General features: G+C 54.4%; 39 protein-coding genes (1 of these 39 cut by a window edge). 11 read left to right on the top strand and 28 right to left on the bottom strand.

Annotated elements, in window-relative coordinates; all coding sequences use genetic code 11:
- Positions 1 to 737, top strand: partial view of a multicopper oxidase family protein gene (locus DFP98_RS32925; protein ID WP_246016962.1) — the 3' end only. The gene continues 1,327 nt to the left of window position 1, outside the view; 737 of the gene's 2,064 nt are visible here — the last part of the coding sequence; the start codon falls outside the window, past its left edge; its stop codon occupies positions 735 to 737.
- 9 nt (positions 738 to 746) lie between these two features.
- Here DFP98_RS32925 and DFP98_RS32920 read toward each other — a convergent pair whose 3' ends face one another.
- Positions 747 to 1,616: an SDR family oxidoreductase gene (locus tag DFP98_RS32920; protein ID WP_116064873.1), complete on the bottom strand. Its 870-nt coding sequence runs from the start codon at positions 1,614 to 1,616 to the stop codon at positions 747 to 749.
- Positions 1,617 to 1,731: 115 nt separating this feature from the next.
- Between DFP98_RS32920 and DFP98_RS32915 the strand changes: the two genes are divergently transcribed.
- Positions 1,732 to 2,703, top strand: coding sequence for a helix-turn-helix transcriptional regulator (locus DFP98_RS32915; RefSeq protein WP_116064872.1), 972 nt, complete (start codon positions 1,732 to 1,734; stop codon positions 2,701 to 2,703).
- Positions 2,704 to 2,728: 25 nt separating this feature from the next.
- Here DFP98_RS32915 and DFP98_RS32910 read toward each other — a convergent pair whose 3' ends face one another.
- Positions 2,729 to 5,770, bottom strand: coding sequence for an EAL domain-containing protein (locus DFP98_RS32910; RefSeq protein WP_181918092.1), 3,042 nt, complete (start codon positions 5,768 to 5,770; stop codon positions 2,729 to 2,731).
- Between the two features lie 147 nt (positions 5,771 to 5,917).
- Positions 5,918 to 6,508 (bottom strand): AAA family ATPase, encoded by a 591-nt coding sequence (locus tag DFP98_RS32905; protein WP_181918096.1) that lies wholly within the window; start codon positions 6,506 to 6,508, stop codon positions 5,918 to 5,920.
- Positions 6,509 to 6,719: 211 nt separating this feature from the next.
- On the opposite strand from DFP98_RS32905, the gene DFP98_RS32900 reads away from it, so the two are divergent.
- Positions 6,720 to 7,817, top strand: coding sequence for a PRK06851 family protein (locus DFP98_RS32900; protein WP_116064869.1), 1,098 nt, complete (start codon positions 6,720 to 6,722; stop codon positions 7,815 to 7,817).
- Between the two features lie 563 nt (positions 7,818 to 8,380).
- Here the strand turns inward: DFP98_RS32900 and DFP98_RS32895 are convergent.
- The 7 genes from DFP98_RS32895 to DFP98_RS32865 all read right to left on the bottom strand — a co-directional run bounded on the left by DFP98_RS32895 (position 8,381) and on the right by DFP98_RS32865 (position 23,289).
- Positions 8,381 to 10,051: a glycerol-3-phosphate dehydrogenase/oxidase gene (locus tag DFP98_RS32895; protein ID WP_116064868.1), complete on the bottom strand. Its 1,671-nt coding sequence runs from the start codon at positions 10,049 to 10,051 to the stop codon at positions 8,381 to 8,383.
- Between the two features lie 135 nt (positions 10,052 to 10,186).
- Positions 10,187 to 11,677: a glycerol kinase GlpK gene (glpK, locus tag DFP98_RS32890; RefSeq protein ID WP_116064867.1), complete on the bottom strand. Its 1,491-nt coding sequence runs from the start codon at positions 11,675 to 11,677 to the stop codon at positions 10,187 to 10,189.
- 32 nt (positions 11,678 to 11,709) lie between these two features.
- Positions 11,710 to 12,258 (bottom strand): glycerol-3-phosphate responsive antiterminator, encoded by a 549-nt coding sequence (locus DFP98_RS32885; protein WP_246016960.1) that lies wholly within the window; start codon positions 12,256 to 12,258, stop codon positions 11,710 to 11,712.
- A 184-nt stretch (positions 12,259 to 12,442) separates the two neighbouring features.
- Entirely contained in the window at positions 12,443 to 14,206 is a 1,764-nt protein-coding gene (locus DFP98_RS32880; protein WP_116064866.1) for an O-antigen ligase family protein, read from the bottom strand.
- 71 nt (positions 14,207 to 14,277) lie between these two features.
- A complete protein-coding gene (locus DFP98_RS32875) occupies positions 14,278 to 19,407 on the bottom strand; it encodes an S-layer homology domain-containing protein (protein WP_181918091.1) in 5,130 nt (1,709 codons plus the stop codon).
- A gap of 249 nt (positions 19,408 to 19,656) precedes the next feature.
- Positions 19,657 to 21,984, bottom strand: coding sequence for an alpha/beta hydrolase (locus DFP98_RS32870; protein ID WP_116064864.1), 2,328 nt, complete (start codon positions 21,982 to 21,984; stop codon positions 19,657 to 19,659).
- 138 nt (positions 21,985 to 22,122) lie between these two features.
- Positions 22,123 to 23,289: a DUF3900 domain-containing protein gene (locus DFP98_RS32865; RefSeq protein ID WP_116064863.1), complete on the bottom strand. Its 1,167-nt coding sequence runs from the start codon at positions 23,287 to 23,289 to the stop codon at positions 22,123 to 22,125.
- A gap of 153 nt (positions 23,290 to 23,442) precedes the next feature.
- On the opposite strand from DFP98_RS32865, the gene DFP98_RS32860 reads away from it, so the two are divergent.
- From DFP98_RS32860 to DFP98_RS39335, 4 genes are all read left to right on the top strand, one after another.
- A complete protein-coding gene (locus tag DFP98_RS32860) occupies positions 23,443 to 25,413 on the top strand; it encodes a dihydroorotate dehydrogenase (RefSeq protein ID WP_116064862.1) in 1,971 nt (656 codons plus the stop codon).
- 100 nt (positions 25,414 to 25,513) lie between these two features.
- The gene (locus DFP98_RS32855) at positions 25,514 to 26,167 is read left to right on the top strand and encodes a transporter family protein (RefSeq protein WP_116064861.1); all 654 of its coding nucleotides are present in this window, start codon (positions 25,514 to 25,516) and stop codon (positions 26,165 to 26,167) included.
- 201 nt (positions 26,168 to 26,368) lie between these two features.
- Entirely contained in the window at positions 26,369 to 26,533 is a 165-nt protein-coding gene (locus tag DFP98_RS39340; RefSeq protein WP_181918090.1) for a hypothetical protein, read from the top strand.
- A gap of 16 nt (positions 26,534 to 26,549) precedes the next feature.
- Positions 26,550 to 26,705 (top strand): hypothetical protein, encoded by a 156-nt coding sequence (locus DFP98_RS39335; RefSeq protein WP_181918089.1) that lies wholly within the window; start codon positions 26,550 to 26,552, stop codon positions 26,703 to 26,705.
- Positions 26,706 to 26,962: 257 nt separating this feature from the next.
- On the opposite strand, the gene DFP98_RS32850 is transcribed toward DFP98_RS39335, so the two are convergent.
- The 9 genes from DFP98_RS32850 to DFP98_RS32810 form a co-directional block, all read right to left on the bottom strand.
- On the bottom strand, positions 26,963 to 27,808 hold the full coding sequence (locus DFP98_RS32850) for a DUF4362 domain-containing protein (RefSeq protein WP_220377205.1): 846 nt from the start codon (positions 27,806 to 27,808) through the stop codon (positions 26,963 to 26,965).
- 145 nt (positions 27,809 to 27,953) lie between these two features.
- Positions 27,954 to 28,304: a DUF3243 domain-containing protein gene (locus DFP98_RS32845; protein ID WP_116064859.1), complete on the bottom strand. Its 351-nt coding sequence runs from the start codon at positions 28,302 to 28,304 to the stop codon at positions 27,954 to 27,956.
- Positions 28,305 to 28,329: 25 nt separating this feature from the next.
- Positions 28,330 to 29,535, bottom strand: a complete 1,206-nt coding sequence (locus tag DFP98_RS32840) for an MFS transporter (RefSeq protein ID WP_116064858.1) — start codon at positions 29,533 to 29,535, stop codon at positions 28,330 to 28,332.
- Positions 29,536 to 29,566: 31 nt separating this feature from the next.
- Positions 29,567 to 30,694 carry a Gfo/Idh/MocA family protein gene (locus DFP98_RS32835; RefSeq protein WP_116064857.1) on the bottom strand — a complete coding sequence of 376 codons (1,128 nt, stop codon included), beginning with the start codon at positions 30,692 to 30,694 and terminating at the stop codon, positions 29,567 to 29,569.
- A 32-nt stretch (positions 30,695 to 30,726) separates the two neighbouring features.
- Positions 30,727 to 31,527, bottom strand: coding sequence for a sugar phosphate isomerase/epimerase family protein (locus DFP98_RS32830; RefSeq protein ID WP_116064856.1), 801 nt, complete (start codon positions 31,525 to 31,527; stop codon positions 30,727 to 30,729).
- Positions 31,528 to 31,616: 89 nt separating this feature from the next.
- Positions 31,617 to 32,744, bottom strand: coding sequence for an ROK family transcriptional regulator (locus DFP98_RS32825; protein WP_116064855.1), 1,128 nt, complete (start codon positions 32,742 to 32,744; stop codon positions 31,617 to 31,619).
- A gap of 41 nt (positions 32,745 to 32,785) precedes the next feature.
- Complete coding sequence (gene def / locus DFP98_RS32820; protein WP_116064854.1) at positions 32,786 to 33,304, bottom strand: peptide deformylase; 519 nt, start codon at positions 33,302 to 33,304, stop codon at positions 32,786 to 32,788.
- Positions 33,305 to 33,309: 5 nt separating this feature from the next.
- The gene (locus tag DFP98_RS32815) at positions 33,310 to 33,552 is read right to left on the bottom strand and encodes a helix-turn-helix domain-containing protein (protein WP_116064853.1); all 243 of its coding nucleotides are present in this window, start codon (positions 33,550 to 33,552) and stop codon (positions 33,310 to 33,312) included.
- Between the two features lie 115 nt (positions 33,553 to 33,667).
- Positions 33,668 to 35,950: an ATP-dependent DNA helicase gene (locus tag DFP98_RS32810; protein ID WP_116064852.1), complete on the bottom strand. Its 2,283-nt coding sequence runs from the start codon at positions 35,948 to 35,950 to the stop codon at positions 33,668 to 33,670.
- Positions 35,951 to 36,079: 129 nt separating this feature from the next.
- On the opposite strand from DFP98_RS32810, the gene DFP98_RS32805 reads away from it, so the two are divergent.
- Positions 36,080 to 37,180: a hypothetical protein gene (locus DFP98_RS32805; RefSeq protein ID WP_116064851.1), complete on the top strand. Its 1,101-nt coding sequence runs from the start codon at positions 36,080 to 36,082 to the stop codon at positions 37,178 to 37,180.
- Between the two features lie 103 nt (positions 37,181 to 37,283).
- Here DFP98_RS32805 and DFP98_RS32800 read toward each other — a convergent pair whose 3' ends face one another.
- The 7 genes from DFP98_RS32800 to DFP98_RS32755 all read right to left on the bottom strand — a co-directional run bounded on the left by DFP98_RS32800 (position 37,284) and on the right by DFP98_RS32755 (position 50,949).
- Complete coding sequence (locus DFP98_RS32800; protein ID WP_116064850.1) at positions 37,284 to 38,591, bottom strand: 6-phospho-beta-glucosidase; 1,308 nt, start codon at positions 38,589 to 38,591, stop codon at positions 37,284 to 37,286.
- Between the two features lie 38 nt (positions 38,592 to 38,629).
- Entirely contained in the window at positions 38,630 to 39,604 is a 975-nt protein-coding gene (locus tag DFP98_RS32795; RefSeq protein ID WP_116064849.1) for an N-acetylglucosamine kinase, read from the bottom strand.
- 327 nt (positions 39,605 to 39,931) lie between these two features.
- Positions 39,932 to 45,970: a glycosyl hydrolase family 8 gene (locus DFP98_RS39935; protein WP_246016956.1), complete on the bottom strand. Its 6,039-nt coding sequence runs from the start codon at positions 45,968 to 45,970 to the stop codon at positions 39,932 to 39,934.
- Positions 45,971 to 46,016: 46 nt separating this feature from the next.
- Positions 46,017 to 47,678 carry an extracellular solute-binding protein gene (locus DFP98_RS32770; protein ID WP_116064848.1) on the bottom strand — a complete coding sequence of 554 codons (1,662 nt, stop codon included), beginning with the start codon at positions 47,676 to 47,678 and terminating at the stop codon, positions 46,017 to 46,019.
- Positions 47,679 to 47,737: 59 nt separating this feature from the next.
- Positions 47,738 to 48,637, bottom strand: a complete 900-nt coding sequence (locus tag DFP98_RS32765) for a carbohydrate ABC transporter permease (protein WP_116064847.1) — start codon at positions 48,635 to 48,637, stop codon at positions 47,738 to 47,740.
- Positions 48,638 to 48,670: 33 nt separating this feature from the next.
- The gene (locus DFP98_RS32760; RefSeq protein WP_246016964.1) at positions 48,671 to 49,531 is read right to left on the bottom strand and encodes an ABC transporter permease; all 861 of its coding nucleotides are present in this window, start codon (positions 49,529 to 49,531) and stop codon (positions 48,671 to 48,673) included.
- Between the two features lie 419 nt (positions 49,532 to 49,950).
- Positions 49,951 to 50,949 carry a LacI family DNA-binding transcriptional regulator gene (locus tag DFP98_RS32755; protein ID WP_116064845.1) on the bottom strand — a complete coding sequence of 333 codons (999 nt, stop codon included), beginning with the start codon at positions 50,947 to 50,949 and terminating at the stop codon, positions 49,951 to 49,953.
- 145 nt (positions 50,950 to 51,094) lie between these two features.
- Here DFP98_RS32755 and DFP98_RS32750 point away from each other — a divergent pair, with 145 nt between their 5' ends.
- The 3 genes from DFP98_RS32750 (at position 51,095) to DFP98_RS32740 (ending at position 53,892) form a co-directional block, all read left to right on the top strand.
- On the top strand, positions 51,095 to 51,859 hold the full coding sequence (locus DFP98_RS32750) for a DeoR/GlpR family DNA-binding transcription regulator (RefSeq protein WP_116064844.1): 765 nt from the start codon (positions 51,095 to 51,097) through the stop codon (positions 51,857 to 51,859).
- Positions 51,860 to 51,991: 132 nt separating this feature from the next.
- Positions 51,992 to 52,801 (top strand): HAD-IIA family hydrolase, encoded by an 810-nt coding sequence (locus DFP98_RS32745; RefSeq protein WP_116064843.1) that lies wholly within the window; start codon positions 51,992 to 51,994, stop codon positions 52,799 to 52,801.
- Positions 52,798 to 53,892: a sn-glycerol-1-phosphate dehydrogenase gene (locus DFP98_RS32740; RefSeq protein WP_116064842.1), complete on the top strand. Its 1,095-nt coding sequence runs from the start codon at positions 52,798 to 52,800 to the stop codon at positions 53,890 to 53,892. Before DFP98_RS32745 ends, DFP98_RS32740 begins: the two co-directional genes overlap by 4 nt.
- Before the next feature lie 65 nt (positions 53,893 to 53,957).
- On the opposite strand, the gene htpX is transcribed toward DFP98_RS32740, so the two are convergent.
- Together htpX and DFP98_RS32725 are read right to left on the bottom strand one after the other, a co-directional pair.
- Positions 53,958 to 54,857: a protease HtpX gene (gene htpX, locus DFP98_RS32735; protein ID WP_116064841.1), complete on the bottom strand. Its 900-nt coding sequence runs from the start codon at positions 54,855 to 54,857 to the stop codon at positions 53,958 to 53,960.
- Between the two features lie 680 nt (positions 54,858 to 55,537).
- The coding region (locus tag DFP98_RS32725; protein ID WP_147310318.1) for an S-layer homology domain-containing protein at positions 55,538 to 57,671 on the bottom strand (2,134 nt) is incomplete at its 5' end.

The following is a 57,671-nucleotide window of genomic DNA, read 5'->3' as shown; positions in this document are numbered from 1 at the left end:
TGCGGCAGGACTACACGTTGACGGGAACTCCGTTTCGCGTCGCTGCCATAGACGGCACAGATCTGAACGAGCCGCAGGAGCTGGAAAACGTGCGGATAGAGCTGACCACAGGCGGACGCATGGATTTGACGTTCCTGATGCCCGACACCCCCGTCTTCCTTAGCGTCGGCAGCTCCGATAAGCTGGGAATTCTGCTAAGCCGCGACGGAACGGGAGGCATTCCCGACTTGCCGGTCACGACCGCATTTAATCCGATCGATTACGGCAAGCCCGCCGATACCGCCATCACGGCGAGCAGCGACTTCGACCGCGAATTCGAAATGATTCTCGACAACAAGCTGGCCTTCTACAACGGGCAATTCGGTTCCTTATATACGATCAACGGAGAGGTATTTCCGAATACGCCGATGTTTATGGTGCGGGAGGGCGATCTGGTCAAAACGACCATCGTCAACCGGGGCGCCGTCGATCATCCGATGCACCTGCACGGCCACCACATGCTCGTACTCTCCCGCAACGGCGAGCCTTCGACCGGCAGCCCCTGGTATTCCGATACGCTGGACGTCCAGCCCGGCGAAATCTACGAGGTCGGCTTCGTCGCTGATAACCCCGGACTATGGATGGACCATTGCCACAACCTGACGCACGCGGCCGTTGGCATGTCGATGCATCTCATGTACGAAGAGATCACCACCCCGTATAAAATAGGAAATGAAACCGGCAATCATCCCGAGTGACCGTTATCGTCAAAGTCCTTGCTCAGCGGCATAGTTGCCCCAGTGCGGACGCCTTCCGTCGACGTCTACGATTCCATAGTCGTCCGACAGCCCCCAGGAAGTATAAAATTTGCCCGACTTGCTCAGCAGATCCGGTTCGGCAGCTAATGCGGCCAGTCCACGCGCGAGGAAGAACGGCGTCTCCGACTGGAGGAAATGAGGCTCCTTCTCGGCTCCGTCGCGCCAATTCGCTTCAGTGACGCCAAAGTAATCGAGCATCTCTTCAGACCGCAGAAACCCCGGGGTGACGGACAGCGCCGCTACTCCTTTCGGACGCAGCTCCGCCGCCAGCGCCTCCGCCAGATGAATGACCGATACTTTGGCAAGGCTGTATGGCAGATTGCCCCGGTAGCGGTAATCGTATCCGTCCGTCACCTCCACGATCAGCCCTTCGCCTCTCTTGACGAGCAGCGGGGCGGCGTAATAGCTTGTGATCATATGGGAGTGAACGGCTCTTCGCTGCATCAGCAGCGCCTTGTCCAGTGAACCCTCCCAATAAGGAGTCCCCCATTCCGTCAGCTTCTCGCCGCCCCACACGTCGTTGACCACAATATCGAGTCGGCCAGCCTGTTCGTCTCCGATTCGCTCGAACAGCGCCCGCACTTGCTCCGGCTCCGTATGGTCCACGCGCACGGGAATGCCTTGTCCTCCTTGTTCGCTCACAAGCTCGGCGGTCTCCTCGATCGTTTCCGGCCTGGCCAAGTCGGAGGGCGCTCCTCTGACGCTTCTCCCCGTTGCATACACCGTCGCTCCGGCTTGACCAAGCGCGATCGCAATCGCCCTGCCGGCCCCCCGCGTCGCTCCCGCGACAACCGCTACTTTTCCTGTCAATGGTTTCATTCTCTTCTTCCTCCCATCATTCGTCTACGTCTCTAGATTAGCCTTGATATATGACACCTGCTGTCATATAAATCGGATATACTGAGAATAATCGAAGCGAACGGAGGAATAACGAATGAGAGCCGATCGATTGCTGTCCCTGCTTTCTCTTCTGCAAGCCCGCGGGAGAATGACGTCCAAACAGCTTGCGGACGAGCTAGAAATTTCCGAACGGACCGTGCATCGCGATATGGAGGCTTTGGCGGCAGCAGGCATCCCCGTCTATGCGGAGAGAGGAGCTTCGGGCGGCTGGCAGCTGTCCGAAGGCTACCGCAACCGGATTACGGGGATGACGATCGGCGAGATTCGTTCATTGCTGCTGCTCCATTCCTCCAGCGTCGTTGCCGATCTGGGGCTGAACGAGCCGTCGGGCACCGCGCTGCGCAAGCTGCTGTCCGCTCTCCCGGAGCCGGTGCGTCGCGACGCGGAATACGTGAGGGAACGCATCCATATCGACGGGGCAGGCTGGCGCTCGGCCCCTTCTCGCTCCGCGCATCTGCAGACCGTTCAGGAAGCGGTCTGGGAGCAACGCAAGCTTCGCATTTGTTATCGCGGGAGGGAAGCGGACGAGTCAACGGAGCGGACCGTACTGCCGCTGGGCCTGGTCGCCAAGACGAGCGTTTGGTACATGGTCGCGATGGAAGATTCGGCGGAAGAGGACCCCTTTCGCACCTTCCGGCTATCCCGCCTGCATGACGCAGACATGCTGGAAGAGACCTTCGTCCGACCGGAGGACTTCGATTTGGCAACGCATTGGGAACGATCAATGGAAAGGTTCAAATCCAATCTGCCCCGCTATCCCGCGAAGGTTCGCGTCGCTTTGGCAAGATGGGAGGCCTTCGCGGGGGAAAGGTACGTAAAGACGGTCTCTTGCGAGGAAGTTCAAGAGAGCGAGGCAATAGAAGCGGTCGTTGAGTTCAACACGCTGGAATCGGCGCGGGACATCGTGATGAAATACGGCCGGGACGCGGAGGCGCTGGCTCCCGAGGAGCTTCGCGCAGCCGTGCGCGCGGAATGCGCGGCTGCAGCCGCGCTCTACGCAGAGTAGAAGGCGCTGCAGCCGTTCCGGCACTTTACCCGTTGGCAATTTCGAGGAAGTACGCAATAAACTGGTCGGACGTCATCGGGCGTCCCGTGAAGAAGCCTTGAATACGGTCGCATTGAAGCTGCTGAAGGCGCTGCAGCTGCCCCTCCGTCTCGACGCCCTCCGCCGTGACGGACAGACCGAGGCTGTGCGACATGTCGATGACCGCTTTCGCAATCGCTGCGTCGTCCGTACTCTCTGTCAGATTACGGATAAACGACGGATCTATTTTGACGATATGTACGGGAAGCTTCTTGAGCCAGTAGAGGGACGACTGACCAATGCCGAAATCGTCGATCGCGATTTTGACGCCGATCTCCACCAACTGGCTGAGCATTCGAATGCTGTGCTCCATATTCTGAACGGCCGTATGCTCTGTAATCTCCAGACATAGATTGTGCGGGCCGATCCCCGTATCCTTCAGCACCTTGCTAACGATATCCGGAAAGTCCTCCATTTGGAACTGGAGAGCCGAGATGTTAACGGATATGACGAGTGAAGGCAGTCCCTCTCGTATCCACTCTCGACAGGCGCGGCACGCTTGCTCAAGTACCCATTGGCCGATCGGAATGATTAGCCCGGTCTCCTCCGCCAGAGGGATGAATTCGCCGGGTTGTATCGTTTTTCCGTCGGAAGAGCTCCAACGAATCAACGTCTCCGCACCGTATACCTTGCCCGTAGTAAGAGAAACCTGCGGCTGGAAATTCAGCGTCAGTTCCCCTCGCTCCATCGCATATCTAAGTCCCGTTTCCATATTAAACCTCTCAACCCTTTTTGAGCTTAATGCAGGCGTATATACCTTCAGCCTGTTCCCGCCGTTTTCTTTGGAATAGTACATGGCCAGATCCGAGAAACGAATGAGCGAGTCTACATCCTGCGCATCGTTAGGATATAAGCAAGCCCCAAGGCTCGCGGACAAATAAAACTCCTGCCCCTCCAACACGAACGGCTTGGTCAGCATATGCAAAATCCGCTCGGCGACGCGGTTGATTTCCTCCGCCCCCTCGATCTTGGAGAGCAGCACAATAAATTCGTCCCCGGCGAACCGCGAGACGATCCCGTGCAGACCGACGCAATCCTGCAGTTTAGCGGAAGCGAGCTGCAGCAGAAGGTCTCCGGTCTGATGTCCGAGCGTATCGTTGACGATTTTGAAACGATCCAGATCGATCATCATAACGGCCAGCTTCTTGCCGTCTTGACTCCGCTCCTCGATAGCCTCCTGCAGCCGATCCTTGAACATCATGCGATTAGGCAGCCCGGTAACGGAATCCCAATAAGCCAGTTGAGTAATTCTCTCTTCGTTGACCTTCTTCTCGGTAATATCGGTAATCGAACCGATGATCCGTACGGCAGCGCCCGAAGCGTTGCGAACCAAATCTCCCGCCAGATGCACCCAGAGCTGCCGATCCGCCTCCGCCTGGCCGCCGATGCGTAATTCGACTTGAATCGGCTGGCGGTCGGACTCGGAACGAACCTGTTTGAGCGCCTGCCAGATTGCCCGCCGATCCTCCGGATATACCAGTCTCAAGAAGGAACGGGGAGCGCTATTCAGCTTGACGGAGGAGGGGCTTAATATTTTATGCGCGCGCGTGCTCCAATCGATCTTGCCCGCGCTCAAATCCCAGTCCCAGATGCCGTCGTTCGTCGTGTGCGAGACGATCTCCAGTTTCTCGTTGATCGAGCGAACGTGATTAAACAGCAATTCCCGCTCCAATGCGACTGCAAGGATCGTGAAGCTGTGGCGGAACAGATCGTTCGAGACGAAATTTGCGTTCGGTTCCACTTGGCCGGCCAGAGCGATATAACCCCAGCTTTTCTTTTCCGATTTGACCGGATGGAGCACGACAATATCCTCTCCTCCGGGTCGCGTTCCCGGAGGAAGCATTTCCAACGGGGGAAACTGCTCGAACGGATAGGCCGCGCCGATGGGCGGCAGCGGATCGCCTCGCTTGCTGAACGACTGGCGTACGACCAACCGTCGGTCTCCGCTCTCGTCCGTCTCCCACAGCGCCAAACAGCCCCAATGGACGCTATTCCAGAACAGCTTGGAAATGTCGATCTTCTCGTCTCTCGTCGCATTGATCAAGCTTTTGGTCATCTGATAGTTGTTATTCGCAATCGTATGGAAGGAACGGCGCATCTGGGACAGGTTGATCAGATAGTGATCAAACTCCTCCGCCGTCTTGAATTGCGATCTCTCCGAGCATGAGCAAGAGGACCTGACGACCAGTCCGGCGGACACAAGCGTTACCCCGTCCGTCTCCAGACGCCCTTCAAGCATCTCGATCGCGATTCTCACCGCTTCATTGGCCATGCTTTCAATAGGCTGGCGTACGGTCGTAAGCGAAGGATAGTTGACCGCTGCCTGATAGATGTCGTCGAAGCCGCTCACCGCGAAGTCTTGCGGAACACGGAATCCGCGAGCCTGCAAGCAGTCGATCGCTCCCAGAGCGTTAAAATCCGTACCCGCGGCGATCGCCGTAAACTCGACGCCCCGATCCAGCAGCTCCCGCATCGCTTTCTCTCCGGCGTTCATGAGATTGTCCTCGACGTCCACGACAAGCCGTTCGTCTATCGGCAATCCCTGCTCTGCAAGCGCCTCCTTATACCCCAGGTAACGCTCGTACAGATCATACTGAGACAGCTTGCCGATAAAAGCGATCCGCGTATGCCCGTGGGAGATCAAATGCTGCACCGCCGCTTTCATGCCCGCTTGATTCTCGACGAGCACCGAGTGTCCCCCCGGCACGGGGGACGGAAAGCCGATGCAGACGAGCGGCTTCCCGCTCTTCTCCAAAGTCTCGAGAACCGTCTGGCTGGCCGAGGGCAGAATGACGATCCATGCATCGATCAGCCCGGATGCGATCGGCTCTTCCAACGAATCGATTCCTAAATAATCGTCTGCGACTTGCACGGCAAAGAGACGGGAACACCTTTCTCGGACAGCGTGTTGAATGTGAGGCAGCAGTCTGCCGAAATATTCGCCGTCCAGATAGGGTGCGATGACACCGATCCGGTATTCCTTAACCATGATGTTCCCTGCCTTCTGTGCTTGCGTCGAGTGATTAGTGGTTATTTCCATTTTCAACGCGACGCTTTCAAAATCCTTTTAATATCGCGGTTTACACTGAAAAAAGCGACAACAGACCTATTCAAAGGCGGTATGACGCCTTCAGGCTTACAGTCGGATGTGCCGAATTTGCGTCCGAATGCGGTCGTATGCTTTGCGCAAAGCGCTTCGTTCGTCCGGCTGCAGCGACAGCCCCGCTAGCTCTGCGATACGCTCCGCGTTGTCCGCGATCGTGTGCCCCTCCGTATTCAGGTGATGGGCAAACTTCTCCTGCGAGAGCGCCGCCACGCACCGGTCGATCTGCGCGGCCGCCCACGATTCGCTTCCTTCTCCTCGGCTTTTCAGCCGCCGCAGCAACGTCTCCCTCTCGGCGCACAGCGCAAAATGGCGCACCTCCGCCCCTTCCTCCCGCAGCCGTCCGATAATCTCGTCGAAATATTGCGAGCTGACGAGCGTCATCGGCGCGATTACGATACCGTCATATTCCCGATCCAGATGCTTTAGCATCGCATAGTTCGTGTCCCGCCACATCGGATAGTCCTGAAAATCGCCGAGCGCGATCCGCTTCGGTACATTTTTGCGTATAAAATAACCGGCATTCTCCGGATCATAGACATAGGAGTCCGGCAATCTTCTGTGCAGCTCATAAGCAGTTTGCGTCTTCCCCGCTCCGAACGCTCCGTTAATCCATAGAATCATTCTGTTCACCCTTCAGATAGCGAATAAACGAATTATCAGTTTTCATACTGCTTCCATTCGCCGCGCGGGACGGCCTATCCTGCTTTTTCCACCGACGAACGGAAATCCGCGTCCCGGTTCGGTCCTCCTCCAACCGCACCAAAACAGCCTATATGAAATACGATAGGGATATATATAGACCATTACAGCAGCCTAGAAAGGTGTGGCGAAAATGAGCGACAACGCGTACGACTTTTACGGGGGCGGCAATACGGCTCGGGGTTACACGAGCTTACTTCCTTCATCGTTGCAGGGACTGGAGCGGCTTTGCGTGGTAAGGGGCGGCCCGGGATTGGGAAAAAGATGCGAGCTCCGTTCGATAAGCGACAAGCTGTCGGCGGCGGGACATGAGGTTTGGCGCATCGCCTGCGCCTCCGATCCGGACGCTCTGGATGCGCTGATCGTTCCCGGCCTCAGCCTGGGGATCGTCGACGGCACGACGCCAAACGCCATTGTTCCGGAGATTGTCGGAGCGACGGTTGTAGAATTTGACCTAGGGGAAGCATGCGATAAGTCGGCACTTTCGGCCAGGGAATCGGAAATGGCGAGCTTGGATCAGGAGATCGCGGACAGATTCGCGGAGGCCTACGCCGGGTTCGCCGAGGCGCTCCGGGTTCATGACGATTGGGAGAAAATCTATATCGGGAACATGGATTTTCAGAAGGCCGACGAGTTGACCCAGGAATGCATCGATCGGCTGATTGGGGATCGTAAGAGCGCGCGCGCGGGGAGTGAGGCTCATCGATTTCTAGGTGCGGCCACTCCGCTGGGAGCGGTCGATTACGTTCCCGGGCTGACGGAGGGGCTGAAGCGGTATTTGCTGAAAGGTCGGCCCGGCTCAGGGAAGTCTACAATGCTGAAGAAACTGGCCGCAGCCGCAGCCGAACGAGGCTGCGACTCCGAAATCTACCACTGCGGCTTCGACCCGAACAGTCTGGACATGGTCGTTGTCCGCGAGCTTGGCTTTGCCATTTTCGACAGTACCGCTCCACACGAATACTTCCCCGATCGGCCTTCCGACGAGATCGTCGACATGTACGAGCGCTGCATCGTTCCAGGAACCGACGAAGCTCATGCCGACGAGTTGGCCCCGATCCGACAGCAGTACGCCGCGAATATGAAACGCTCTATCGGGCTGTTGTCGGAAGCACGGTCACTACGGGATCAACTGGAGCGGTTATATGCCGAAACCGTGGACTCTCCGGCTGTGGAACGGATTGTCGAGGAGTTTAGGCGGGATGTCTTGGGGTTTGCTTCGATTCAGGTTTGAAGAATACTAACGGGCTTGTGCATTTTAAGCAGATCTGCTCGACTTAATCGATAGACCATGAAGGAAGTATGTACTTCCCCCTTCGATTTAAGCCCCCACAAAGCGGCGTGCAGCTATGAAGCTTATTTCGCTCACTTTGCGGGGGCACGTTCAGACGAATAAGGCCGCACGGCGGTCTTATCACCAACATTCCGGCTCCGTTCAGGTGAATAAGACCGCGCAGCGGTCTTATCACCCACATCCCGGCTCCGTTCAGGCGAATAAGGCCGTGCGGCGGTCTTATCACCAACATTCCAGCTCCATTCAGGCGAATAAGGCCGCGCGGCGGTCTTATCACCCACATCCCGGCTCCATTAAGGCGAATAAGGCCGCGCGGCGGTCTTATCACTCACATTCCAGCTCCGTTCAGACGAATAAGACCGCGCGGCGGTCTTATCACTCACATCCCGGCTCCGTTCAGACGAATAAGACCGCGCGGCGGTCTTATCGGCTGCAGCAATTCCCCCAGAAGCCTGCCTATTTTTCAGCGAGGCGAAAGGCCTTCACTCTATCCAACCTACCTATTACCGAGCCCCCTGCAAATCCTGAGGAACGACGGCATCGCGAAGCGCATCCTCCAGCTCCGTCGCATACCGCTCTGCAAGCTCGTCGCTCCATCCGAGCAATTCCTGCATAAGCGCGATGGCGTTCGCTTTGTAGCGCTGAACCAGCGCAATATTGAAGAACAGCGCTCCCGTGCGGCGAATGAAGATATCGATCGGCTTCGCAGCCATCTCTTCCTCTATCGCGTACTTCACTCGCATGTAGAGATCTAGCGGAAGCCCAAAACGTTCCGCTTCCGAAGCATCTCCGCAGCGGTACACTCTCTCCGCGTTAGACCCATAGAAGCGCGCGATCCGCAGGCTCGCCTCGAAGGACAACCCGGCTGCCTTCCCATGCTCGGCAACATGCGCGGCATATGCCTCCAGCTTTTCGGAGCCTCCTACCTCGCCTCCGGATATGGCGATCCCCTTTGTCCGGCAAGCTGCAGTCTGCACGCGTCCCTGCAGTCTGCGAGCGACTAGGTCGACCGTGTCTTCGGCCATTTTGCGGTAGCCGGTCAGCTTGCCTCCGGCAATCGTGATCAAACCGGACTTCGATTCCCAAATTTCGTCCTTACGCGAAATCTCAGACGGATTTTTCCCTTCCTCATAAATGAGAGGACGAATGCCCGCCCAGCTCGACTCGACATCCTTCTCCGTAAGACGCGTTTCCGGGAACATAAAGTTGATGGCACCCAGAACATATTGCCGATCGGCCGCCGTCATCGTCGGATGCGCCTTGTCCCCGTCGTAGAACGTATCCGTCGTGCCGACGTACGTCTTGCCGTCCCTTGGAATGGCGAACACCATCCGCTTGTCGTCGGTATCGAAGTACACCGCCTGACGAAGCGGAAACCGGCTCTGATCGATGACCAGATGGATGCCCTTGGACAACCGCAGCTTCTTGCCGTGGTTGGAGCGGTCCATCTCCCGCAACGTGTCGACCCACGGTCCAGTCGCATTTACAATCGCCTTGGCGCGCACCTCGCCGCTATCTCCACTCAACAGATCCGTCACGCTCGCTCCACACACATGCCCTTCGCCACTATAGACGAGCTTTTCTACCTTGGCGTAATTCAGCGCCGTCGCTCCGAGCTCGACCGCGCGCTTCATCACCTCGATAGTCAGTCTGGCGTCATCCGTGCGATACTCTACGTAGTACCCGCCCCCGAGCAGGCCGTTCTTTTTGAGCAGCGGCTCCTTTTGCAGCGTCGCTGCCGTCTTCAGCATTTTGCGCCGTTCGCTGCGCTTCACTCCGGCCAAATAATCGTATACCCGCAGGCCGACTGACGTGGAAAACGATCCGAACGTGCCGCCCTTATAAATCGGCAGCAGCATCCATTCCGGGGTCGTCACATGAGGACCGTTCTCGTATACAATCGCCCGCTCCTTGCCGACCTCCGCGACCATTTTCACCTCGAATTGCTTCAAATAACGCAAACCGCCGTGCACCAGCTTCGTCGAACGGCTGGATGTGCCCGCCGCGAAATCCTGCATCTCGACAAGTGCGGTGCGCAAGCCCCGACTTGCCGCATCCAGCGCGATTCCCGCCCCCGTAATGCCTCCACCGATGACCAGCAAGTCGTATTCTTCCTTCTGCATGGTATCGAATATCGCCGAACGCCCGTGTCCTGCAAATGTGAGTTCCTTCATGCCGTATCCCTCTCTTCGCCAGGTATAGAAAAAGAGACCGCAAACACATTATGCGCCATAACGCATAACGTGAAGCGGTCTCTCCTCATCTCTGACCCGATGTATTTACTTAAGTTTACTTTACCACACCGACGTTCATTTGAAAACCATCGCCGCTTTCACCGCTTTGCCCCAGCCTTCGTACAGGCGCGCCGACTCCTTGGCATCCATGGCGGGGGTGAACGAACGATCCGTACTCCACTGCCGCGCGATCTCCTCCGGGCTTTCCCAGAAGCCGACGGCCAACCCTGCCAAGTATGCCGCGCCGAGCGCCGTCGTCTCGTTCACGACGGGACGCTCTACTGCCGCTCCCAAAACATCGCTCTGGAACTGCATCAGGAAGTCGTTCTTCACCGCCCCGCCGTCGACGCGCAACGCTTTCAGGCTGATCCCCGCGTCCGCCTCCATCGCCGCCAGCACGTCCTTCGTCTGATACGCGAGCGATTCCAGCGTCGCCCGGATGAAGTGTTCCTTCGTCGTGCCCCGCGTCAGTCCGAACACGGCTCCACGAACGTCGCTGTCCCAATAGGGCGTTCCCAGCCCGACGAAAGCCGGTACGACGTAGACGCCCTCCGTCGACTCCACTCTGGCCGCATAGCGCTCGCAGTCCTTGGCGTCAGCGAACATGCGAAGACCGTCGCGCAGCCACTGAATGGCCGACCCGGCGACGAAAATGCTCCCCTCAAGCGCATACGTCACCTTGCCCCCGACTCCCCAAGCGATCGTCGTCAACAATCCATGGTCGGACGCAACCGCTTTGTCGCCCGTGTTCATGAGCATAAAGCAGCCTGTTCCGTACGTATTTTTCGCCATTCCCCGTTCGTAACAAGCCTGGCCGAACAAAGCCGCCTGCTGGTCGCCCGCGATGCCCGCAATCGGAATTTCGCACCCGAAAAAATGATGCGTATCCGTCAGCCCGTACACCTCCGACGAAGGCTTCACCTCGGGCAGCATCGACTCGGGCACCGTCAATATTTTCAACAGCTCCGGGTCCCAGCGAAGCTCGTGAATGTTGTACATCAGCGTGCGGGAGGCATTCGAATAGTCGGTCACATGCACGCGCCGTCCCGACAGACGCCATACTAGCCACGTATCGATCGTACCGAACAACAATTTGCCCTGCTCCGCTTGCTCCCGGGCTCCTTCCACATGGTCGAGAATCCACTTGATTTTCGTTCCGGAAAAGTAAGCGTCGATCAGCAGTCCCGTCTTGCTTCTGAACGTCTCGTTCAGGCCGGCGCTCTTCAGCTCATCGCAAATGTCGGCCGTCTGCCGCGACTGCCAGACGATCGCGTTGTATACGGGCACGCCTGTCTCCTTGTCCCATACGACCGCCGTTTCTCTCTGATTCGTAATCCCGATTCCGGCAATCTGCTCGGGTTTAACGTCCGCTTCGGAAAGCACCGTCGCGATAACCGCGAGGACGGAGCCCCAGATTTCATTAGCGTTATGCTCGACCCAGCCCGGCTTCGGAAAATACTGCTTAAATTCCTGCTGCGCTACGCGCACGATCCGCCCCTCATGATCGAACAAAATCGCCCGCGAGCTGGTTGTACCTTGATCCAGCGACAATATATATTTTTCCAATGCGATTCCTCCCTATGCCCTCTCGACCGGGCCTATTTCCACATGCTCGCATGACTTGTCGATACTGCAATCGCCCCAGCCCCAAACAACGGAGGCAAATCCTCCGGCCCGTCGATAAAGCCGCCCAGAATAATATCGATGCCGGTCTCGCGCTGAATAATCCCGATCTTCGGGTGAGAATAGCTCGGCAGAATCTCGATATAATCGGGCTTAACGTGAGACGCCGAGTTGATAATCGTCTTCACCGAATGGGAGTCGATCAGGAAGCCCCGCTGAATCGCCATCAGCCCGTATTTTTTCGCATGGATGAGACTCGACGTTCGGGTGCTGATGACGCCGTCCACCTTGATCGCCTTGGACAGAAAATGAATCGAAGCCTCGTCGTCCTTGATCCCCTTTACCATATCGAGATGCAGAAATATTTTCTTCCTCGCCTGCTTGGCGCTCGATACAATGCCTTGAAGATGGATCAGCTCCCCCTCCAGCAGAAAAATGACTTCCTGCGGCGAAGCAAGCGCTTGCTCGAATTCCTTCATATTGCGAACGGCCGGTATCACCGAATGCAGCTTCAACAGTCCCAATTCCTCTCCCCCTCCCCGGCTGAACGCCGAAAAAAATACAAAAAAACAGCTGCCGAATCGGACACGGACTCGGGGAGTTCGCACCTGTATGGCAGCTGTTCTCTTCTTCTCACAGCGGTCGGATTTACTTGTAGGTTTTATTATAGATCATTTCGCGGTCTTTTGGAATATCGGGATGATGGGCTTATTTGGATAGCTGCATGCGCCTTTGCTTCAGTTCTTCCCGCCAGCGGGACTCGAACGGATTTTTCGTCGTTAGGTCCTCAAGGATACGAATAGACTTTTCGCGCTCGCCCTGCTCCCACAATATATCGCTCTGAAGCTTCAGATACCAGATCTGTGAGGGATTCGTCTGTAAAGCTTGGCTATTTTCTTCCTTGGCAACGGCTAAATAACGCTGATCTCGGCTTTGCAAATATTCTTGAAAATAGATCTTGGATTTTCGGTCATGCGCTTGATCGGCGAATAGGGCGAGCTTAATGCTTTTATCCAGACTCCTTACCGCGTCTGCAGGCTTCTCGTTACGCAAGAGCTCGGAGGCGGTTCGGATGTAAGAACCCGAGATCAATGACAAGCTTGAAGTTATCATAATAATTAGCGACACAAGAAGAATGCCAGCAATTCGGAAAGCGCCGCTGATCCCTCTATTTTCGGTTCGATTGTCATCCTCGGGAACCATAACCCTGCCATTCAACAAAAAGAATACCCCAAATAAAAACGGGGAGGCCAGAACGAAGTCGACCAGACTGTGAACGACGATCGCCGCACTTGCGCATAAACGGCCCCACTGGATGATCTTTCGTTCTTCTGGAGCGTTTCTTAGCTCATAAAATCCTCGATACAGCAGAACCGAAACGAATCCGATAAATGAAACCGTCCCTATCAATCCTGTATCCGTAGCAACTTGAAGCAGTTGGTTATGAACATACCTTACGAAATAATCCGAGGATTGATATTCGTACTGTAATTGAGCCCATCCTCCGCCCCCGTAGCCGGTCCATACGGCGTCAAGCGACATCCTAAGAGCATCTCGGTAATAAACAAGGCGGGACTGCCACTCCGTTGCCGACAGGCCGAACTTCTCCCATCTGGACAATCCGCCATCGTACAATTGCCAGCCGGCCCATGTCACCGCCACTGCACCTGCAGCGGCAGCAACGCTCCTCGACAACCCCACAGAAAACGCAGCTTGCTTCCAGACGAATACTCCGGATATCGCAATAATTAGAAGCGTCGCCCAGACGGACTGACCGAAAGCCACTGAACCCATTATCCCCAAGAACGTGCCGATCAGTACTCTCAGCCACAGCTCGAAGTATTTTTTACGTGCAGCTGCATAAAGAATGATTAGGCTTAACGCCCACAGAAGCATCGCTGTTCTGGACTGGGTAAGCCCCAAAGCCATAACGAATGCGAAATGAGCTCCAAGATATCTCCCCTGACGACCTGTCATGTACAGTGCTTGGGCGATTATGCTGCATACGGCGAGCAAGAGCCCCTGAGCGTTCGCATAGTCGAGAAACCCCGCCAGCCTGTCGTCGTAAAAGCGATCCCCTGCGATTCCGATAACGACGGCTGCAAACGAAGTTCCCAGCAATACGCGCAGCGCCCTATCGTTTGTTTCAGGATTAAGATGCTTGAAAATCAGGTATATCGCTGCCACAAATGCTATCTTGATCGCTTCAAGCAGCGCATCCTGTTTGTTAATCGCATAGCTCAGACTAACCGCATAACTGCAAACACATACCAGAAGAAAATAGAGAGCCGGATCATGAAGTATACGGTGTTTGAAATACAAGACGCTCAGCACACCAAAAGCGACAATGGCACCAACAAGATATTCCTCTTCAAACAAAAAACCGTGAAAGAAGGAGCCCGAAACAAGAAAAATAATTGTAAGAGCAAATAGATACGTCTGCGTTCGAGGTTGTGCATTTTGGCTATTCATGCTTCATTGGCCCCCGCTATTGAATAGGCAAGCGAGAGATCCCTGAACAGGAGTCTCTCGCTTGAAGCTTGCTATTGCGATAATTGCTGCAGGAGGTTGGAGATAACCTGTACGGCCTCCGCACGACTTGCATTGTCTTTTGGCGCAAACAGGTTGCCGTTGCGGCCCTTCATCAATCCTAGGGAACCTGCTTCGGTTACCGATGTTTGAGCCCATTTGCTAATTTCGCCGGAGTCTTTGAATTCGAGAACAACCTCGGATGAATCCGTCTTAAACGAAATTTGGTAAGCATTCATAACCATAATCGCCATCTGTTCCCGCGTGATTTGCTCCTGCGGAGCAAACCTGCTGTCGCTCAAACCTTTGATGAGCCCGTGCGCATATGCCGCTGCCACAGCTTCCGAATACCACGCATTCTTCGGCACATCTTCGAATGCTGTGGACACAGCCGCCGGTTTGAGGCGCAGAGCCTTAACCAGCATCGCCGCAAACTCGGAACGGGTAACTTTTTTCTCCGGGGCGAATTTCGTATCGGTTACTCCGTTTACAATCTGTTTCGCCGCCAACTCCTGTATAACTGACAGCGCCCAATGCTTGGCTGCCACGTCCTCGAAGTTTTTCTTAATCTCAAATACGCCGTACTTGCTGAAATGGCTTAATTCTGCGACAAGTTCGTTGCCTTCCCATCTTCCGCCGATATACTCTAATTTCCCATTATCGGCGATATAGTAGATGCCGGTTAAGCGGCGATTCGCACCCGGATTTACAGGAAATCTTACTGTGATCGGGGTTTTGAAGGAGGAGAGCAGCTTCTCTTCTCCGTTTTTCCCTACGACAGCAAGCTTAAGCTCATAAATCGGACTGAAAACCGCCACCCCTGTACTCGGATCGGAGGCCAGGCCGCCTTGAACCTCCGCTGGATTCAGCTGAACGGCCGTCAGCCGCATACTTGCATCCGAAAGTCCGCTTGTACTTTGCAATTGCGACAATTGAGCCAGTACTTCAGGAGGCAGCGAAACGATCGCATCTCCAAATCGAACCTCCAGATCGTTCTTTCCGACCAACTCGGTAATTCGAGCGGGTAGAACAACGATAGTCTTGTCTTTCACATCAATCGAAATCTTCCCATCCGAGGCTGCAGGAATATCTCTGTTCGTCAGCGTAACGGTATTCTCATCTTCGGAATTGAAGGGCATGGGGCCACCGCCGATTCCACCGCAAATCCCCGCACATGCGGTGCGGACGGTTAATGATTGGCTTGCGGCAGATAGATTGCCCTTAGCGTCGTACGCCTTGACCGTAAACGAGTATGGCGTATTCGCGGTCAATCCCGTTACTTTATAGGCTGTGGCTCCGCTCGTCGTGCCGACTTGGCTGCCCCCGATATAGATTCGGTACCCAGCCACCCCAAATGCATCGGTAGACGGATTCCATGCCAGAGTTACGCTAGTTGCATCAGTTTCTGTTGCGCGCAGCCCGGTCGGAGCGGTAGGTGCAACTGTGTCATCCCCAACCGTAAACGACTTCGTTAGTTTGAATTCTTCGTCGACGCCAATAGGGAGGCTGAATATTAACGTATATTGTCCGTCTGATAGGAATTTACGAATAACAATATCGTCTTGCCAGTTCATTGATTGCGCGGCATAAAGGGTCAAGCCGCTGCTATCTTTGATTTCAATTTTAGCCCATACTGGGTAGAAATAACTCTCAAAAACATTCTCCCCCACCTCTATCAATCTCATTGATCCGCTTAACAGTTCTGGACGAATAACGAGTTGCGTAGCACTATCCTGATCTCTCGTCATGGAAACAATGCTCAAGTTTGAAACAGCCGGGTCTGGCTTCCCATCGAAAGCGATCGTCATGTCCTTCGTAATATTTAACTGTTCTCTGGTTTTCCAGCTATACAACCATCGCGGACCGCTGCTTGAACTTTTTAGCGTATCTACCGACAGCCATTGTTTTCCTTCGGCGACGATCAATTTGTTAAGCAGTTGCGTTGTGTTGTATGCATAGTATCCCCCGAACAGCCCCGGCAAGCTTAGATCTGAACTGCTGGAAAATGACAGGAAAGGCAAAGCATTCTTAAATTGAACTTCTCGTTTAGGCACATCCGTTACCGTAGCCCGATACGTAACCGGATCGACCGAAATATGATTGACCAGAATAAACCCGATATTCGTTCCGTTTGTACCCGTCATTTGAAAGATAAAATCTCCCGGAACGGCAAGCATTTCTGAAAAGGAATGTGCGTAAATAGCGAAATCGCTATAGCCTTCCACTGGCGCGACAAGTTGTGCATTCAAGTAGGAAGCTTCTTTCGGTACTCCAACCTGCTTTATCGAAACTGCTGCCAAATCGTTCGGAATGCCGATTTTTGTTAACGCAAGAAGCTGGCTTCCCGTTAAGCGAAGCGAATTGTAGTAGGTAGAGTACTCATACGATCCATTCTTGGATAATGTGAGCGACATTAAAATTACATATTCCTGATTAGCTGCAATCTGGTCGGTATCATACATTAAGAAATTTCCTGAATGATCAATATCGGCCCAGAGCCTACTCTCATTTCCCGCGGCATCTTTAGTTCTGACTTCCACCGTGTTAAACCCCGGCATCCTGTACGTATACCCCGTTGGAATATCGATCGGAATCAACAGCTTTCCCGATGCTCTTCTGTCTTCAACATGTACGCGTATTTCTCCGTCGAGCTTGGCTACGTCGTCCGGGAAAAGCTGAGCTTCCAGTTTCATCGAATAGGTGCCGGGAATCGCAGGTACGCTCAATTCCTCCATGTGCCCTAAACGGGCATACCAGCGCTCTCCCACTGGTTGATTTCTCTCATCGTAGAGCTGGTAGATCAGTGTCGGCGCACTTGCGCTTGCTCCGCCTCCCTGATAAGGACCGTCAGATAGAGATGTCTGCCGATAAACGAAGGAATCTCCCGACTTCTCCACAATCATGTTTGTCTCGCCCTCAAGACTGTGCACAGTAAAAGCAGCGAGAGGCTCTTGAGCGGCATTGTGGTAAAAGGTCCCCCTTTGTGAGTCAGCCTTAGAAACGTCATAGAGATAATTTTCCTGCTCGTCATTGAAATTGCTGTACACGAACAGATTTACTTGGCCGGTATGGGCCCAATAAGAATCATAAGAGAGAAACTGCCTGTCGAAGGAAAACTTTGTGTTACCGTCTATCTTCGCGTATTTCTTAAACGAGTATCGATATTCACCCTTCGTTACGGAATAATAAAACCAGTCGCGTACTCCTTTAGAAACATACCAAGATGATCGAGGAGCACTGTCCCCAACCGACACGACCGCATCCTCGAAACCATCGGGAGGCTGAACAAAAGCCAAATTTGCAGTGAGGTCTACCGTCCCGCTTGCGGCGTCAGCGACCGCTCTCTCGTCGGTAAAGGAATATCCTGCATCCGTACTCGTTGGGTAAACCGTTCCGTATACCAGAATGCGGTCCGCTGTACTGACATAAATTTCAGCTTTACGCTGCTTGTTCAACGTTAGCGGAATCGGCCAAGTTGACGATCCGCTTCCGTTTCTTTTCACCGCCAGATGGAGAACATCCCCTTCAGCGGCCGGTGAGGCCGAGTAAGTTAGCTTCTTCAAGCGATCTTTTGTAAGCTTCAGCTCAGATGTTGCAGATGTGACCGTTTGATGATAGTAGATGCCACTATCTTGCCCGTTGGCGCTCCTTCCGGTCACGACAATATCGTACTCTTTGCCTGAAGTCAGGTGTTGACTCGGAATAGATAGTTTACCGTTTTCAGAAGCGGCTGCCTGATAGCGTAAATACGTGTAAAAGTCCGTTACTCCGTTATTAGCTTCCTCAACGTAGGGCAGCTGTTTCTCATACAGGAAGACCTGCCCACTTTGCAAAGGCTGTCCGTTCTCATCCTGAGCGGAAATCGTAATTCCTCTAGGCGCCCCAGTCTCTTTGCCGACAAAAATAAACTCTTTAGTTGCCGTGTAGTTCTCGGCTTGACCATCAATGCCGATAACAGCCTCCAACTCGTACTTGCCGCTTGGCAGTTGTAATTCGTTTAAATGATTCAGATAACTCCAGCTCATGGCTTGATTCTGAGGCTCCTGAACACGTTCTCCCTGCTCATTCTTAATGTAAAACTTCGAGCTTATCACGGATTGTAACATCTGTCCGTCAAATCGATAAATGTCCCTAAGCAAAAAATCTCCACGCTTTATATTAATTACCGCGTCTATAGCGTTGCCCCACAGCATCATTCTATCAAATTCCAGCCTCGACTCACCTGATAGACTTAACTGGGTAGGTTTCGCAGCCGTAATATCGGTTACCCAATCGTAGGTAAACCCATTTTCTTCTACGGAAATTCCCACTTGATAGTCAGAAGGTGTCAGGTACAACTTACTGATCCCCACGAAATTATCGCTAACCCCCGTGATCAGGACGGCCTCATTAGCTGGAAGGACGACTTCGACGGTCAATTGAATATCTTCTTCATCCACTTGGAGCGTTGTATTGCCCTGAACATCGATTGTGTTTTTAAGGAAGTACCCTTTATTTCCCTCTTTGCCCTTAAAGGTATAACTTAACTTGCCGGGCTTCATCATAACTTTGAGCTGAGTGAGATAAGATGGATTGAACCAAGCCACTGCCTTCTCAGTCATACTCATTCCTTCCGGAAGAAAGGACATACTCATATCTGTAAAATTGGAAAGCAGCGCTGTATCCGGAGTAACCGTCACCGCAGTCTCGTCGATCGACCAATTTGTCATATTTAATAGCTGCTGTCCAGACAGATCAAGTTTATCGAAATATACGAGTACGTCTGTAGACGAAGTCTTCGCCTGGTAGTAAGCCTGCAGTTCTACTGAATATGCCGCTGAAGGATCAATCGTTAGATTTTCAAGATTCAGCGAATCATAATTGTATGGAATTAATGTTGGGAAACTGGACATAGAATTATTTTTTTTCAACATCGCGTATCCATGTGAAACCTGATACCCCGAAATCTCCCCCAGCTTAATCGTCCCATAAGTAGCCGAGGTCACGCTCGGAGCAGCATCCGGAAGCGGAAGTTGCTGATCATCCACTTGCATCGGAGCCTGATTCTCTGGGACTTCAATTGTCCCTTCCGCCCCGGCTTGTGGAACAATCGTTCCGATTGCCAAGCAGACAAGCATCATAAAAGCGAGCAGCTTTCTCCTCATTCGTCTGTTCATTCTCTTTATCCCAATCCCTTCCGTTATTAATCGCCTATGAATTCCAAAATTGCCCAAACATACTGTGAATATTGTACCATAAAAGTTTCCAAAAGTATGGGTATAAAGATCGAAAACGGTCGTATTTTTGTATATTTTTCTATTATTTCCGAAAATAAAATAGACACCCATCTCTCCCTGCTTTTCCACCAGAGAAAATGACTATCTATTTGGCAATCCTATAACCTTAATTAAGGCTCACTCCGCCGCTCCCTCATCGGTCATCCAACCGACGCTATCCAACATTACCTTCCCCGGCCCCTCGTTAAAATGAAAAGTAACCCGCTCCCACTCGCTCGGATCGAAGTCGGGGTTCTCTTCTACAAAGTCCTTCAACGGAAGCTCATACGTCTGATAGACCGGTTCCTCCGCGTCCTTGAACTTTCCGTCGGCCACAATTGGCTCCAGCGCAGGCAGCCAGGTGAATTCCGTCTCTACCTGCGGCTCGGCTTCCATGAACTGTTCAAGCGGCAGTCTGGCCGAATTACCGGAGCGATCCTCCAGCTCGATGTCGATGGATAAGCTGGACTCCATCGCTTCCTCAATGGCCTCCTCCAGGGCCTGAGACTGCCCCTCGACATCCTTGCCCGCCAACGTCTCCTCCAGCTCTCGCCCCCTATTTGCCAAGGAAAACATCAACAAATCTTCCTCCTCGGGCTTCTCCTCCAGGGAGGAGCCGATGACGATCGTGTAATCGCCTTCCTCCTCCCACTCCAGCTCGACTCCTTTATCGGCTTTGCCCTCTCCCTGACGATCAAGCGCATTCGCATGCTGCCAATCGGTCAGACCGCTTGCTTCGGCCGTCACTCCCCAAGCCGGCTGTTCACGATCCTCTCCCGAGAAATCGGCCAACATTCTGAAATCGTCGTTCTCATATTGGTTAAAGTATCGCGTATCCGGAAGATAAGCCGAAGCCGCCCTGTAGTCCCGAAACAAAGCATCGTACTCCCGCGACTGATGAAGCGTTGCTTCCGCAAACGCGGACACGTATAGCTTGGCGATGCCACGCTGTTCCTCGGCAGGAAGCAGCTCCTTGGGCCGAATAAATAAACCGCCCGGCATGGAATTGTCCGAGCTTCCCCAAGTTGTGTTGAATTGGCTGTGATTCGCATCCTCGATATAGAGCGAAGCCTTGAATGCTCTACCGTTACCGGAAAATGTCGCTCGCCCATACTGGCGATCGCCATAGAAATTCACCAGATCAGCGTCTTTGGCGCCCTGCAGCGTCAAGTAAGAAACGTCCCGCAGCTGCGGACGTTCCCCATCCACCTCCGCATCCGTAGGAGCCAGCGCAATCACGGCTTGAATTTCGTAAGAGTCGCGATCCGGCAGGGAAGCATCGTCCGCAAACCAGCGATCGGCATCCGCAGCCATGGCCGCGGCCTGCCCCCCGCGAGAATGCCCGAGCAGCGCAACCCGATCAAAATCGATTCGACCGTAGAAAGGCGAGCCCTCATCCGTCGAATACGATTGAAGAAGTCGGATGTGCTGCAACAGCAGCCACGCTCGCAGCTTTATATCCTGATCCGGAATGCCCGACCAGACGGAATAATTGAAGAAGTTCTCGTCGACGGAAACGGCCGCAATTCCCCTGCTCGCCAGCAGCTCCCCCAAGTATCCGTAGCCTGCGTCGGAGAAATCCTCCATCAGGTGATTGCCGTGCACCATCAGCATCACCGGGTACGGCCCGGCCCCTTCGGGCAGCCATACTCTTCCGTTCAGCGGCAGCCCGTTCTCGTCGAAGCCCCAGAATTGCTGCCGCAGCCACGGCCAGCTCTCGATATAGGCGGAAGCGTCGACGGACGGGGACGCCAGCTCCGCCTCCTTCCCGAACTCGGAACGATGCTTGTCCTTGCCGCTCCCATAAGTGAAATTGCGATAATCATTGCGTCCCGGCTGCGACGGATCGGAGAGAAGCAACGATGAGGCGCGCACTTCTTGCTGGCCGGAAGCTCCCGCGTCCGTCGCCTCGTCCGCGTTGGAAACGGCGCCGCCGGGCAGCAAGGATGGAACTTCTGTCATAACGACCAACGCAGCAATCGCAGCCACTACTCCGAGCGCAATTCGCCTGTTAGGAAGACCTCTCCTAACTACGAGTCCGACGAGAAGTCCGAAGCTCGCACTGATTAATGTAGCCGTCAGAGCAAACGCCAGAGAAGCCTTCCAGCCCAAACCCGAGAAATAAAATACGAAGTACGCCAACACCCCCGTATAGACCGCCCCGCCCGCCGCAAACCTCGGAACCTTATCGGCGCCCGCAAGGGCGAGAAGCGCCGCGACGATCCCTGCGGCAAGCCCCATTCCCGCTGCGTTCAACAGCAGCGCCGCTGCAATATCGAACGTTCTGCCAAGCCCTGTCGGCATACCGAGAACGGAGACGGAGACCGCTGCGCTATTAAATGCGCACATTGCAGCCAGCGCATACTTCCAGACCCCTCGATCCCGCTCGATCAGACGGGCCAGCTTGAGCTTTGTTCGTATGGCTCTATTTTTTCTTGCGTGAAATTCAACATATTCAACCTTCATAGTAAGCTTCGCCTCGATAGAACAGTTTCTCTCTCATTATAATCCTAATTCCGAAGCTGCTAGAACGCCAAAGATTAGTATTTGCTCCCCACAGCAAAAAGAGACGGTCGATATAACCGCCTCTCGCCGAGCCGCCGATCAATCCAGAGAAGGAGCCTCGCCGCTCGCCCTTCTTCGCACTCCGTTGCCGACGCGTTGCAGTACATCCTGCATCTCCTCCGGATGAAGGAGCTCGATCGGCGACACGCCTTTCTCGAACTGAAAGGAATCCCCTTCGATCAGCACGACGTACCGTCCGTTCATCTTGGCGATATGGATGTTGCCGCCGTAATCTTCCATATGCCCTTTGATCAGAATGTCGTCCAGCTTGAACCGCAGCTCCAGATCCGGCTGAAGCTCCACAAGCTGCTTAGTCGCTTCCACGACATGATCGTGGGACCATTTTTCCTGAAGCTCGCGCTTCTCCCCTGCCGCCCAGACGTCGAACTGCTGCTTCTCCTGTCTCATGGCCGCCACTTCTTCCGTCACGGGCGCGCCCGGGGCCTCTTCCTCCGCTTCCGGAACCGCGTCGTAATACGGAATATCCGCAGCCTGCCACTTCGTCTCCATATACTGGTGAACCATCTCCATCACCTGGTCGGCGACGATCTCCGGCTTCGACTTCTCGTAGCTGACATACTTCAGGAAATCCTCGAAATAACGCGCGTGGGAAGCTTGATGGATTTTGAGCTCCCACTCCTCGACCATTCCCTCCTCGGGCATATGCGGGTATTGGATCGCTTTAATGTTTTTGGCGTTGATCGCCATCTCGACCTGCGTAATCAGGCTGCGTTCATCGGATACCCTGGCGATCTTTGACTCGAAGTCGCATTTGAACAGGAACAGGAACGGATCGTCATAAAGCTCGTTCAGCTTCGCAGTCGCCATGACAAACGCACCGCCGCGAACCGAGTTGGTGTCCATATATAACCGTAGCACGTCGTCGCTGAAATTGTGAAATTCCACCTTGTCGTTCGCGGTGCGCAGCCGTTGGAAAAGGTTATAGTTCGGGTTGCTCGTCAAGTCGTAGCCCGGCTCTACGATAAACCTTCCGATCTTCGTCGGCACGTTCTCGGACACCGCGTTAATCTCGGCTTTGCGCTTGGCGATTCGCTTGAACTCCCCGTCAAGGAACGCCTTCAGCTCGCTATCCTGGTATTCCTCGTGCGTTAGCGTCTGGTAATGCTTATATTTCTTGGGACCGTCCGGATCGGAGCCCTCATTGTGAATAACGAAGAACGATAAAAATTGCACGGAGAATTTCATGTCGTACGCCGATCTCCCATCGCTCAAATAGATTATTATAGCCTATACGAATCTTATCAGGTTCAATATCGGACGACAACCTCGCCGCTCCGCGGCCCGCATCTTGCCGAATATGGTATACTTTTGCTGACCATGAAACAGGGAGTGGATAGCGTGCCGGATTGGTCCTATCAAACTTTATTTAAGCCTGTCCTGTCGCGGCTGCCGTCCAGAATCGCCCGCGGCTTCACACTTGGCGCAATGGGGCGAATCAGCCGGATTCCGGGCGGAACGTTCCTGATCAAGACGCTTGGCCATATGGAGCCGTCTCCCTTGCTGCAAGATAGAATCGCGTCGCTTCCTGTTCAGACCCCTCTAGGGCTGTCCGGGAGCGTCGATCCTGCGGGAATTGCCCACCGCGCGCTGTCGCAATTCGGATTTGGGTTCATCGAGATCGGTCCCGTCACCGTACGCCCGGTCGTCAGCGAAGAGCCGATCGTCAACGAACGGACATCCGGAACGATCGTGTATCCGCAGGAATACGAGAATCCCGGCCTAGTTCGCTCTCTTAGCATGCTGGATAAGTCCAAAGACGGCTTACCCCGGTTTGTTCGCATAGCGCCGGAACCCCGTTCTTCTTCCGATCAGGCAATCGAACAGCTGCGCCTTCTCGTCCAAGCCTTCTCCCTGACGAAGGTTGCCGGCTTTTATATCGAAGCTTTGGCCGCTGATAGCAGCCTGGATGAAAATCTCGTACAAGTCCAACAGTTCTCGGCCTTCATTCGCAGCATGCCGGAAGCTCCTTCACAGCTATCGTTTCTTTATATCCCGCTGGATTTTCCGAATGCGCAGCTCCAGCACATATTGCCCGTCATGGATCGCGGGCTGTGGACCGGCTGTATGATCGGCGGCGCTCTTCGAACACCCGGAGGCGCCGCTCGGTTCGGGCTGGAAGGAAAGTCTCTCGCATTGGAGAAAATCAGGCTGATTAGAGAGTGCGTCCCTGCGAAAAACTGGCTGATCCATTCTTCCGCAGGCATCCACGAACCGCAGGACGCCGTCGAAACGCTTCGGGCCGGAGCCGATCAGCTGCTGCTAAATAGCGGACTCGTCGACTCGGGTCCGGGGCTGCCTAAGAGAATAAACGAGGCCGTCATTCATGAACGGTTATCCGGCACGCCCACCCCAGTGCCTCCCTCCTTCTGGAAGCACTGGGGATGGATGTGCCTGCTCGGCTTAGGAATGATTTTCGGAGGCGTCGTCGCTTGGCTAATCGCCGAATCCTCCGTGCTGCTCCCATACGATGAAGATTACCTGGGCATGGCGCGCGACGAGGTAGGACGGATTAACGAGCATCTGCTTCACTTTATGTCCCACGATCGGATTACATTGGCGGGAACGATGATTTCCATCGGCATTCTCTACTATAGATTGGGCAAATACGGGATGAAATCCGGCCAGCATTGGGCGCGAACGGCCGTATTGACCTCCGGGGCCGTTGGTTTTCCAAGCTTTTTTCTCTATTTGGGATATGGGTTCTTCGATCCGCTGCATGCGGCGGCGGCGCTGATCCTGCTGCCGATGTTTCTGCTCGCTATGCGCCGCAATCCCGATCAACCGCTGCGCGAGCCGGTTAATCTGCGCAACAGTCGGGAATGGCTGCTTGGTCTGTGGGGTCAGCTTTGTTTTGTCGCACTGGGCGTCTCTCTCAGCGTTGGCGGGCTCGTCATTGCAGGCGTCGGCGTGACCGACGTATTCGTACCCCAGGATCTCGCTTTTATGGGCGTGACTCCGGCCGAGCTCAATGCCGCCAATCCGAAGCTGATTCCCCTGATCGCTCACGACCGGGCGGGGTTCGGCGGCGCTTTGTTTTCAAATGCGGTCATGCTGCTCATTGTCGCGCTATGGGGAATTCAGCAAGGGCAGCGCTGGCTCTGGTGGACGCTGCTTGCCGGCGGATCGCCGGCGTTCATCGCCGGATTAAGCGTTCACTTCAGCATCGGCTACCGGGATTTTATCCATCTGCTTCCCGCTTACTTCGCGGCAGCGCTTTACGTTGCGGGGCTAATTCTGCTCTATCCTTATTTGATGAAAGACGTTCGCCTCTCGAGCGATAAGGCTGCAAAAAGCATGACGGTAACGTGACAAAAACAATGACGGCGGTAACTTACTACCATGACAACGAACGGACTATAATACTCCTCGAAGGATACAATCGAAGTAATCCAAAGGAGATCATGTTAACATGAAAAAAACGATTCGTTTCATGGCTGCCGCTGCGCTTGTATGCGCCTTGACGGTGCCAACGCTTGCCCATGCCTCAGAAGGCCCCCCGGCATCAAGCGCTCTTAAAGCCTCGATACAGACGGAAGGCGGCTTTGCCGCCGTTCAGATCGAGAAACAAGTATATGTGTATGACAAGGACGGCCAATTGTACCAGACAAAGGGCAAGGATCGCATCGGAGAGCTGAAAGACTTGTTCGTTCTCCCATACGGCCCGATGCAGGTCCCGATGATTCTGATTAAGAACGATAAAAACGGCTATATGGTATTCAGCGACCTCTGGCCGGAATTCGCCAAGGGCAAAGAAACGGATACGGTTGACGCCTACTACAGCGGACGCATTCATGCCGCGTCGCGCGATAAAGTCGTCAGCAGAACCGGACATCACTATGCCGAGAAGATTGGCGATGAGGTCGTGGCTTATACCGCCAACGATTTTTCCGATCTGAAAAAAGGCTTCCACGAATCGATTCGGGTCAAAGGGGAACTGCGAGGCTTGATTCTGTTCGACTGCTGTCCGTACCTTGTCGTTGACGACGGCAAAGATACGCTGTCCGTTTACCATGCGGGAGAAAATGGCGCAGAGCTGGCCAGCTCCATCGAGTTCAAGTCATAGGATACTACGGATAAATCAGCTGCGGCCGGCCTAATAACCGGCAACCGTGAACAAGCGGCTTCTTTATCCGAATGCCGATAAGCCCTCTCGTTCCGAATCCAGCGAGGGGGCTTATTTTGTTGCGTTTTTGCTTCAAATGCCGCGACGGCTTGACCGCTCCCCGCATACGATACTTTATCGCGTAGAGTAGGGAGGCCGAACGTGAACCACACCCGAATAAAATCTTACCGTTACCGCATCGGCAAAAATCAATACATCGTCATTCAAATCTATCAGCGCGCCGACGCTCATACCGGCCAGGGCAACGCGCTGGCCACCAACGCCTTGAACATTCAAATCTCGAAGCGGTCCGGAAGGCGCCGATAAGAGGGGAGGAATCGCCATGCCGCGCAAAACAGCAAAAAACGTGAAGAAGTGGAACAACGGAAAAACCCGCATCCACGTCGGACAGAACGCCAACGCCTCCAACAATCAGGGAGGCAACTCCATCGCCATCAACGCAGTCGAAATCGGCGTCGTTCGCATTCGCCCTCAGTAAGTGATGTACATCATGCAAAGCCGCATCTCAAGAGGGGGCTGTCCCATAAGCATGTCAAGTTGCTCTGAAAGATGATCGATATTAAAGGTGTAAGGTATATATACCTCCCTCCGATGCTATACACTCCTGAAATGGGAATGGGTAAACCCGTTACAATGTAATTTCAGGAGCGTATGAGGCAGTCTACGGGAGGTATATACACCTTCTTCTTTTTTTATCGATCATATTAAGCAACTTAACTTACGGGACAGCCCTTGCTATTCAACGGTTTTCAGATCGAGCACAACCCTGGACTTATCGTCATCACATTTGGAGAGCGTATAGCGCAATCCGTCTTGCTCCAGATTTTTGCAAAAGTCGGTCGATCTCCGGGGCACGCCGAAGCCATCCATCGAATTGTCGTACGTGTACTGAATCGCCTGCCCATCGAAGAGCAAGTCCTCAAAGATCGGGTCCCCTTCGATCGTGTAAGCCGTAATATGCGCCTCGGCCAGATTGCCCAACCGGACTTGCTCAACGAATTTCGTCCAGTTGTCCAAATTGGTCGGCTTGCCGTGTACGTTCACGATGTCCCCGTTAGCGGCGGCTTGCTCCGGCGTGTAATCCAGCGAACGGATCAATTCTCGCAATCTGTCGGTATGCTCCTCGGACAACACATACCCCGTCCCGCTATCCTCCACATAGGTATACAAGCCTTTCGTTCCCGACTCGTATCCCAACCACAGATGAAAACCGGCTTCGCCATCTTCGCCGACAAACGACACGTCGTATTCCGGCTTGGCAATGTCCAGTTGACCTCCCATCTGTTCTGCGGAGCGGAACGCTTTAACGAACGCTTTAAGCTCTTTTTGTCCCTCGAACGCCCCCAGCGCCGCCGGATAGACGCTTCCGAACCGCTGCGAGCGGCTGACGACAACCTGTCGAAACTCCGTGCCCTTCCACTCGACAGGCATAACCTCCGGCCTTCGTTCTCCCGACGGCGGGTTTTCTTGCGTACTCGGTCTTGGCTCTTCCGTCGGCTTTCCCGCCGGTTTCGACATGCCGCAGCCCGCCAGAAGCAATAAACCGGCGAGCATGACTAGCCAGATCCGCTTTCTCCTCATCTGCACGATCACCTCGCTATTCTGACGAAGCGATCGGCAGTTTAGTTTCATCTGTCCGAGGGAGCGTCCGCCTCCCGCACTCTCCTCGAACCTGTCTCCGGTAAATCTTCTCTATCGGAGCTATGCCCCAAAAGGCTCCTCGCCGTTAATGCGTCCGGTTGCCTTGAGCCAGCCTAAGCAGCATATGAGCGAGCGCATGCCTCTCCTCGTCCGTGCCTGCTTTCCATAGCTCCTGCAGCAGCAGCTCCTCGTTATTCCGCGGCTCCTCATGGCTTGCCAGATAATCGGCTACCTTCTGCGCGATTACAGCCATTTGCTCCTCGCTCATCCCGATGCTTTCGGCCATCCGAATTCGTCGATTCAAATACCCTCTGAACTCCTCGAAATTTCTTAAGATACGGTCCCGCTCCGACGGCTCGATTCTGGAAATGGCAGCCCCTACCCTTTCAGGTACAATATCGCCATCCTTGTCGACCACATGGTTATGTTCGGACATTCGTAATCCTCCTTGCGTTGATTAGTTATGCCCCACTATTGTTCCCTTCCGGGAGTCGATCGAACCTTCTTCTGGAAACCATCCTAAGCATTGCGCAAAACGCGATCGTGCCCATAAGCGTAACTCCCGCACTGATCCTGTACATTTCCTGCGGGCCGAGCTCTTGAAACATCCAACCGCCGACGGTTCCCGCCAAAATCCCCGACACCCCGCCCCACGTCAGACCGTAAATCGCTTGACCGGAAGAACGATATTCGGCAGGCACAAACAGCGATGTCAGTTGGGTTCCGACATAATAATAGATACCGAAAGTCGCGCAATGCATTAACTGGATCGCTACGATCTGAAGCGCCGTATCCGCCGTGCCCATCAGCGCCCAGCGGATCGTATACAGCAGACTGGCAATGACCAGCCAGCCGACCATCGGCTTTACGCTTCTCTTCATATACTTGTCCATCAACAGAAACACCGGGGCTTCGAGGAAAGCCGTCGCGAACATCGACCAGCCGACCACAGAAGCCGAACCGCCCAACTGATCGATATACAGACCGACGAACGTTCCGTTGATCGAGTTGGGCACAGATACGAGAACGCCGATTCCGAGCAGCATCAGAAACGGCCTGTTGGCGAATATTTGGGCATAGGACGTTTTGTTCGAGGAGCCCGCATTTTGCATTTCGCTGCCCCTCGGCAGCAAAAAAGCAATCGCGATCGCCACGAGCATCGCGACATCGAATACGACCCAGAGCTTGTGAATGCCCAGATGGCCGATCAGAGGGCCGGACGCTGCGGCTGTAACAGCCCAGCCCAAAGAACCCCACATCCGGAAAGCCCCGAACTTATGCCGCGTTCCCTCGATCGTATTCAGAATAAGGCTGTTGCTTTGCGTAAACAACGGACTCTGAAAAATAAAATACACCAGGATAGCCCCATAGATCAGCGGTTCGTTGCCTGTGGAGAACACGACTTGCATGGTTGCGAACGCGCCTATCAGTGCCAGAATAAGCACAATGCGGTTGTTGCGCATCCGATCCGCCCAATAAGCCCACAGCGGATTCGCCACAAGAGACACGATCGGCCCGCCCGCCAATAACGTGCCGATCTCGATGGGCGAGATGCCAATATCTTTAAGATATAAGGAAAAAAATGTACCGTATACGGCCAGAGCGCCGTACATGACGAAATTGAATACTCTTAGAATGTTGAATGAATAGGCTGGTCGTTCCGTCATTGCGCTCCGTTCCTTTCAAGCCCGAATTTCATTATAGAGGGACGGAACGGGAGACAGAGCCGGCTATCGTCTCCTCCGCCGTTACTTCCCTGCCCCTCTCATGCGATAAATAGATGCCCTCGCTGACCAGCATCGTGTTCAAGGCGATCTCCGCAGTCGGCAGCAGCGGCACTTGTCCGCGAAGCGCCGCGATCCAGTGATGCTGCGACGATTCGTAAGCATCCGGATACTCGGCCAGACGGCGGCGACGCACATGAGCAAGCTCCAGATTGACCGAGCAATCCATATCCAAGTCCGCTATCGCCGTATGGAAGGCGAAGCGGTTCGGCTCCGCATCGGACACTGCCCCGGACAAGCGGATTCCGCCCTCCGAGCCGACAATCGCGCCTCCCTCGAAGCCGCCGAGGTGAATCGCCCATGATTCCGCGATATCCATCGTGATGCCGCCCTCGAACTTAACGAAGCCTGCGGCGAACTCCTCGACATCGAAGCCGCTGGCGCTTCGCCTTTCCTCGGCCATCGCCATCTCCTGATAGAGCTGGCCCGATATTCTCGACACCTGCGGATTGCCGAGCAAGTAGAGCAATTGAGAGATATGATAGACGCCCATATCGAACAAGGCTCCGCCTCCCGCCGTTTCCTTGCGGGTAAAAGCCGGCGTGCCGTACCCGTCCACGAATGGACGATTCCTTCTGCGGAATCCCGCGGAGCGAGCATGAAATAGCTTGCCGAGCTTGCCGGCGTCAATCAACTCCTTGGCCGTCGCGGTCTCTTTCGAGAACAATCGATTCAACTGGATATGCAGCATCCGCCCGCTGCCGCGAGCCGCTTCGACCATGCGCGCCCCGTCGGCGTAAGCCCCCGCGATCGGTTTCTCGCAGTATACATGTTTTCCTGCGTTCAGGGCCGCAACCGTTACCGGCTCATGATAGTTATTATGAAGACATACGTCAACTGCGTCTACATCGTCTCGCTTCAACATTTCCCGAAAATCGGCGTACGTCGATGGGATTCCGTGCTCGGCCGCCACACGCTCGGCTTCAGCGACATTCACATCGCATACGGCGACAATCTCCGCTCCGGGAATGGCTTTGTAATTGGCGATGTGCATTTTGCCGATTTGTCCTGTTCCGATAATGGCTAATCTGACGCTGCTCATTTTGTCGTCATCCTCTCCGATGAATGGATTGTCTAAGCGGTTATGCCCGCTTCCCCCAGCCGGGATTCGGCCTGCTTGAGCAATGCGGAGATCTCGGAATACGGATTTACGGTCGCATTGTGTTCAATGGCCCAGTAACCGTCAAAGCCGGCGTCCCTTAGCATGGCGACTGTGTGCGCAGATTCGGATGAAGCCGCCGTTTGCGCGTCGAAATGCGTATGGAACACCCAGGGCGCCACCTGCTCGTCCCCGGTTTCCCGCTCCTCATTCCAACGACCCATGTGCAGCAAAATCCCGAATGACGGATCGTCCACCGCCTGCGCCAATCTTCTCATCTCACCCGGTACGAGCGAAGGACCCATATGATTTTCCGGACCGATACGCATTCCGTTGTCGCTTGCGATCCGGCAATACTCCCGAAAGCCTTCTACAATATGGGTAAAAGCTTCCTCCGAAAACCTGTCGCTTCCGTATCCGCCCGTATCGATGCGCACCGTCTCCGCCCCCAGAATGGCGGCAGCCTTCAAATGCGCCAGCGCATTTTTCCTGAGAGCCTCGCGCATGGCCGGATCCGGATCCCACAGATGTGCGGTATCGATGGCAAGATTCACAAGACGCAGCTCCTTCTCGTCGAGAGCTTCGCGCACCTTCCTTAAATACGACTCGTCAGCCAGCGTGAGAAGCGGCGCCGTTCTCTCCGCAATCTGAGCGTTCCACAAATCGACGGCATCCAGACCGTAGCGGAATTTGACCGACTCCAAATAGCCGAACACGTCCATCTTTCCTTCGAGAGACAGATGATTAAAAGAATATCCTCCGATCGACAGCTTCATCTCCACATCTCCTCCTTCTGTTCTTTAATTAATTTATTCGACGAATAAATTAATTATCCTTGCCAGATTGACGACGGAGAGAAGTTTTTTTAGTCGACTTCCCTCATTCGAAAAATGTGATGAAGCCCTAGCGTGGCTGCGCCTACCGCCGCTCCCTGCAGCTTCCAATGCGCCGCCGTAATCGGAGTCGGGCGGCGCAGCTTCCCTGTCTCCCGACTCTGAATCTTCGTCTTCAGCAGTTCGAAATAGCTCTCGTTCTCGGCAATCCATCCGCTTAGAATTGCCTGCTGGGGATTGAGCAATTGAACGATCGAGACGCATTCTTCCACGATCGCTTCCGTCGCCTGAGTGAGCTGCCGACCTGCCGGTCCGTCCGCTTGCTCCAATCCGAGCGCAACAAAACGCTGCAGTATCTCCTCCGGCGCGTCCTGTGCGGGGAACGTCCGGGGCATCTCCTGAGCCAATTGCCCCGCAAGCCTTCGCGTGCCGTACGGATAAAGCCTGGGGAGGCTGCCCGCCCCGCCCTCGCTGCCGCGATAGACGCGGTTATCGATCACGATCCCCGCGCCGACGCCATAACCGATCAGAATGTAGACGATCGTGTCGAGACCTTGCGCCGCCCCGTTGAACCGTTCCGCGAAGCCGGCGGCATCGAGATCGTTCACAAGAAAAGCGCGGGCTCCCGTCGCTTTCTCCACTACGTCCGCCAGCGCAAAGTTCTCCGCTTCGATCGGGCTTGCCCGCACAACGACGCGCTGTGTCGCGTCGATGCGTCCCGGAACCGAAACACCGACCGTTCGCAGACGGGCCGTATCAATTCGGCAGCTTTCAAGAAACGCCGCAACAATCTCCGGAAGCCGCTCCGTGATTTCGGACTCTCCCCGCAACATAGGAATCGTCTCGGAGGAGACGATATCCCCGCGCATATTGAGCAGCGCGCAGCGCGATCCGCCTAGATCCACGCCCAGAGCATAGCCGCTGTCGGCTTTGATGCTCAGCAGCGTCATCCTCCGGCCAACGCCCGATCCGCTCGTGCCGGACTCGTAGACGACGCCCTCGCGGATCGTCTCATCGATCAGGATGGACACGGTGGAAGGGCTAAGCTTCGTCTTGCGGGCAAGCTCCGCGCGGGAGATCGGCCCGTATGCGTAAATCTGGTGGAGCAACAGCGATTTGTTAATATCGCGCATCATTTGCTGATTGCCGATTTTGTTCATTGTCGACTCCCGCGTTTCGTCGTAGTGTTGCGATTGCCCGCCTACAGCCCTTGATTGGTCAGCTTGACGACTTCAAATAGAGGAATTTTATCCTGCGTCTGATCCGCGAACAGCCAAGATCCCTGAACGTGATCGACGAATAGAACCCCGTTCAGGTGATCGATCTCGTGCTGGATGCACCGAGCAAGAAAGCCTTCCCCCTCCAGCTCGACCGTCTCCCCCTGCCGGTTCATCGTTGTAATTTTCACGTAGTTCGCCCTTTTCACGAACCCGTGATATCCGGGATAGGACAGACAAGCTTCCGCCCCCTCCTGCTCTCCGCTCATTTCGACAATCTCGGGGTTGATCAGCTCGATCAAGCCGTCCCCGCAGTCCATGACGATGACCCGCCTCAAAATACCGACCTGAGGCGCGGCCAGTCCGGCGCGGCCCTCGGCCGCATGCAGCGTTTCCGCCATGTCGTCCAACAGCTTGGCGATCTTCGGCGTCACTGTCTCTACCGGCTTCGCTTTCTTGCGAAGAATGGATTCCCCGAAAGGAACAATTTGCAATACGGACACTTAAGTCAAGCTCCCTTCGTCTGTTCGGGAGAGGTATAGACCCACAGGTCGCCGGGCGAGCACTCCAATGCCGTGCACAGGGCGTCCAGCGTATCGCTTTTCATCTGCTTGGGCTGATCGTTGATCAGCGCGCTGATGGACGGTGCGGACATCCGGTATCCCGATTTGTCCCACAGCAGCCGCATCAGCTCCGCGCCTGACCTCACGCCTCTCTCCAGCATCGCTTTGCGCAGCACCCACTCCAGCATTCCTCGATCCCCTCTCTTTGCCAAAAATATTAGGTAGCACCTAATATAGCACAGCACGACTGCGCTAACAAGACATAACCGAAAAGGCGTTCCGTTCCGCCTTGTCCCGCTACTGTCACCCTCGCCACTCCTCCGGGAGCAGACGGGCGTATTTCGGCTGCAGGTAGCGGTCGTCAAGGAGCATCAACCGCCCCTGGTCAAGCTCCGTGCGAATCAGCCGGCCTCCGGCTTGCAGCACCTTGTTAATGCCGGGATACACGTAGGCGTAATCAAAACCGTTCATCCCTTGCGCGTCGAAGTGACTGCGAATCAGATTCCGCTCCAATCCGATCTGCGGCATACCGACTCCGACGACGGCAACGCCGTTCAGCCTGTCCCCGGTCAAGTCGATCCCCTCCGAGAAAATACCGCCCATGACCGCGAAGCCAACTAGCGTTTCCTCGTTGGCCTCATCGAACCTAGCCAAAAATCGCTCCCGCTCTTCCTCCGCCATATCGGGCGTCTGAAGCAGATTTTGCCAGCTTCCCTCCGACTGCGCCGCAAATTCCTCATAAATCCCGTTCATATATTCGTAGGAAGGGAAGAACACGAGATAGTTGCCCCGTCTCTGTCCCGCAAAATCCAACAAAGCCGCCGTCAGCCGCTCCTTCGTCCGTTCCCGGTCCGCATACCTCGTCGAGAGAGGAATAATCCTCGCCTCCCATTGCTCCTTGGCGAAGGGAGAAGCGAGCGTAACCGAATAATCCTCTTCTCCCGCGCCAAGCATATCCATATAGTAGCCCAGCGGGGACAGCGTAGCCGAGAAAAAAACATGCGCCAAAAATCCTTTCCCCATCTGCGCAAGGAGATGCGAAGGGTCCAGGCAGAACATTTTCAACCGAACTTCGTTCCGCTCGAACTCCGCATAGGCCACATAGCGTTCATCATACAACTTCCCGGTTCGAATCCAGCCCGCAGCCGCGAAGTAAGCGTTCAGCAGCCGCTCGCTTCCCGCGCCCGGACCGCCCCCTGCCAGCTCCCGCTCCGCCCGGCCAAGGAACTCCTCAATCAACACTTGCAATCCGTCCGGTACCTCCTTGGACACGAGCGGCTCTCCTTCTGATTGCTTCCTCAGCGTGACAAACCATTTGTTAATCGTTTTGGCGGCCGTATGGATCGATAGACTAACCCCTTTGAATTCCCGTTCGAGCTCCAGAAACTCCCGCTTCTCCAGTACGGCCGAATACATCTCCCGCGCCCGATCAACCAGATTGTGCGCCTCGTCTACGAGCAGCGCCGTCCGCTTTTTCCGCTCGCCGGTCAATCTCTTTAACGATACTCTCGGATCGAAAATATAGTTGTAGTCCCCTATAACCGCATCCGCGCCATACGCCGCATCCAGAGACATTTCGAACGGACATACGACATGCTTGCGAGCATACCGCTCAATCGTTTCCCGGCGGATCGACGTCTCGTTGCCGAGCAGATCGAGAATGGCTTCGTTGATCCGGTCGTAATAGTCATTGGCGTAAGGGCAGCTCTCCGGGCGGCAGTCTACTTGATCCTGAAAACATACCTTCTCCTTCGCCGTAATCGTCACGGACCGCAGAACGAGTCCCCGCTGGGCCATAGTCGCCAGCGTATCCTCCGCAGCGGTCCGCGTAATCGTTCTGGCGGTCAGGTAGAACAACTGCTCCAGCTTGCCCATGCCGATCGCCTTGATCGCGGGAAACAGCGTCGAAACCGTCTTCCCGATGCCCGTGGGAGCGCGGGCAAACAGCTTTCGGCCTTCGCAGATCGTTTTGTAGACGGCCCCTGCCAGCTTCCTCTGCCCCTCGCGGTAAGATGTGAACGGAAACTCCAATTCCGCTATACTCTCGTCTCTAAGCCGCCTATTCTCGGCCAACATGCGCGCATACGGAGCATACGCCTCCGTCACGTCCCGAACATACTTCTCTAACTCGGCCAGAGTCTTCTCTCGTTCAAAGCTCCTGACCTCTTCCGTGTCCACCTGAACGTAAGTCAGTCGGACGCGCAGCCGTTCCGCTCTATTCTCCATCGCGTACATATATGCATAGAAATAAGCCTGCGCCCAATGCACTTCGGGAGTCTCGTTCTCCGTCATCGCTTCGATATCGCGAACCGTAGATTTGATCTCCTCAATCGTTATCGCTCCGTCTTCGGAGGCCAGCAGTCCGTCACACCGGCCGTCCACGACGAACAGGAGCTCTCCGCACACAATTTCCGCGCTCAAATATACTTCCTTCCGGTCGCTCTCGCCGTATTTGCTTTGCAGCTTCTGATGCGCTTTTGTCCCCTCGATCATCGTACTAGCCGCCCGAAAGCCGGAATCGAGACTGCCGCCGCGAAACACATGCTCAACAAGCCCCCTGACGGACAGGGATATTGTATCCGCCATCGCGCGCTCTCCTCGCTCAGAACATTTGTTCTATTATAGCACATTTTATTGTATCGAACCTCTTTTCACCCCCTCATCCCTAATGATAAAATGAAAAAAATGGATATCATTTGACCGGAGGCTTCGCTCATGCCCAAAACTCCGAAAGTTCAGTCCTCATCGTCCAGCGCAAAAACAAATACGAATACCCATGTCCCCAACACTCCCGCTTCCGGCTATGTGCCCGGATCTGTCCCCTCGCTGTCCATGCTGGGAGCGATCGGCAACAGCGCCGCCCTTCAATTGATGAGCCAGACGAGTCAGGCGGATTCGGATCTCGATGAGGAGGAATCGGATTACGAGGAGCAGGACGAGGATACCATGGATTGGGTTGACTCATTCACGGAGGAGCAGTACGGAGAATATTTGGAGAAAAAAGAGGATGGAGAATCGCGTGATTACGTGCATGAAACGTTAGACTACGACTCCTCGGACAACGAAAGCGAGATGGACGAGGATACGTTCGTCGAAGCGCTCGAACAGATTTACTCCGTCATGGAGCCCTATCAGGACGTGGACGAGTTGAAGGAGCTTTCTGACCGGGTTGCGGAGGATCGGGAGGACGACAACGATATGACGCAGGACACGTTCGGAGAAGTCGGCAGACTTCACGATAATCGCCAAGGCGTTGTCAGCGTCCGGGACAATCCGATCCTGTTCGCGGCGCACCGCGACATCATCCCGATCAAATCCGCCCGCAAAGCCAGAAAAACGAGAATTCCTCTTAAATACGGCGACTACCGCAAAAAGTTCAACAAATCGGTACCTAAAATGACCAGTTATCTCATGAAGCGCAACAAATTCGAAGAGAAGGTCATTGCCAAAAGATTAAAAGCCAAGCAAGCCAAAGCTTTAAAACTCATGCTGAAATCCGGATCGCTCGATCTGCGCAACGAGAACGACAAGCCTCCGGCACTGGAACATAAAATCAACAAAGCCGGCAAACAAGGGTTTCCGATCGGACAAGTTCGCTCTCGCAATCTCGTGCTCGTGAATGACGACCGCAAATATGATGAAGGTCCGCATCCGATGATGCACAGCATCAAAGCGGCCGAAGGCAGCGGCAAAACCAACTACTCGCGACTGGACGACGATGCGGGGGCTGCGATCGCCTTCGGCATCCGCAAAGGACTCGAGAAAAGACGGCTGGAAAAAGAAGAGGATGAAGAGGAAGGTTCGGACACGGATTGATCAAAAATACGCGCTCCAGTAAGGGTGCCGCCGCTCGCACCTGAAAGACTACCTCCCGAAACGATGAAGAGCCGCCCATTTAAGGAGCGGCTCTTCCGTGTTTTTACCGGAAAAATCGCGGCAAATACGGTTTGTTTTTCTCCAGCATTTCGTCCAGCAGCACTTTGGCGACATTGACGGACGGAACAAGAGGGTGAGCCGCCATCGCTTGCAGCGCGATTTCGCGGTCGCCGGTAATAGCCGCTTGGATCGTCAGCCTTTCGTACGATTTCACGGCATGGATCAGTCCTTTAGTTTGCTCCGGCACTTTTGTCACCGGAAGCGGAATCGGACCTTTGCCAGTCACGACGCAGTTGACCTCGATAGAGGCGTCCTCCGGAAGGAAGTCCAAGGTCTTGCCATTGGTCACGTTCAGCGTCTGAATGTCTCGCTTGTCGTTATACAGGGAAACCATCAGGTTAACCGCGGCCTCGGAGTAATAAGCGCCGCCGCGCTGCTCTAGCTGCTTCGGCTTCTCTTCAAGGTTCGGGTCCTTGTACAGCTCGAACAATTCGTCTTCGACACGCTTTACGACTTCCGCACGCGTACCTTTCGCCTTCAGCGATTCGAGCTGCTCCTCCAGCATAACGTCTGTCAGGTAGAAATATTTTAAATAGTAGGAAGGGAACCCGCCCAGACCGCGGAGGAAGTCGAGATCCCACTCCGTTGCAGGCACGTTTTTGCCGGAGTATTCTTCGCGCTTATCGAGCAGCTCCGTCAGTTTGTCTTCGCCGTCCACTTCGATCCGCGTTACCCAGTGCAAATGGTTAAGGCCGACGAATTCGGTGTACAGATGGTCTGGCGTCGTGTCGTATTTTTTGCTCAACCATTTATGCAATCCGATCGGCGCGTTGCATAAGCCGATGCTCTTCACCTTGGAGTGACGGGAGATGGCTTCGGTGACCATACCGGCGGGATTCGTGAAATTCAGCAACCAAGCGTTCGGCGCCAGTTCCTCAATGTCCTTGCAGATGTCAAGCAATACGGGAATCGTGCGGAGAGCCTTCATCATGCCCCCTGGGCCGGTCGTCTCTTGCCCGATTACGCCGTATTTGTTCGGAATATGCTCGTCCCACTTCCGCGCCTCAAGCAAGCCTACCCGCATCTGTGTGGAGACGAAGTCCGCGCCTTCGATCGCTTGCCGGCGATCGAGCGTCAGATGAACTTCCATCGGCAGACCTGACTTCGCCACCATCCTCTTCGCCAACTCGCCGACGATCTCGAGCTTGTGACGACCTTCCTCGATATCGACCAGCCATAGTTCGCGAATCGGCAGCTTCTCGTAGTTTTTAATGAAGCCTTCCACAATCTCCGGCGTATAAGAAGAACCTCCGCCGATTACCGCGATCTTCAAGCTTTGTTTGTTCGCCATGTTGTTCTCTCTCCTTAAATTAGGGTAGTCGCGTTGATTTAAGCCAGGCTAAATTCCGCCACGCCGCGCAAGCGTTCGTATACGGCGCGCGGCAGCTCGATGCCCGTGGCCTCTATCGCCAGCCAGACCGCTCCGACGACCGGCTCGACCTCCAACGTGACGACGCGAGCGGACGGAGCGACCTCTTGAACAGCCTCGCGGATACACTTGTGAATGAAGTCTCCTTCGCCGCGAGTCACGATGCTGCCGGCTAGAACGACGTCGAACGTCAGGCTCTCCATCACAAGCCGCCGAATGACCGCCTTAGCCGACTTGCCAAGTTCGATTCCCTGCATGCGCAAAATGTCCGCAGCAACCTCATCCCCTTCCTTCGCCGCCTGGAACAGCAATTTCGCAAGCCTCAACGGCGGCACTTTGTTGTGGTCCAAGTAATCGTCGAACATTTCCTGCACGTTTGCGTAGCCCAAATCGTCCAGTACCAGCTGAGTGAGCAATGTCGGACGCTCTCGGCCGTCCCAAGCGCGGATGACGGTGCGGAATACCTCTACGCAAAGCGTGCCGCCTCCCCCGAAATCGCCGAACATATAAGTGAAGCCCCCGCATTGATAAAACTGCCCTTCCGGGCTAACGCCCGCGCTGTTGGAGCCGGTGCCGCATATCAGGACGACGCCGTAAGGCCGATCCGTACCGGCCCGAAGCGCGATCATTGTGTCGCAATTGATCTCATGCCGCGGAAATCCGAGCTCTGCGATCATTGGACGCAAAATGCCGTAGTCGATCTCTCTATCCGCGCCCGCCAATCCGAAATAGGCAAATTCGATCTGTTCTCGCTTCAGTCCCGCTTGTGTCAGAGCCATCTCGACCGACTCGCCGATATTAGCCTTCGCCGTCTCGTAATCGATTTGATGATTGCCGTTGCCGCTGTGTCCCTTGCCTACAATAGCTCCCTGCTCGTCGACGATCAGCGTATAAGTTTTGCTGCCTCCGCCGTCGACGCCTAGATAATATTTCAACGAATTCACTCCCATGATGACAGATGATTTCGACTTGCAGCATAACGAAAGCGGCTCAACGCAAAGACGGAGAGGAGCAGCATCGCCGCCCCTCCTCCAGAATAACAAATCGCTTATTCTAAATATTTCATTCAGAAACAATACTTTAATAAAATTGAATTATATAGATAGTTAAAGCGATTTAACTTTAAGAAAAGTATATACCACAAATTTGAGATGCACAAGCGTAATGTTCGGCATAACACTCGACGTTAGCCAGTGAATTGGCTATATCGGCCTCGTCGTCCCCTCACTCCCTTTCAGAAAACGCGACTTGGAGGCGCCCGCCTATTTGTCTTTAATAAAGTCCAGCAGCCTTAGGATCGTTACGACTGCTTCGGCTCTCGTCGCAGTTGCCCCGGGCTCGAATCGATCGTTCCCGCGGCCTTGCATAATGCCCAGCTTCCGAATCTCCTCAATAGATGCTTTCGCCCATGAAGGAATATCCTTGTCGTCCGCAAAACTCGTTCGGCTCGAGATCAGTTCCGAGAGCCCGATCGCTCTCATCAGCATGACCGCCATCTCGGTGCGAGTTACAATCGCATTGGGGCGGAAGGTGCCGTCTGCATACCCCGTCACGATCCCGGCCTCCGTTGCGATCGCTATCGCCTCTTTGGCCCATGTTCCCACGCTGCGCTCATCCTTGAACTTGGACAAACTTCCGCTGCCCGAAAGTTGAAGCGCTCTAACTAGAATAACTGCGAATTCGGCCCTTGTGATCGGATTGTTCGGCCTGAACGATTGATCGGAGTATCCCTTGATGAGCCCTTGCTGCACAGCTCGAGAAATCTCTTTCTCCGCCCAGTGCTTGCCAATGTCCTTAAGCTCGGGGAGAGAGCTTCCCGGATTAGACGGATTCGCAGGCTCTTGCGGCTTCGTCGGTCCGGTCGGATTAGCCGGCTCAGTCCCTCCAGGCAACGGCCCCCCTGGGCTCGAAGGTCCACTCTCTTGCCGCTTCGTCGTCACCAATCTCATGTTGCTCGCTTTGGATTTGTTCCCCGCGGCATCAAAGGCGATGACCATGTACGCATACTGCTTGTTGGCCGTCAGCCCGACATCCTTGTACTGCGTCTTGTTCGTTGTCGCGATCAACTGGCCGTCCCGGTAAACCTCGTAGCCAGCCACTCCCAGATTATCGCTGGATGCCAGCCATCTCAGCTCGATCGCCGAGCTAGACGCCGGATTCGCATAATCGATGACCGGAGCCGTCGGCGCTTCGGCGTCGACAAATGTCGGCGACCACCAGTTGCCGGAGACTACGATCATACTGAGCATGCGGATGTTGTTCCCGAAGTAGACCTCGTCCTCGGTGTCGATCGCCGCGCTGTAATCCCACAGATCGTTTAACCACTGCTGATTGCCCGCGTCGATTGTCGCGCTTACCATAAACGGAGCAATAAACGTGATATCCTGCCATTCGTCTTCTACCGAAGCTTGCAGCCCTGCCGAACCATCCAGCTTATACCCCGAGAAAATACGGCTCGGATCGTTCTGCGTTTGGCCGCGTATCCACCGATTAAGCGTCGTCAACTGATCCTTGGCCCGTTTGTCTCCCGTAACCAGATAATCCGTCGCGATTCTCCACGGCACGCGGGAGGAATTGTAATAGTAATCTCCGTCGTGCTCGGATTCCAGCCAGTAAGGCTCCGCCGGTACAAACCGGTCTCCCTGCTTAACGATGAAGTCGGGCAGCAGCCCCGCGTTAGGACTGTAATTCTTGAATATTTCGTCGATCACGCGATAGGTTCCGTCGACCGTCCGTCCCCAGCGCTCATCTCCCGTGACGGTCCCGTAGTCCTTCATATGCTGCAGCATAAAATCGGAAGCACGAGTTGCGCCGGCATACTTGCCCGATGTCGCCCAATCGGCAATTCTGAGCGTCCAATCGGTCTGATAGACCTCGCTGTCCATAATCGCGCGAATGACCTTTTTGGCCTCCTCCAGGTAGTTGATATCTCCCTGGCTCCCCCATTGCTGATCGGCAAGCAACAGAGAATAGGCTATGTCCATATCGCCGTCCGTAGCGGAATCGACGCCGCTGACGTCAATGATCTCCGTCCCCGTATCCCCCTGGCGCCAAGCCATCAGCTGCGGATTGATTTCGCTTGGATGCGCTCTGAAGTAACGGTACATGGCGTCAAAATCATCTTGCGCCGCCGGATCGCGCCCCGCCATCAACGCGGTGATCATCATCCCGTAGCCGTGCGCTTCCGATACGGTTATCGGGAAGTACGAACCGCCGCCTTCCAATGGCTCCCAGCTTTCCAGATCGTCCCGGTCCAGATCGTCGGTATACCATACGTACTTCTGCGACGAATCGTAAGGATTAGCTTGCAAATATTTCTGCTTCCATTCCCTGTACAAGCGAATAACCGTAGCATCCATCTCCGCCTGCGTCACATGATTCGGCTTAATTGAACCGCCGACATATGCAGCGTGCTGCGGGAACGGCTTGTGAGGCCCTTCACCCGATGCAGGCTGCTTGGTCGTAACGGCGACCGTATGGCTTGGCAGCGATCCAAGATCGATGGAGTTTAGCGCGATAACATAATAGCTGTAAGCTGTTCCGGCCGCCAATCCGAGATCCGTAAAAGAAGTGACGGATGGGGCTGTGTGTCCGATTTTTACGCCGTCGCGATATACGTCATAGCCGGATACCGCAACATTGCCCGGAGACGGCTGCCAGGTCAACCGCACCTGGAATTGAGACACCGCTTCCCCTTTCAAGTTCGCCGGCGCCGACGGCGGCTCGTTCTCGTCCGGGCCGTCCATCGTTGCCGCTTCGACCGGATCGGAGTTCATTCTTGTACCGACGGCTTTCACGACAAAATTATACCTTTTAGCCGGATTGAGACCCGGGATCGTATAGCTATATTCCGTTTTCCCCTGCTCAACCGGAATATACGCGCTCCAGTGCGTAGCCACCTTGTCGTGCTTCTCGTAAATTCTGAAGCCCCGCACCGGTTCTGCGCCGCCGGAAGGAGCCTTCCACGTCAGAACGGCGTCGTTCTCCTGCATGACCGCACGCGCCCGCTCTACTCGCTCAGGCTTTACATCCGTTCTCTTAATGCCGTATTTGTCATATTCGATCAAGCCATTCCCTACCGTTCCGAGTTGTCCCTCGTCGGCAACCGCGGCGGTATATGATTTGAACGACAGCGTCTTATCGTCGATCGCTACGTCCGTGAACATCTTTTTCGCCGGCTGTTCGTTCACGTCCGCGAAGAAATGATCGTACGGAATCGGCTGGCCGTGTTCGTCCTTCTTGATCACCGGATTCCAATTCTTGTCGAATTCATACAGCCACTGCTGCTTAGTGTAGAATTTGTTCCCCAAGGCGTTAGGCATCAAATATACCGTCCCTTTGGGATTTACGGCATGGCCGTTCTCGTCGAAGGCGATCTCCGACTTCAGCACGACCTCGTTGCCGTACATCTGGAAGGATCTCATATACATATGATCGTGCGCCTCGAACACCATGTCGATGCCCAACTCGTCGAACACTGGAATCAGATGCTGCCTGTAGAACTGTACTCGGCTGTCCTCGTACATCGCGGAATTGTCTCCGGAAGCGTACGGACTTTTATGGAAAGTCACGAACTTCCACTTCTTGTCCGTCCGGGCAACCGTATTTCTCATCCAGTCCACTTGAGCTCGGAATTGCGGATCCTCCCAATCGATGTCTTTGCCGTTAGCGGCAAGTCCGCCTTCATACTGCGAATTGAAGACCATGTACAACGCATCGCCGTATTCAAAAGAATAGACGGAGCCTGGATGAGTATCCTCAACGACCTGCTTCGGCACATTGAAATGATAGTAGAAGTTATCGTTATCCGTCGTTACGTCGCCGTCGTAATCGTTCACCTCGTGCCCGCCAAGAACCGGGACGTACGGCACCTTGAGCAGCGAATCCTCGGCAACCGTAAACATCCATTGCCAATGCGACTCCAAATCCCCGTTGTCTACAAGATCTCCCGCCACGATGAGAAACTTGGGATCGCCAATGAAATCGACGGCTTTCCTGAACGTGTCTCCCCACGGTTCGAAGCCGGACAGACTGGAAGATTGAGAATCGGCGCCAACGATAAAACGGTAGCTCTGATGCTCGGCCGAGTCCGTTGTGAACGAGCCGATCGGACTCCAAGAGCCGGCTTCCCCGTTTCCTACCCGATACTTGTACGCCGTTCCAGGCTTCAAGCCATCGGCAATCGCTTTGTGACTGTAAAATTTCGTTTTGGCGTTCGTACCGCGGTCGCTAGCCGTCATGAAGGTTGCGACCTCCTCGGCCTTCCCTTCATATCCCTTCGCGCCTGCAGCAGGGAACGCGTTCCCTGTCATCTGAGAAGCTTCCACGACTTCTACCACGGTTCCCGTCATCTGATCCGTGTACCAAGCGAACCCGATGCTCGTCCGCGGATCCCCATTGAAGGTCATATTAAACAGCTTGGGCTTTACCGGAGATTCTTTAATTGTAAAGCTCCAGATCACATCGCGAATAAGACTCGAATCGTCCGTTCCGCTGATCGCTTCCTTCGGAATGGTTACCGTATAAGAGTTTCCGTGAATAAAATCGGGATGAGAAACGTGCAATTGATTGCCGGACACGACCGATGCCGCAACGCCCGCCATTGGCGTATCGTGTTGATCTTTAATTCCGATCGAGTGCCCTTCGTTAAGCTTGATCGCCTTGTTGAATTTCACGACAACAGGAGCGTTGTTCAACACTTCCACAGCGCTGGATCTAGGGCTGCTGGTCATATCGATTGTCGGAACGACAATCTCGGCTCCCGGAATCTGCTCGCCCGAAATTTGAATATTTCTGATTCTGCTAGATCCCGAGCCGCCGATTCCGCCGGCCATTCCGTTCGTATTGACATTGGAATTGACAATCCACCGCAAGTACAGAAGATCGCGGTCGTCCGCGTTGGCGGAAAGCGGAGCATTGTTCAACTTGCAAGCGTCGTTCGCGCAGTTATAATTGGATACGGACATCGTAAGATTTGTATTCGGAACATCCGTCCAAGTCCGATTGTCCGTACTCATTTGCAGCTTAAAATCTCTGGGGCCGGAGCCGGAGGAGTTCTGATCCGATGTCACGGCGATGTTCTGGAACCCTTTAGTCGGCACGGCAACGAGCCAGTACTTCTTATTTTCTCCGCCGTCCCAGCCTTGATAGCTGATGGAAGACTGGCCGGCATCGACCGCTTCGAATACGCCCCCGGAGTTTTGCAGCGTGGCTGCCCCCTTGTACGAGCCGGCCGTCGCCGCGATAACGCCTTCGTCTCCCGAGTTCGCAATGACCCAAGACGCGAGATTCGTTTTGGCTGCGGCTCTCGTCCGAACCTGGACCGCGGCGCTTGCGGCAGATTCGTTACCCGCTGCGTCATAGGCCGTCACATAGTATTCATAAGACGTGTCTCTAGCAAGACCGGCGGAGTCCGTGTAGGAAACAGCGACAGACGAGCCGATCTTCGTTCCATCGCGATAAATATGATATCCTTTGAGCTCTTCGTTGTCGGTGGAAGCATCCCAGTTCAATCTGATGCTCGTATCGGTCAGCCCGACGCCCGCTACGTTCGCAGGAACGCTCGGAGCCTGCGTATCGACGGGAATGTTCGCCCCCTCGACCGCTTCGCCTTTAACGACAACATTTCTAAGAATGTTAACTCCGTAATCCCCCAAAGTTCTGGACGGATTGGCAGCCTCTCCGGAAACGACGCCCCAGCGGATGTAGACTGCAGCTTTGTCGTCCGCCTCTTCGGGAAGCGGGAAATCCGTCAATCTGCACGTGTCTCCCGGGCAAGTATACGTAGCCGCAGGAAGCGCAAGCGACTTCAACAGCGTCCAATTCGTGTTGTCCACGCTGATTTCCACATTGAAATGCTTCGGTCCCGAGTTTCCGGACTTCTGCTCGGAAGAGAGGGTCAGGCTCTTAAAATTTTTGGTCGAGACGACTGCCAGCCAGTACTTCGTCGGGACTGGACTGCCGCCGACATCAGCGTAACCGTCGCGCCAGTCGACAAGTCCTCCGTCCGGACCTCCTACCGCCCCGCCCTGCGAATCATACTTCAACCCCGATCCGACAGCGCTAATTGCCGATTGAGCTTTGTTAATGCCATCCGTCGCAGTTACCGCTGCGCCTGCATCCGTTAGGACGGAATTGCCCGAAGTCCAGGAAGCCACGGTGTAAATCGGTGCTTGCGGCTCTGCTGCGGAAGCCTTTCCTCCGGGGCTGCCGGGTGTAAAGCTTGACGCCGTGACCAGGCATGCCAGCAGCACATACAAGTGACGTCGCCAGCGCCGCTTCAGCTCATTGCGAATACGCATTTTTTTTACCGCCTCTCAGCTATAATCGTTGAATCCGCATTCGAGATTACTTCCCGGCCATCAAGGCGACGTTTTCCTGCCATTTTTGCGTCTTGTAAGCGAGCAGCTTCTCAAATCCCGCTTTCTGCGCATCCGCTTCGGCTTTATCCAACACGGCTAGCACCTCCGCATCGTTCTTGGCGAACAAAGCCTTGGCCGTCGCTTCCTTGTAAATGTCCTCAACCTTCTGCTGAATGATGCCCTCGTCCGAATCCGAAGAAGGATCCAGATTAATAAACGGAGTGCCGTTAAATTGCGTCTTCCAGGTGATTTCCGACTGCCATCTCGTCTCCCAGTTGCGTTTCTCTTCCGGGAAGGTCATCTCGATCGCCGCTTTGCGCGTATCGATAAAGACCGTGTTTCCGTTCCACTGGAAGTTATTCGTCGTGTTCATCAGCTCGGATACTTTGTCCGGCTCGGAGAAATATTTATCATTGAAGAGCGGCCCGCCTTCTTCGTTGGTGCCTTCCCAATACAATCCTTCCGGTCCCCAGAAAATCGTCCGCTGCCCTTCCTCGCCCGTGAACCAATCCAGGAACGCGAATACGGCTTCCGGATTTTTGTGATTTTTGGTAATGACGCTTACGTTCCATCCCAGTTGAGCCCAATCCCCCGGCCACACTTTGTTCTTGTCCACGCCTTCCTTGTGAAGCGGCCAAATCATCATAAATCCGGGATGGTTCGGATTGGCCCCCTTCACCGTGCTGTCAGCGAGCGCGGCGATCTCCGTCGGACTCGAAGCTGCGAATACGGCAACTCTATCAGCGTACATTTTCTCTTTCACGTGGTCTTCCGTTTGCGTCAGAGCGTCTTGCGTAATCAGCTTCTCGCGGAACAGCTTGCTGGCGAATTGCATCGTCTCGCGATAGACCGGGTTAACGAACAGCGATGTCAGCTTATCGCCTTCAGGAACCGCTCTCATGCTGACATATGTCTTCGGGAAATCGTTGGCAAATCCGGATACCATCAGCTCGATGCCTTGGCCTTCCAGTCCCGGATCATAAGGAATCACGCTTGAACCGTACTTGTTCTTCACGGACTGCAGGTAGCTGTAGAGGTCGTCGAACGTTTCCAGCTTAGGGGAGCCCAGCTCCTCGTAAATTCTCTTATTCACGACATATCCGGAGTTTCCGTTCGGCTGCGTCGTGTACCAGTTGGGAAATTGGTACAGCTTGCCGTCCGGCGAACGAAGCAAGTTAATTGTCGATTCGCCTACCCATTTTTTCATATTCGGATACTTATCCAGCCAGTCGTCGAACGCAACCAGCATTCCCGCCTCGCGAAGCTTTTCGACATCGCCGCCGCGATCCAGCCAGATGACGTCCGGAAGCGTTTTCGAAGCGATCATCGTACTTAATTTCTGCTGCGCATTCCCGCCGGATTGAATTGCGGTCACATTCACTTTCTTATTCTCTTTAATCCAAGCGGTAGCCGGATCTTCCCCCCAAGGATTCATCGTGTACCAGTCGTAATTCCCGTAGAAGCTGAACTCGATCGGCGTTTCTCCGAATACAAAACCGCCTGCGGAATTCCCTTCGCTCTCCTTGGTTGCCGCGCCCGTCTTGTCCGGACTAGTTCCTCCTCCGGACGACTCCTTGCTGCAGCCTGCAAGCGCCGCAGACGCAGACAGCGTCAAAGCCATCAATAACAGCGAAGCCTTCTTAAACATACTCACTTGCAAAAACCCCTTTCGTTTTTTTATTTATGTTCAAAGCACGCGGCTTCAAACTACTCTTTAAGCGATCCGATCAGGACGCCCTTTACAAAATATTTCTGCACGAACGGATAGACCAGGACGATAGGGATGGTCGCCACCATCATCGTCGCCATGGACAGCGACTTCGTCGTAATGTTGCTCTTCATGCGCGACATGGCTGCATTCGCAGCGGAATTCATCTGCGACAACTGCTCGCTCATAATGTTGGAGTTCAGAATCTGCTGCAGCTTGGTTTGAATCGGCAGCAACTCGGGATTGTTAATGAAAATGCTTGGCGCAAACCAATCGTTCCAATGGTAGACCGCCGTAAATAACGAAAGCGTGGCGATAACGGGACCGGACAGCGGCAGCGCAATTCGGAAAAGCACACCCCAGTTGTTGCAGCCGTCCATCTTTGCCGATTCCTCGAGACCGTCGGGAAGCCCCTGGAAAAAGGTGCGGAAAATGATCATATTCCACACGCTGATCATTCCCGGAATAACCATCACCCAGAAAGTGTCCATCATGCCCAGCTCGCGAATCAGCAGGAAATACGGAATCAATCCCCCGCTGAAGTACATCGTAATGATGCACACGACCATGTAAAACTTCTTGTGCATCAGTTCCTTCTTGGACATTCCGTACGCGAATATCGCGGTGCTCATAATCGAAAGGAACGTCCCTGCAATCGTTCTTAGAATCGAAATGATGAAGCCGTCGACAATCCTTTTGTCCTTAAAGACAATGTGATAGTTATCGAGCGTAAAATCGCGAGGCCAGAAGGTAACTCCGCCTAACGCGGTATCCATCCCGTTGTTGAACGAGATGACAGCCGAGTTCCAGAAGGGATAGAAGGTTGCAAAGCCAAGCACGCACAGCGAGATGTAAATCGCGCCGTACATCAATCTGTCTCCGGCGGTTAATCTATGCATTCGGTCTCATTCCTTTCTCTGTTGGCCATGCGTTTACCACAAGCTGTTTCCGCTTTTTCTAGCCGCGAAGTTGGCGATGGTCAACAAGGCAACGCTGATAATCGCTTTGAACAAGCCGATGGCGGTCGCGTAGGAGAACCGCTGATTCTCAATTCCGATGCGATACACGTACACATCGATGACATCGGATACTTCGCGAATGCCCGCGTTCGCGAGCAGCAGGATATCTTCGAATCCGGCGCTGAGCAGATTCCCGATCGCCAGAATCATGAAAATGATAATGACGGGCATGATCGAAGGAATCGTTATCAGATACGTCATCTTAAACTTGCTGGCCCCGTCGATCGCCGCCGCTTCGTACATCTGCGGATTAACGCCGGCAATGGCGGCAAGGTAAATAATCGAACCGAATCCGATGCTCTTCCACACGTCCGTCACGACCAGAATGCTCCAGAAGTATTCGGGAAGCGAGAGAAAGCTGATCGGCTCGTCAATCAAGTTTAATTGCTGTAACAGCATGTTAATGCTCCCGTTATCCGTCGACAGCATGGAAGACACCATGCCGGCAACGATGACCCACGACATAAAATGCGGCAGGTAGCTGACCGTCTGAATGACCCGCTTGAACGCCAGCTTGCTCACTTCGTTCAACATGAGAGCCAGGATGATCGGAGCCGGGAACCCGATAAAAAATTTCAAAAAGCTGATTACGATCGTATTGCGGATCACCCGATTAAAATCGGGATCGTTGAAGAACGCTTCGAAATGCTTCAACCCGACCCATGGGCTATCGAGAAAGCCTTTAAACAGGCTGTAGTCCTGAAATCCCAGCAGCACCCCGTACATCGGAATGTATTGAAAAACAATAATGAGCAGCAGAGCAGGAACCACCATCAGCTGAATATCCCATTGTCCCGCCAGTCGTTTGAAATAGCTTTTCTCCGCACCGCCATATGCCGGCTTTCGCTCCGACGCGATCGGGGTATTACGAGCCATCGTCATTCTCCCTTCACCAGTTCGTCCTTAAAGTTTAATCGCTTTAACATTTGATTTGAGTTTACTCTGGCATGAAAGCCCTGTCAATCATCAAAAATAAAAACGATTAAACAAATTTTGCAGATTTTTAGGGGATAATTCACCAATTAACCCCCATTTGACAATATTCTTGCATGTATTTAATATTCGCAAAATGTTTAAGCGTTTATATTTTACAAAAGTATTTCACATGGAGTCCGACACCTCCTTTTGCGCAATACAAAAAGCCATCCATTCGGCGAGGTTCGCCAGAATAGATGGCCTTCGGCTTTCTGCGGTTATGTGGATCTTGGCGCGCCAGTCGTTTCCCGAATAATTAGCTCCGGGTCGAACTCCATGCTCACGTTTCGTCTGCTCGGATCCTTGATCAGCTTAAGCAATATGTCCACTCCCTGCCGACCGATCTTCTCGAACGGCTGTCGGACGGTCGTCAGATACGGACGGAACTCGGAAGCATAGATCTGATCGTCGAAGCCGATAACGGAGACGTCTCCCGGAACTTGAATACCCGCATTCTTGAACGCGTCCATCACGCCGAGCGCGATAAAATCGTCGGCGGCAAATACGGCCGTCGGCAGCTTGCCCGACTCGATCCAGCCGCTGGCGATCCGATAGCCCGAGGGAATGTCAAACCCTCCCTCCACAACGCCAAACGGTTTAATCCCCGCTTCCTCATGGGCATACAGGTAGCCTTTCTCCCTCTCCCGGCTGCTGAGAAACGATCTCGGGCCGCTAATATGAGCTATATTCGAGTGGCCGAGGTCAATCAAATGCTTCGTCGCGTCGTATCCGCCCTTGAAGTTGTTAACGACAATCATCGATACGGACAAATTTTGCTGCTGGCTGTCCAAAATAACGAACGGAATTTTTCGCTTCTTGAGCTCCATCACATAAACATCCGAGTTGGCCGGCGACAGCAGAATAACTCCGTCTACGCGATCCTCCTGAAACATGGAGCGCCGGAATGACTCTTCGTCTCCCTGAGAGATCGAAAGCGCGAGAAAATAGCCGTTCTCGGCCAACCGATCGTTGATCTCCTGTACTACCGCATCGAGAACGGAGTCGTGCAAGGTCGCCAAGGTCAGGCCGATAATGCCGGTTCTTCCGCTTGCCAGACTCCGGGCGGAAGCATTTGGATGATAATCGAGCTCTTTCATTGCCTGCAGTACTTTTTCCCTGTTCTTCTGTCTTACTGACGTGGAGTGATTCAGCACTCTGGACACCGTAACAACCGACAGGCCCGCTTTCTTGGCAACGTCGAAAATACTGACCTTCATCTCACGAACCGTCTCCTGTTACATTCATATTTTCATTAACGTATCATATTTCTTACAGAAATTCATCCTATAGTATCCAACCATCGTTTGTTGTCATTTGCCTTCGTTTTGCTTAAAATGTAACCAAACCTAAGGAGGGAAAGCGATGTTCGCTTCACATAGAAGGGACCGGATATTGGAGCTTCTGCAGCAGGACAAGCAGGTGCTCGTCAAAGATTTGGCGCGCTTGTTCAACGTATCCGAAGGCACGTTGCGGATCGATCTCCGCATTCTGGAGGATGAGGGACTGCTGGAAAGAACCCATGGCGGAGCCATTCCGAGGAAGCAGCAAGCGGCGGCTAACGAACTGCGGAATCCCTCTCGCAGCCAGCTCAACTATGAGGAGAAGCAGGCGATCGGCAGAAGAGCGGCCAAGCTTGTCATCGACGGGCAGTGCATTATTTTGGACGCCAGTTCGACCGCGTTGGAGCTGGCCAAAGGCTTGACCGACCATAATTATTTGACCGTGGTCACCAATGGACTTGAGACGGCAATGACGCTGAACCAGAATCCGCGCAACAACGTCATCCTCATCGGAGGCGTGCTGCGGAGCGGTTCCAAGACAGTCGAAGGCGTACTTGGCAAAGACATTCTGAGCGGCATTCACGCCGATCTGTTCTTCACTTCCGCCGAAGGACTGAGCGTGCAGGAGGGCATGACGGACTTCAGTCTGTACGAAGCGGAGCTCAAAAAACTGATGACCGCCAACGCCAGCCGAACCGTCGCTCTCGTCGATCATACTAAGCTCGGGAGAAGATCAATCGCCTCCTCGGTCGCCTTCGATGCGATTCACATCCTCATCACGGACGGAAGGGCGGATCCCGTTTTCCTGAAGCAGTTCCGACGCACGGAAGTGATCATAGCCGACTGAATTCGCCATCAAACGAACGTTCATATACAAGCGGATGCGAACGTCGATAAACGCACTCAATCGTTGACATTCGCAAGCAAACGAAAGGACAATAGAGGGAAGAGAATTCGCGATTTAGGGGGAAACTGCATCATGGCATTGAACGGAATCGATGGATTGATTATCGACCTGGACGGTACGATCTATCTCGGCTCTCAAGCGATTGAGGGAGCCAAGGAAACGATGGAGCATATTCGCGCCGCAGGTATAAAGGTCGTTTTCTTAAGCAACCGCGGCAATTATTCCCGAAGAATGTGCCAAGAAAAGCTTGAGGCGATGGGCATTCCGGCAGCGGCGGAGGAGATTATTCTAACCTCTTCCGTGACCGCCACATATTTGCTGGAGAACGAGCCTGACGGCAAAGCCTGGCTGTTCGGAGATGAAGGATTGCATGAGGAACTGAGGAGCCATGGAGTTCAACTCGCCGCCAAGCCGGAGGAAGCCGATTGGCTCGTTATTACGCTTCATGAGTCGCTGACTTACGCGGAACTGAACGACGCTTTTCGGGCCGCTCGCAGCGGCGCCAAACTTATCGTCACCAACGAAGACAAGACTTTCCCCGGAGACGGCGGAGAATGTATCGACGTGGGGGCTACGATCGCCGCGATCGTCCATACGACCGGAGCAGAGGTGTCCGTCGTCGTCGGCAAGCCTTCGGCCTATATGGCCAATGCGGCTCTTCGCGCTTTGGATCTGCCGCCCGAACGCTGTCTCGTCATCGGGGACAGCCTCCATTCCGATATCGCCCTGGGCAAGCGCGCCGGTATCCGCACGGCGCTCGTGCTCAGCGGATCGACAACGCGTGAACGCGGCGAAGCCGCCGAGGAGCGCCCCGATTTTATCTGGGATTCCATCTCGGACATTCGCACGCTGCTGCAGTCCGACAAGGAGGAGCGTCAATGACCTTTCCCGTAAAAATCGAAGCCGGCGCGCTTAACGCGGTTGCCCCGTACTTGAAAGAGCAAGGATATCGCCAAGTCGCCATCGCGGTCGACGAAATGACGTATAAAGTGGCGGGGGAGAGACTGGAACGGGAGATTGAACGTGCAGGAATTCAAGTTGGAACAACGCGGATTGAGCCTGATCGCCAAGGCGATGTGATCGCGGACGAGGCTTCCATAGTCCAACTGATTCTGGCGCTGCGCCAGGAGGCCGCGGAAGTTGCGATCGCCGTCGGCTCGGGGACGCTGCACGACATCTCGCGCTTTGCGGCATACGCTGTCGGTATCCCCTTCGTATCGGTGCCTACAGCGCCTTCTGTCGACGGCTTTAATTCCGTCGGAGCGCCGCTCATTCTGCGCGGCGAGAAAAAAACGATCGGAGCCATCGGACCTTCCGCTATTTTCGCGGATCTGGACATTCTGACGCAAGCTCCGGACGCGATGGTTGCCGCAGGCTTCGGCGATATGCTGGGCAAATATACTTCTCTATTCGACTGGACGTTCGGCCATCTAGCAGGTGGGGAGCCGTTCTCGCGCGAGGTGTACGAGCGAACGGAGCGAGCTCTGCTGGCGTGCGTGGAGCATAGCGAAGAGATCGGACGCCGCACGCCGCATGGTATCGAGACGCTGACTCGGGCGCTTATCGAGTCCGGCTTCGCGATGCTGCAATTCGGCCAGTCTCACTCGGCCTCCGGCGCCGAGCATCATCTCTCCCACTACTGGGAGATGGAGCTGCTTCGACTCGGTCGTAAGCAGGTACTGCATGGCGCGAAGGTCGGGATCGCCTGCGCGATCATTTCGGACCTGTACCGCGAGTTGGCTTCGGAGCGGCCGGAGCTGTTTCCTGTGGAGCATCGCGAGGCGCTGACCGAGGCGATCGCCCGCATTCCAAGCGGCGAGGAAATTCGCCGACTGCTTGCGCTGGCAGGAGGGCCGACCGCCCCCGAAGCGCTCGGCATCGGCCAAGAGCTGCTCGAGCGAAGCTTGCGCGAGGCGCACCGTATTCGCCCCAACCGCTACACCCTGCTTAGAACGTACAACGAATCGAATTAAGCGACGAAGAAGGCCGCCCCACAGCAGCAGCTGACGGGACGGCCTTGATTTTTCCCCGAAGGGGGTTAACCGGCTTGCAAACGACGGATTCTCTCTTCGAGGTCCGGGTGCGTCGAGAACAATGCGCTTCTCTTCTTGCCGCTGATTTGCAGAGTGGAGATCGCGGTTTGCTGACTGTCCTGCATACGATCCTGATAGGCTTTGAGCCCGCGCAGCGCGTGAATCATTTTGTCGCGGCCCGCCAGATGGGCGCCGCCGGCATCCGCATGGAACTCGCGATGTCTCGAATAAGCCAGCACGACAAGGCTGCCCAGAATGGAGAAGGCGATCTGGAAGACGATAACGGCGATAAAGTGAACAAGCCCGGCCAGTTCTTCCTTCACGAGCCGCGATACGGCCCAAGCGGCGATACGCGACAGGAAGACGACAAACGTGTTGACGACTCCCTGCAGCAGCGTCATCGTGACCATGTCTCCGTTAGCAACGTGGGCGACTTCGTGGGCGATGATGGCTTCCACTGCATTTTCGTCAAGCTCGTGCAGGAGTCCGCTCGATACGGCGACGAGGGAGCGCTTCTTCGAAGGGCCGGTAGCGAACGCATTCACCTCATTCGATTCGTAGATGCCGACCTCGGGCATATGCGTGAGCCCCGCGGCGCGGGACAGACGGTGAACCATATCGACGACTTGACGCTCGCCGTAGCTCAAATTGTCCTCCGGCTTGAGGACCTGGACTTTCATCATCATTTTGGCCATCCAGCGGGACATCGCCAGAGAGATAAACGCTCCGGTAAAGCCGACGATGGCGCTGAATACGAGCAACGAGCCAAAATCGATTCCGCCCGATTCATTCAAATATGAGCTAACTCCGAACACGGACAAGATGATGCCGATCGTGATCATGACGAGCAAGTTGGTTAGAATAAATAGCAAAATTCGCTTCATGAGCTCCTCCTCGATTTTCATTCAATTACATAAGATAAATTATTGAATGAGCTTTTCTTAATCTTTATGTACGGATGAACCCCCTATTGCGTTTCATTATCAGTCAAGCAAATCTGGATGAATAGGCACCTCTCTTGATTCAGTCAGCCGATAATTTGGGGTTGAGTCAAAAAAAAGTGCCTCCACTACCCCAGCCGGGGAGCGAAGGCCAAAATAGTGCCCTGACGCCACCCCAGCCGGGGAGCGAAGGCCAAAATAGTGCCCTGATGCCACCCCAGCCGCGGAGCGAAGGCCAAAATAGTGCCCTGATGCCACCCCAGCCGCGGAGCGAAGGCCAAAATAATGCCCTGACGCCACCCCAGCCGCGGAGCGAAGGCCAAAATAATGCCCTGACGCCACCCCAGCCGCGGAGCGAAGGCCAAAATAGTGCCCTGATGCCACCCCAACCGCGGAGCGAAGGCCAAAATAGTGCCCTGATGCCACCCCAGCCGCGGAGCGAAGGCCAAAATAGTGCCCTGATGCCACCCCAGCAGCGGAGCGAAGGTCAAAATAGTGCCTTAATATCCAACGAAAGATGTCTCGCAAAGTCCGCTGACAATAGAGTTCCCCTCTTGCCGCACGGCGGACCGATGTATGTCAATTGGTCAGCCGGAGTTAAAAAAAGGACAACTCTGCACTTTATAGAATCCGCAACTGGTGTATTAGATAAGTCCCGATTTTTGAAGCAGCCGTTGCATGATCGCCGCGAATTCGGCTCTCGTCATGTAAGCTTTCGGAGCAAGCGTATCGTCGCTTCTGCCGGACACGACGCCGGCCTGTACGCTATCGGCAATACCGTTTTTCGCCCATTCAGAAACTTTCGCCCCATCCGCGTACGAACGAAGCGTTTCTTCCACCGACTGGCCGGACAGCTTAGTTTTAAGCCCAGTCAACCGCAGCGCATTGGAAATGATGACCATAGCCTGCTCCCGCGTGATTTTGTCGTTGGGACGGAATGTACCGTCGTCGAAACCGCTGAGCAGCTGGTATACATGGGCCGTGTCGATCGCAGCGCGGTACGGGTCCGTGGATTTCACATCCGAGAACGACGTCGTCCCACCTTTCTCCAACTGGAGCCCCAGTCCGCGAACAAGGATCACCGCGAATTCCCCGCGGGTAATGTCACGGTCGGGATTAAACTGACTGCCGCCGGTTCCTTCAAAGATCAATCGCGAACCCATGTCGTTGACCATGTCTTTCGCCCAGTGGTTCGCTACGTCGCTGAACGTGACCGGATGCCAGACAACCGAGTACGTACTGTTCGTCAAGCTGTTGATGACCGCGAAGTATTTACCGTCGATCTTGGAAATCTTGGTCGGCACGTGACGCACTGTACCGTTTGGCTCTATGACGACCCCCGTCGTTATTTGGGCCGGGTCTACGTCGTCGGGTAAGGCGACCTTACGCTCCACATAAGCGTCGAACTTGTTGATTTCAACGCTTCTGTCTCCGTAAGTACCTCTGATGGTAAAGTTTACCGGAGATACGACCAATTCAAACTTTCCTTTGGTTGCCGATTGCTGGACGACTTTCACCATATCGGCTGTAGTTGCAGATATTTCGATTTGAATCTTGATATCTTCCAGCGCTACCGACTTGCCAATCTGATCGAACACAGAGTCGATGTTGATTTGATACGCCGGGAGCGTGTAGATTGCCCGATCCGTCTTGATTTCCAGCACGGCCTGCTTGTTTTCCATGTTCTTTATCATTTGGCCGTTCAACTCACTGACGATGACATCGGTCTTCATGTTCGCCGGAATGGTGATGATCGGACGTTGCTCTGCTGATGTCAGTTTGGCCTGCAGCTTCTTCTGATCCACGACGATTGTCGTTACGGTCTGATCCGCCCGTTTGGACGTCGTCGCCGTTCCAGCGGTTTCCGCTTTGCCGTTCACAAGAATGTCCACCCCTGTATTCGAGGGAGGGGTAGCACTCGTTCCAGATGGTTGCGTGGAGCCGGAGTTGCCGCTTCTTGGCTCTGCCACGACAACAGCCGTCGTTTGGCCAAACTTCACAACTTTGTCGTTGACATCAAGCTCCGCTACGGCCAGCTTGTCTCCGTTTGCCGCATTCACGATGCCACTAACCGGCAACTCCGTATAACCGCTCAGTGTTTCTCCCACGTTCGGTATGGTTACCACGCCGTTTGCCGCATTGAGGTACACAAACTTATGCCCCGTCGCTGCGGCAGGTGCAACCGTAATTTGCGTTTTGCCGTCGTTCGCCGCTCCCGCCACGTCGGTCGACGTTACCGTCAAACCGCTTCCAGCCACCGGCTCCGCCACGACAACAGCCGTTGTTTGGCCAAACTTCACAACTTTGTCGTTCTCGTCAAGCTCGGCTACGGCCAGCTTATCGCCGTTCGTCGCATTCACGATGCCATTAACCGGCAAGTCTGTGTAGCCGCTTAGCGTTTCTCCCACATTCGGTACGGTTACCGCGCCGTTTGCCGCATTGAGGTACACGAATTTATGACCCGGCATTGCGGAAGGCGCAACCGAAATTTGCGTCTTGCCGTCGTTCGCCGTTCCCGCCACGTCGGTCGACGTTACCGTCAAACCGCTTGCCGCCACCGGCTCCGCCTCGACTACAGCCGTCGTTTGGCCAAACTTCACAACTTTGTCGTTGACATCAAGCTCGGCTACGGCCAGCTTGTCTCCGTTTGCCGCATTCACGATGCCATTAACCGGCAACTCCGTATAACCGCTCAGTGTTTCTCCCACGTTCGGTATGGTTACCACGCCGTTTGCCGCATTGAGGTACACAAACTTATGCCCCGTCGCTGCGGCAGGC

The organism is Cohnella phaseoli (genome assembly GCF_003386235.1).
Classification (GTDB): Bacteria; Bacillota; Bacilli; order Paenibacillales; family Paenibacillaceae; genus Cohnella; species Cohnella phaseoli.
Note: the sequence above shows the minus strand (reverse complement) of the source record. Positions and strands in the feature narration are given on the sequence as shown.

What these genes read in the sequence shown, in the direction of transcription:
- DFP98_RS32740 (WP_116064842.1), top strand. Translation starts at nt 52,798, where the DNA reads ATGACCTTTCCCGTAAAAATCGAAGCCGGCGCGCTTAACGCGGTTGCC.
- DFP98_RS32915 (WP_116064872.1), top strand. Translation starts at nt 1,732, where the DNA reads ATGAGAGCCGATCGATTGCTGTCCCTGCTTTCTCTTCTGCAAGCCCGC.
- DFP98_RS32905 (WP_181918096.1), bottom strand. Translation starts at nt 6,508, where the DNA reads ATGATTCTATGGATTAACGGAGCGTTCGGAGCGGGGAAGACGCAAACT.
- htpX (WP_116064841.1), bottom strand. Translation starts at nt 54,857, where the DNA reads ATGAAAATCGAGGAGGAGCTCATGAAGCGAATTTTGCTATTTATTCTA.
- DFP98_RS32850 (WP_220377205.1), bottom strand. Translation starts at nt 27,808, where the DNA reads ATGAGGAGAAAGCGGATCTGGCTAGTCATGCTCGCCGGTTTATTGCTT.
- DFP98_RS32870 (WP_116064864.1), bottom strand. Translation starts at nt 21,984, where the DNA reads ATGAAGGTTGAATATGTTGAATTTCACGCAAGAAAAAATAGAGCCATA.
- DFP98_RS32765 (WP_116064847.1), bottom strand. Translation starts at nt 48,637, where the DNA reads ATGCATAGATTAACCGCCGGAGACAGATTGATGTACGGCGCGATTTAC.
- DFP98_RS32855 (WP_116064861.1), top strand. Translation starts at nt 25,514, where the DNA reads ATGAAAAAAACGATTCGTTTCATGGCTGCCGCTGCGCTTGTATGCGCC.
- DFP98_RS32830 (WP_116064856.1), bottom strand. Translation starts at nt 31,527, where the DNA reads ATGAAGCTGTCGATCGGAGGATATTCTTTTAATCATCTGTCTCTCGAA.
- DFP98_RS32800 (WP_116064850.1), bottom strand. Translation starts at nt 38,591, where the DNA reads ATGGCGAACAAACAAAGCTTGAAGATCGCGGTAATCGGCGGAGGTTCT.
- DFP98_RS32810 (WP_116064852.1), bottom strand. Translation starts at nt 35,950, where the DNA reads ATGGCGGATACAATATCCCTGTCCGTCAGGGGGCTTGTTGAGCATGTG.
- DFP98_RS32750 (WP_116064844.1), top strand. Translation starts at nt 51,095, where the DNA reads ATGTTCGCTTCACATAGAAGGGACCGGATATTGGAGCTTCTGCAGCAG.
- DFP98_RS32880 (WP_116064866.1), bottom strand. Translation starts at nt 14,206, where the DNA reads ATGAATAGCCAAAATGCACAACCTCGAACGCAGACGTATCTATTTGCT.
- DFP98_RS32900 (WP_116064869.1), top strand. Translation starts at nt 6,720, where the DNA reads ATGAGCGACAACGCGTACGACTTTTACGGGGGCGGCAATACGGCTCGG.
- DFP98_RS32805 (WP_116064851.1), top strand. Translation starts at nt 36,080, where the DNA reads ATGCCCAAAACTCCGAAAGTTCAGTCCTCATCGTCCAGCGCAAAAACA.
- DFP98_RS32840 (WP_116064858.1), bottom strand. Translation starts at nt 29,535, where the DNA reads ATGACGGAACGACCAGCCTATTCATTCAACATTCTAAGAGTATTCAAT.
- DFP98_RS32845 (WP_116064859.1), bottom strand. Translation starts at nt 28,304, where the DNA reads ATGTCCGAACATAACCATGTGGTCGACAAGGATGGCGATATTGTACCT.
- DFP98_RS32770 (WP_116064848.1), bottom strand. Translation starts at nt 47,678, where the DNA reads ATGTTTAAGAAGGCTTCGCTGTTATTGATGGCTTTGACGCTGTCTGCG.
- DFP98_RS39335 (WP_181918089.1), top strand. Translation starts at nt 26,550, where the DNA reads ATGCCGCGCAAAACAGCAAAAAACGTGAAGAAGTGGAACAACGGAAAA.
- DFP98_RS32825 (WP_116064855.1), bottom strand. Translation starts at nt 32,744, where the DNA reads ATGAACAAAATCGGCAATCAGCAAATGATGCGCGATATTAACAAATCG.
- DFP98_RS32895 (WP_116064868.1), bottom strand. Translation starts at nt 10,051, where the DNA reads ATGAAGGAACTCACATTTGCAGGACACGGGCGTTCGGCGATATTCGAT.
- DFP98_RS32815 (WP_116064853.1), bottom strand. Translation starts at nt 33,552, where the DNA reads ATGCTGGAGTGGGTGCTGCGCAAAGCGATGCTGGAGAGAGGCGTGAGG.
- DFP98_RS32910 (WP_181918092.1), bottom strand. Translation starts at nt 5,770, where the DNA reads ATGGTTAAGGAATACCGGATCGGTGTCATCGCACCCTATCTGGACGGC.
- DFP98_RS32755 (WP_116064845.1), bottom strand. Translation starts at nt 50,949, where the DNA reads ATGAAGGTCAGTATTTTCGACGTTGCCAAGAAAGCGGGCCTGTCGGTT.
- DFP98_RS32745 (WP_116064843.1), top strand. Translation starts at nt 51,992, where the DNA reads ATGGCATTGAACGGAATCGATGGATTGATTATCGACCTGGACGGTACG.
- DFP98_RS32875 (WP_181918091.1), bottom strand. Translation starts at nt 19,407, where the DNA reads ATGAGGAGAAAGCTGCTCGCTTTTATGATGCTTGTCTGCTTGGCAATC.
- DFP98_RS32865 (WP_116064863.1), bottom strand. Translation starts at nt 23,289, where the DNA reads ATGAAATTCTCCGTGCAATTTTTATCGTTCTTCGTTATTCACAATGAG.
- DFP98_RS32760 (WP_246016964.1), bottom strand. Translation starts at nt 49,531, where the DNA reads ATGGTGGTTCCTGCTCTGCTGCTCATTATTGTTTTTCAATACATTCCG.
- DFP98_RS32920 (WP_116064873.1), bottom strand. Translation starts at nt 1,616, where the DNA reads ATGAAACCATTGACAGGAAAAGTAGCGGTTGTCGCGGGAGCGACGCGG.
- DFP98_RS39935 (WP_246016956.1), bottom strand. Translation starts at nt 45,970, where the DNA reads ATGCGTATTCGCAATGAGCTGAAGCGGCGCTGGCGACGTCACTTGTAT.
- DFP98_RS32835 (WP_116064857.1), bottom strand. Translation starts at nt 30,694, where the DNA reads ATGAGCAGCGTCAGATTAGCCATTATCGGAACAGGACAAATCGGCAAA.